Source organism: Streptomyces sp. NPDC057743 (assembly GCF_042798755.1).
Taxonomy (GTDB): Bacteria; Actinomycetota; Actinomycetes; order Streptomycetales; family Streptomycetaceae; genus Streptomyces.
Genome location: NZ_JBHVJX010000003.1, coordinates 1 through 57,671, shown reverse-complemented (window position 1 = coordinate 57,671; position 57,671 = coordinate 1). Strand labels below are relative to the sequence as shown.

At 73.2% G+C, this 57,671-nt stretch carries 32 protein-coding genes and 1 pseudogene (1 of these 33 running past the window's edge); 27 read left to right on the top strand and 6 right to left on the bottom strand.

Going from position 1 to position 57,671, the window contains the following annotated elements; genetic code table 11:
* The 22 genes and pseudogenes from ACFVFQ_RS03940 to ACFVFQ_RS03835 form a co-directional block, all read left to right on the top strand.
* On the top strand, nucleotides 1-472 hold the final stretch of the coding sequence (locus tag ACFVFQ_RS03940; protein WP_383408162.1) for a flavin monoamine oxidase family protein. 899 nt of this gene lie to the left of the window's left edge; 472 of the gene's 1,371 nt are visible here — the last part of the coding sequence; the start codon falls outside the window, past its left edge; its stop codon occupies nucleotides 470-472.
* Nucleotides 473-684: 212 nt separating this feature from the next.
* On the top strand, nucleotides 685-1,296 hold the full coding sequence (locus tag ACFVFQ_RS03935; protein WP_383408159.1) for a M48 family metalloprotease: 612 nt from the start codon (nucleotides 685-687) through the stop codon (nucleotides 1,294-1,296).
* 868 nt (nucleotides 1,297-2,164) lie between these two features.
* Complete coding sequence (locus tag ACFVFQ_RS03930) at nucleotides 2,165-5,110, top strand: BTAD domain-containing putative transcriptional regulator (RefSeq protein WP_383408156.1); 2,946 nt, start codon at nucleotides 2,165-2,167, stop codon at nucleotides 5,108-5,110.
* 480 nt (nucleotides 5,111-5,590) lie between these two features.
* Entirely contained in the window at nucleotides 5,591-7,324 is a 1,734-nt protein-coding gene (locus ACFVFQ_RS03925) for an amino acid adenylation domain-containing protein (protein ID WP_383408153.1), read from the top strand.
* Nucleotides 7,321-8,568: a cytochrome P450 gene (locus tag ACFVFQ_RS03920; RefSeq protein WP_383408150.1), complete on the top strand. Its 1,248-nt coding sequence runs from the start codon at nucleotides 7,321-7,323 to the stop codon at nucleotides 8,566-8,568. Before ACFVFQ_RS03925 ends, ACFVFQ_RS03920 begins: the two co-directional genes overlap by 4 nt.
* 39 nt (nucleotides 8,569-8,607) lie before the next feature.
* Nucleotides 8,608-9,366, top strand: coding sequence for a thioesterase II family protein (locus ACFVFQ_RS03915; protein ID WP_383408147.1), 759 nt, complete (start codon nucleotides 8,608-8,610; stop codon nucleotides 9,364-9,366).
* Nucleotides 9,363-10,586, top strand: coding sequence for an MFS transporter (locus tag ACFVFQ_RS03910; protein ID WP_383408145.1), 1,224 nt, complete (start codon nucleotides 9,363-9,365; stop codon nucleotides 10,584-10,586). The genes ACFVFQ_RS03915 and ACFVFQ_RS03910 overlap by 4 nt, the downstream gene beginning before the upstream one ends.
* A gap of 35 nt (nucleotides 10,587-10,621) precedes the next feature.
* On the top strand, nucleotides 10,622-15,958 hold the full coding sequence (locus ACFVFQ_RS03905; protein ID WP_383408142.1) for a condensation domain-containing protein: 5,337 nt from the start codon (nucleotides 10,622-10,624) through the stop codon (nucleotides 15,956-15,958).
* A 61-nt stretch (nucleotides 15,959-16,019) separates the two neighbouring features.
* Nucleotides 16,020-17,498, top strand: a complete 1,479-nt coding sequence (locus ACFVFQ_RS03900) for a M20/M25/M40 family metallo-hydrolase (protein WP_383408139.1) — start codon at nucleotides 16,020-16,022, stop codon at nucleotides 17,496-17,498.
* A 72-nt stretch (nucleotides 17,499-17,570) separates the two neighbouring features.
* Nucleotides 17,571-18,587, top strand: coding sequence for a 3-oxoacyl-ACP synthase III family protein (locus ACFVFQ_RS03895; RefSeq protein ID WP_383408136.1), 1,017 nt, complete (start codon nucleotides 17,571-17,573; stop codon nucleotides 18,585-18,587).
* A 25-nt stretch (nucleotides 18,588-18,612) separates the two neighbouring features.
* Nucleotides 18,613-20,529 (top strand): HAD-IIIC family phosphatase, encoded by a 1,917-nt coding sequence (locus ACFVFQ_RS03890; RefSeq protein WP_383408133.1) that lies wholly within the window; start codon nucleotides 18,613-18,615, stop codon nucleotides 20,527-20,529.
* Complete coding sequence (locus tag ACFVFQ_RS03885) at nucleotides 20,526-20,789, top strand: acyl carrier protein (RefSeq protein WP_383408130.1); 264 nt, start codon at nucleotides 20,526-20,528, stop codon at nucleotides 20,787-20,789. The genes ACFVFQ_RS03890 and ACFVFQ_RS03885 overlap by 4 nt, the downstream gene beginning before the upstream one ends.
* A gap of 53 nt (nucleotides 20,790-20,842) precedes the next feature.
* Nucleotides 20,843-22,654 carry an amino acid adenylation domain-containing protein gene (locus ACFVFQ_RS03880; protein ID WP_383408127.1) on the top strand — a complete coding sequence of 604 codons (1,812 nt, stop codon included), beginning with the start codon at nucleotides 20,843-20,845 and terminating at the stop codon, nucleotides 22,652-22,654.
* Nucleotides 22,651-23,454 (top strand): thioesterase II family protein, encoded by an 804-nt coding sequence (locus ACFVFQ_RS03875; RefSeq protein ID WP_383408124.1) that lies wholly within the window; start codon nucleotides 22,651-22,653, stop codon nucleotides 23,452-23,454. Before ACFVFQ_RS03880 ends, ACFVFQ_RS03875 begins: the two co-directional genes overlap by 4 nt.
* The gene (locus ACFVFQ_RS03870; protein WP_383408121.1) at nucleotides 23,454-24,731 is read left to right on the top strand and encodes an ATP-grasp domain-containing protein; all 1,278 of its coding nucleotides are present in this window, start codon (nucleotides 23,454-23,456) and stop codon (nucleotides 24,729-24,731) included. The genes ACFVFQ_RS03875 and ACFVFQ_RS03870 overlap by 1 nt, the downstream gene beginning before the upstream one ends.
* A 50-nt stretch (nucleotides 24,732-24,781) precedes the next feature.
* Complete coding sequence (locus ACFVFQ_RS03865; protein ID WP_383408116.1) at nucleotides 24,782-26,347, top strand: condensation domain-containing protein; 1,566 nt, start codon at nucleotides 24,782-24,784, stop codon at nucleotides 26,345-26,347.
* A 289-nt stretch (nucleotides 26,348-26,636) separates the two neighbouring features.
* Nucleotides 26,637-26,855 (top strand): annotated as a pseudogene (locus tag ACFVFQ_RS03860) (integrase core domain-containing protein); the annotation flags it as partial.
* Between the two features lie 362 nt (nucleotides 26,856-27,217).
* The gene (gene bioB, locus ACFVFQ_RS03855) at nucleotides 27,218-28,279 is read left to right on the top strand and encodes a biotin synthase BioB (RefSeq protein ID WP_383408114.1); all 1,062 of its coding nucleotides are present in this window, start codon (nucleotides 27,218-27,220) and stop codon (nucleotides 28,277-28,279) included.
* A 34-nt stretch (nucleotides 28,280-28,313) separates the two neighbouring features.
* A complete protein-coding gene (locus ACFVFQ_RS03850) occupies nucleotides 28,314-29,498 on the top strand; it encodes an MFS transporter (protein ID WP_383408111.1) in 1,185 nt (394 codons plus the stop codon).
* 120 nt (nucleotides 29,499-29,618) lie between these two features.
* On the top strand, nucleotides 29,619-30,443 hold the full coding sequence (locus ACFVFQ_RS03845; protein WP_383408108.1) for an SDR family NAD(P)-dependent oxidoreductase: 825 nt from the start codon (nucleotides 29,619-29,621) through the stop codon (nucleotides 30,441-30,443).
* A gap of 49 nt (nucleotides 30,444-30,492) precedes the next feature.
* The gene (locus ACFVFQ_RS03840; RefSeq protein ID WP_383408105.1) at nucleotides 30,493-35,268 is read left to right on the top strand and encodes an amino acid adenylation domain-containing protein; all 4,776 of its coding nucleotides are present in this window, start codon (nucleotides 30,493-30,495) and stop codon (nucleotides 35,266-35,268) included.
* A gap of 38 nt (nucleotides 35,269-35,306) precedes the next feature.
* Nucleotides 35,307-37,013, top strand: a complete 1,707-nt coding sequence (locus ACFVFQ_RS03835; RefSeq protein WP_383408102.1) for an AMP-binding protein — start codon at nucleotides 35,307-35,309, stop codon at nucleotides 37,011-37,013.
* Between the two features lie 57 nt (nucleotides 37,014-37,070).
* Here the strand turns inward: ACFVFQ_RS03835 and ACFVFQ_RS03830 are convergent, their stop codons facing one another.
* Nucleotides 37,071-38,456: a cytochrome P450 gene (locus tag ACFVFQ_RS03830; RefSeq protein ID WP_383408099.1), complete on the bottom strand. Its 1,386-nt coding sequence runs from the start codon at nucleotides 38,454-38,456 to the stop codon at nucleotides 37,071-37,073.
* 449 nt (nucleotides 38,457-38,905) lie between these two features.
* Here ACFVFQ_RS03830 and ACFVFQ_RS03825 point away from each other — a divergent pair, with 449 nt between their 5' ends.
* Nucleotides 38,906-39,460, top strand: a complete 555-nt coding sequence (locus ACFVFQ_RS03825) for an avidin/streptavidin family protein (RefSeq protein ID WP_383408096.1) — start codon at nucleotides 38,906-38,908, stop codon at nucleotides 39,458-39,460.
* Nucleotides 39,461-39,542: 82 nt separating this feature from the next.
* Here the strand turns inward: ACFVFQ_RS03825 and ACFVFQ_RS03820 are convergent, their stop codons facing one another.
* The 5 genes from ACFVFQ_RS03820 to ACFVFQ_RS03800 form a co-directional block, all read right to left on the bottom strand.
* Nucleotides 39,543-40,223, bottom strand: coding sequence for an energy-coupling factor ABC transporter ATP-binding protein (locus tag ACFVFQ_RS03820; protein WP_383408094.1), 681 nt, complete (start codon nucleotides 40,221-40,223; stop codon nucleotides 39,543-39,545).
* Nucleotides 40,220-40,786: a biotin transporter BioY gene (locus ACFVFQ_RS03815; protein ID WP_383408091.1), complete on the bottom strand. Its 567-nt coding sequence runs from the start codon at nucleotides 40,784-40,786 to the stop codon at nucleotides 40,220-40,222. The genes ACFVFQ_RS03820 and ACFVFQ_RS03815 overlap by 4 nt, the downstream gene beginning before the upstream one ends.
* A 118-nt stretch (nucleotides 40,787-40,904) precedes the next feature.
* Complete coding sequence (locus tag ACFVFQ_RS03810) at nucleotides 40,905-41,555, bottom strand: energy-coupling factor transporter transmembrane component T family protein (protein ID WP_383408088.1); 651 nt, start codon at nucleotides 41,553-41,555, stop codon at nucleotides 40,905-40,907.
* A 3-nt stretch (nucleotides 41,556-41,558) separates the two neighbouring features.
* A complete protein-coding gene (locus tag ACFVFQ_RS03805; RefSeq protein WP_383408085.1) occupies nucleotides 41,559-42,764 on the bottom strand; it encodes a thiolase family protein in 1,206 nt (401 codons plus the stop codon).
* Nucleotides 42,761-44,290, bottom strand: a complete 1,530-nt coding sequence (locus ACFVFQ_RS03800; protein WP_383408081.1) for an AMP-binding protein — start codon at nucleotides 44,288-44,290, stop codon at nucleotides 42,761-42,763. Before ACFVFQ_RS03800 ends, ACFVFQ_RS03805 begins: the two co-directional genes overlap by 4 nt.
* Nucleotides 44,291-45,100: 810 nt before the next feature.
* On the opposite strand from ACFVFQ_RS03800, the gene ACFVFQ_RS03795 reads away from it, so the two are divergent.
* From ACFVFQ_RS03795 to ACFVFQ_RS03780, 4 genes are read left to right on the top strand one after another with little or no spacing between them, the layout of a single operon-like run.
* Nucleotides 45,101-50,113, top strand: a complete 5,013-nt coding sequence (locus ACFVFQ_RS03795; RefSeq protein WP_383408078.1) for an amino acid adenylation domain-containing protein — start codon at nucleotides 45,101-45,103, stop codon at nucleotides 50,111-50,113.
* Nucleotides 50,110-55,488 (top strand): SDR family NAD(P)-dependent oxidoreductase, encoded by a 5,379-nt coding sequence (locus tag ACFVFQ_RS03790; RefSeq protein ID WP_383408075.1) that lies wholly within the window; start codon nucleotides 50,110-50,112, stop codon nucleotides 55,486-55,488. The genes ACFVFQ_RS03795 and ACFVFQ_RS03790 overlap by 4 nt, the downstream gene beginning before the upstream one ends.
* Nucleotides 55,485-56,222 carry a thioesterase II family protein gene (locus tag ACFVFQ_RS03785; RefSeq protein WP_383408072.1) on the top strand — a complete coding sequence of 246 codons (738 nt, stop codon included), beginning with the start codon at nucleotides 55,485-55,487 and terminating at the stop codon, nucleotides 56,220-56,222. The genes ACFVFQ_RS03790 and ACFVFQ_RS03785 overlap by 4 nt, the downstream gene beginning before the upstream one ends.
* Complete coding sequence (locus ACFVFQ_RS03780; RefSeq protein WP_383408069.1) at nucleotides 56,219-57,553, top strand: MFS transporter; 1,335 nt, start codon at nucleotides 56,219-56,221, stop codon at nucleotides 57,551-57,553. The genes ACFVFQ_RS03785 and ACFVFQ_RS03780 overlap by 4 nt, the downstream gene beginning before the upstream one ends.
* The last annotated feature ends 118 nt before the right edge of the window (nucleotides 57,554-57,671 follow it).

The following is a 57,671-nucleotide window of genomic DNA, read 5'->3' as shown; positions in this document are numbered from 1 at the left end:
CGTCGCCTACGACGAGCCGTTTTGGCGCCACGCCGGCCTCAGTGGCCAGGCCAACAGCACCCACCGCCCCTTTGGCACCGTCTTCGACAACACCCCTCACGACGCCTCATGCGGCGTGCTCGTCGGCTTCCTCGAAGGCCGCCACGCCGACACCGGCTCCCGCATGGATCCCGCCGAGCGCCGGGCCCAGGTGATCAACGACCTAGTCGGCTACTTCGGCCCCAAGGCCCGCAACCCCCTCGCCTACATCGAACGCGACTGGGCGGAGGAGGAATACAGCCGCGGCTGCTACGGAGCCTTCACCGCCCCCGGCACCCTCACCCGCTTCGGCCCGGCCCTGCGCCGCCCGGTCGGCCCCCTGCACTGGGCCGGCACCGAAACCGCCACCCGCTGGGCGGGCTACATCGACGGCGCCGCCGAATCCGGCCACCGCGTCGCCAACGAGATCCTCGCCAAGCTCGCCTGCCCCTGACACGTGAACGAGACCCACGCCATGACCACCAACCCCGCCACCGCCGCCGTTGCGCGGGCTGAGTTGGTTTGGGTGGAGGGGTCGAGGGTTAGCAACTGAGGCAACCCCTGGGGTGTAGCGGAGACAGGGTGGCTGGGTTGCCGTGGTCTGTCTGTCGCTGGTCCCGATTGCCGGGCCCAGGGCAGCTCTTCATCCGCCCCCAGCGACTGAACGTGGTGTGGGAACAGGTCACCCGACGTGCCGGAGTCAGCCCGGACACCTACCAGTTGTGGATCGAGGAGCGGGACTCGCTGAACGCCACCGCCGCCGCGGGCCACATCGTCGCCGTCACCCGGCAGGCGGTCGAGCGGCTCCCCGACTCCCGGCTGGCGGCCGTGCTCGCACACGAACTCGGTCATCATGTGGGCGGGCACACGTGGGCAGGCGTGATCGACGACTGGTGCGCGCTGCCCGCCCGCGTGGTGGGACGCGGTATTCTCCTCGGCCTCGCCAGGCTCTTCGGCTTGCGTAACCCGGCGGGAATCGCCTGCGGCCGGTGTCTCTCGGTGCTGCTTGTCCTCTTCCTGTTCACCCTGACGTTCGCAGAGAGGCACTGGTGGCCGGCCCTCGCGATCGCGGTCGGACCGGTCCTGATCGCCTGGCTGCGCCGTCGCGCCGAGTGCCGCGCCGACGCCTACGCGGCGGGCCCGGGGCACATCCCGGATATCCGGCCGTTCCGCACCAGGGCCCGTACGCGCCCGCACCGGGGCAGGGCCGGCCGGCCGCCGGTGGCCTGGCTGCGAAGGCCGCGTACACCAATGCCGAGGCCCGGCTGCGGCATTTGAGGGGCGTCGTGTCCGGGAATGCCCCGGGAGCGGGGGACGAGGGGCGGCCGGCCGGAGCCTGACGTCGTCCGCGCCCACCTCGGGATTTTCGCGGGAGCGGGCGGACCTCGCGGGTGCTACCGGCGTCGAGGGGACGGAGCACCGGGCTGTCCGGCAGGCCAGGCCCACGACCCGGCATGACAGGGCGCGTTGGGCCGGGCAGTGCCCAACCGGCGCTACCCGCAGACGGCTGCGGACGTGCCGCTGCGGTCCGCGGGTACGGCCAGGGAGGGCCCATTGCCCGTCTCGGCCACCAACGTGATGAGGCTCGCCACCAACGTGAAGAAGCTCGTCACCAACGACTCGAAATGACATGAAAGGCACTGAGATGCCAGAAGCACTGGTATCCCCTCCACCCCGCCGCTAGCCTCCCGCCATGGATCAAGCATGGACGGCCCTGACCGCCTTCTCCGCCCTCGCAGGTTCTGCCGTTACCGGACTGCTGAGGAGCAAGACCGCACGCGACCAGGCGCATTGTCAGCACGAGTTGGAGCGCGACCAGTGGAGAAGGGGCATACGCCACGCAGCCTGTCGTGAGCCGACTGGCGCCCACACCACTCTCTCGCCCCTTCTGGCAGGCTTCATGCGCGAAGCGCGGCGTGCTGTGTTGTCCTCCGGCTCCGGAAATCCACGCGAAAACTGATCCCCGAAATCGCGGTCGTCAACCTGTGCGCCTTCCCCGGGCTCTTACCGATTCGGGCGGCTCCGTTGCCTCCACGACCGAAGCCCCGGCAAGCCTCCAGCGGTGTGTTGTGGCACAGCCGCTCGTGAGCGCCGGTCAGCAAGCTCGACCTCGCAGGAACAGGTTCACAAACACCAAGGGGGTTGCATGGTGATGCGGAACGGTCCGGTCTATAGAATTCTGGGCCCGCTCGAAGTCGTCTTCGAGGGGTCACCGGAGAGTCGGGTGCCGCGCGGTCGAATACAGACGGTACTGACCGCTCTGCTCCTTGAGGCGAACCGCGTGGTCAGTGCAGAGTGGCTGATGGAGGCGGTGTGGGGGGAAAATCCACCGCTCACCGCGCGCACGCAGATTCAGACCTGCATATCGCGTCTGCGGACGTTACTTTCGAAGAGCGGGCGCCCTTCGGTCATCGTCACCAAAGGCTCCGGATATGTAATTCGGGTTTCTGAAGGGGAACTTGACAGTCAGGTATTTCTTTCCGGTGTTTCCGAAGCGCAGGTACTGATGCGAAGGAACCGTGTCGGTGAAGCACGGGAACTTCTCGGGTCGGCTCTTTCCCTGTGGCGTGGCCCGGCGATGAGCGGCATCGGAAGCGACCGCCTGATGCTGCGCGCCGAGCATTTGGAAGAAGCCCGCCTCGCCGCGCTGGAGACTTACGCCGGACTGCGGCTCGACGCGGGACGCCACACCGAACTCGTCGGGGAACTCAGGGCGCTGCTGGCCGAACACCCGCTGCGCGAGCGCACCCGCGGCCAGTTGATGCTCGCCCTGCACCGCTCGGGGCGGACCGCCGAGGCGCTGGAGACCTACCGGGTCGGCCGTCGGCTCGCCGTGGAGGAACTGGGGCTGGAACCCAGCGACGAGTTGCGGGAGACGCAGCGCGCCATCCTCTCCGGCGAGGCCGGAATCACCTCGGCCGCAGCGGCGAGTGCGCCGCCCGCCGCCGTCGAGCCCCCGGCGGACGGCGAGCTCCCCGTGCCGGCGGCCGTCGTGGCTGCGGACGGCGCCGGCCCCGCGGCCATCCCCTGCCAACTGCCGCCGGACGTCGTCGGCTTCGTCGGCCGGGCCGATCGGCTCAGGGCCGCCGAGGAGCTGCTCACCGGGTCCGACGCCACCGGCGTCCGGGTCGTTGTCCTCACCGGGCCGCCCGGCATCGGCAAGAGCGCCCTCGCGGTGCACGCCGCCCACCGGATCGCCCGTGCCTTCCCCGACGGTCAGCTGTACTGCGACCTGGGACGCGCGCCCGGTCGCCGGCTGACCGCGGGCGATGTCCTCGGCCGCTTCCTGCGGGCGCTCGGTGTTCCGGGTGAGGCACTGCCCGCGTCCTGCGACGAACGTGCCGCGCTGTACCGGCAGTTGCTGGCCGGGCGGCGAGTGCTCGTGGTTCTCGACGACGTGGCGACCGAGGCCCAGCTCGGCCCGCTGCTGCCCGGCGCCGGCGCCGGCGCCGTCCTCGTCACCGGCAGCCCGCGGGCGGCGGGTCTGCCGGGTGTGCGGGCGCTGGCCGTGGACGTCCTGGAGGACGACGAGGTCCTGCGGATGCTCGCCGGTGTCGTCGGTGAGCGGCGGGTGGCGAGCGAGGCGCAGGCCGCCGAGACGCTGGGCCGCCTCGTGGGCCGGCTGCCGCTGGCGCTGCGGATCGTGGCGGCCCGGCTCGCGGCCCGCCCGCACTGGTCGCTGGCGTGGATGGTCGAGCGGCTCTCCGACGAACACCGGCGCCTCGACGAACTGGCCCACGGAGACCTGGCGATCCGTACCGGAATCGCCCTGTCCTACGGGGCCCTCGACCACGGCGCCCGCCGGCTGCTGCGCCTGCTGAGCCTGCTCGACGGGCCCTCGACCGGTGGCTGGGTCGCCGCGGCCCTGCTCGACGTGGATCTCTTCCAGGCCGTCGACCTGCTCGACCAGCTGGTGGAGGCGCAGCTCCTGGAAGTGGTGGGCAGCGATCCGACATCCAGCCCCCGTTACCGGCTGCCGGGCCTGATCCGGCTGTTCGCCCGCGAGGAACTGGACCGGCACCGGGACACCGACGACGGCGATGCCGCCCTTGCCCGGGTGATCGGCGGCTGGCTCAGTCTCGTCGACGAGGCGCACCGGCGGATCTACGGCGGCGACTTCACCGTCCTGCACGGCCCGGCGCCGCGCTGCAGCCCGGCCGGCCTCAACCTGGACCGGGCGCTGGCCGACCCGTTGGGCTGGCTGGAGTCCGAGCGCGCCAACGTGTGCGCCGCCGTCGGCCTCGCGGCCCGCACCGGTCAGGCCGAGGCCTGCTGGGACCTGGCCACCGGGCTCGTCTCGCTGTTCGAGGCGCGCTGCTACTTCGAGGACTGGGAGGCCACGCATCTGCAGGCGCTGGAGAGCGTGCGGATGGCCGGCGCCGAGCGCGGCCGTGCGGCGCTGCTGTGCTCGCTCGGCTCGCTGCACCTGAGCCGCTCGCAGCTCAACGCGGCCCGCCAACGACTGGTGTCCGCACTGGAGTTGTTCATCTCGCTCGACGATGTGCACGGCTGCGCCCTGGCCCGGCGCAATCTCGCCCTGCTGGAGGCGCGCCAGTGCAACGTGGAGGCCGCGCTCGGCCACTTCTGGGCGGCGCTCGGCGAGTTCCGGGAGGCGGGCGACCATGTCGGTGCGGCCAGCGTGCTGGTGCACATGGCGCGCCTTGAGGGCGACCGTGGCAACTGGGGCACCGCCGGCGGCTATCTCAACGAGGCCCTGGACATCTGCCGGGGCGCGGGCAGTCGCCGGGTCGAGCTGCAGGTGCGCTATGTGCTCAGTGATCTGATGCAGCGTCAGGGGCGGTACACGGAGGCCGAGGAGGTGCTCACCGACCTGCTGCGGCAGGTGCGGGAGCGGCGGGACGTGGTGGGGGAGTCGCGGGTACTGCACCGCCTCGGCAGGGTCAGCGCACGCCTGGGCCGCAATGACGACGCCCAGCGCCTGCTGCGTGCCGCCATTGCGACCCGGGAGCGCATCATGGACCGGGTGGGTGCGGCCGAAGTACGCCTGGAACTTGCCCAGTTGGAAGTGGCCCTGGAGGACCGGGCGACACAACAGCCGTGTTCGGGGAAGCTGCGCGGGCTGCACTGCTGAGGCCCGGCCGAAAGTCCCCCCGGCACACGGCTGGGGGGACCGGGTCCGTGCGAGCCGGCTCGACGGGGTCAGGCCACCGGCCACGGGGTGTCGTCGGCGACGACGGCCGTGCCGGTGCCGGGCCACGGCGTGTCCAGCGGGGTCACCGCGCGCACGCTCCTGGTGCCGGGAGAAGGCCAGGGATGTCCGCGGCAGCCGGCCCGCCGGGGGCCACCGGGAGGACAACCGCCGCGACCAGAGAAGTCACGGCGATGGTGAGGGTCTTCCGCACGTCTGCTCGCTTTCCGAAGCGATGGGGCGGCCGAGTGCTCGTTGCTTGGTGCAGTGATGCTAGGCAGCCGCGCTATCGCCTTGCTATCACCGCACTACCAGCGCCCGATGTGTGGCCGAAAGCGGGTCGGTAGGGGCCGTCCCCATGATGAGCCGCAGCGGTGGCCGAAACCCGGCGGCCGCGCCCGATCAGTACCTGGAGGCCGGCCCGTGGAGTCGCAGTACGGCACGCAACCCCCCTCGATCGCCACGCTCTTCGCGCGGCAGGCCCGCAGCGCCCCTGAGCGGATCGCCGTGCGCGGCGAGGACGCCGAGCTGACCTACCGGGAGCTGGACCGACGCTCCGACCACCTGGCCCGGCAGTTGCAGGACCGGGGGGTCAAGCCCGGCGACGTGGTCGGGCTCGACGCGGACCGCCGCGCCGCGACCGTCGTCGCCCTCCTCGGCATCCTGAAGGCCGGGGCGGCCTACCTGGCTCTCGAACGCCGCTACCCGGCCGAGCGCCGGCGGCTCATTCTCGCCGACAGCGGCGCCGCCGTCGTGCTGACCCGCGACGACCTCGACGCCATGGCCGAGGGTTCGGCCCCCGAGCCCGTCGAGACCGCGCCGGACGACGTCGCGTACGTCGCCTACACCTCGGGATCGACCGGCGTCCCCAAGGGAGTCCGGGTACCGCACCGCGCGGTCCTGCGGCTCGTCGTGGACGCCGACTTCCTCACCGTCGGGCCCGACGACGTCGTCCTCCAGTACGCGCCCGTCGCCTTCGACGCCTCCACCCTGGAGATCTGGGCGCCGCTGCTCAACGGGGCCCGCCTCGACGTGGCGCCCGAACGCGATCTCGCCATCGGTGAACTGACCAAGCACATCAGCCACTTCGGGATCACCGTGCTGTGGCTCACGGCCGGACTGTTCCAGCAGGTCGTGGAGTACGGCCTCGACGACCTCGGCGGGGTGCGGGTCCTGCTGGCCGGCGGAGACGTCCTGTCGCCGCCGCACGTCAATCAGGCCCTCGCGGCGCTGCCCGGCCTCACTCTCGTCAACGGCTACGGGCCCACCGAGAACACCACGTTCACCTGCTGCCACACGATCACCGCACCGGTCGAGGGCGCCGTGCCCATCGGCCGCCCGATCCGCGGCACCGGCGTGCACATCCTCGACGCCGACCTGCGGCCCGTGCCCGACGGCGAGGTCGGCGAGCTGTACGCCACCGGCGACGGCCTCGCCCTCGACTACCTCGGCGACCCCGAACAGACCACCCGCGCCTTCCTGCCCGACCCGTTCGACGACCGGCCCGGTGCCCGGATGTACCGCACCGGCGACCTGGTGAGCCGCCGCGCCGACGGCGTCCTCGACTACCACGGCCGCGCCGACCGGCAGGTCAAGATCCGGGGCTTCCGGATCGAGCCCGGCGAGGTCGAGGCCGCGCTCGCCGCCCGCGACGACATCGCCGAGGCCGCGGTCGTCGCACAGTCCGGGCCGGACGGCGGCAAGCGGCTCGTGGCCTTCGTCGCCGGACGCGGCGGCGCCCGGCCCGCCACCCTCGCGCTCCGCCGCGAACTGGGCGAGGTGCTGCCCTCGTACGCCGTTCCCTCGCACATCCGGGTCGTCGACGCGCTGCCGCTGACCGCCAACGGCAAGGTCGACCGGGCCGCTCTCACCGCCGACACCTCACCGGCCAGGCCCGAGCTGAACGCCGAGCACCGCACCCCGGCCCCCGGCATCGAGGCCGCCGTCGCTCAGCTGTGGAGCGACCACCTCGGCATCGACGGGATCGGCGCCGACGATGACTTCTTCGAACTCGGCGGCCACTCCCTGGTCGGGGTGCGGATCACCACCGACCTGGAGCGCGAGTACGGCGTGCAGATCTCGCCGGTCACCTTCTACCTCGCCCCCACCCCGGCCGGCCTCGCCGACGCCGTCGTCCAGGCCGGAGGCGCCCGGTGAGGATCGCTGCCGCTCCCTTCGCCGGCGAAACCACCGACCCGGCCGCCGCCGCCGACCTGTTCGACCCGGAGTTCCACGCCGCCGGCGACCCGCACGCCGTGTGGGCCCACCTGCGCGAGCACGCTCCGCTCCATCGCCAAGTCCTGTCCGACGGGCGGCAGTTCTGGTCGGTGACCCGCTACGACGACGCCTGCCGGGTGCTCGGCGACCACCGGGAGTTCACCTCCGAACGCGGCTCGGTCCTCACCCAGCTCGGCCACGACGACGTGTCGTCGGGCAAGATGCTGGTCTCCACCGACCCGCCGCGCCACGGCCGGCTGCGCCGCCCGCTGAACCGCCGGCTCACCGCGCGGGCCCTCGCCGACTGGGAGGGCCGCATCCGACAGGCGGTGACCGAGTTCCTCGCCCCCGCGCTCGGCGGCGGGGTCTGGGACGTGGCCGAGCGCGCCTACCGGCTGCCCATGACCGTTGCCGGCGCCCTGATGGGCGTACCGGAGAAGGACTGGCACGACCTCGTGCGCTGGACGGCGATGGCCGCGGCGCCCGACGACGCCGAGTTCAGCGTCGGCAGCGGCGCCGCCACCCTCGCCGTCGCCCACCACCAGACGTTCGACTACTTCGCCTCGCAGGTGCGCGAACGCAGGGGAGCGGAACCGGCCGAGGACCTCATCGGGCATCTGATGAGCATGGGCGGGGGCGACGCCCCGCTCACCGACGAAGAGGTCATCTACAACTGCTACAGCATCCTGCTGGGCGCCAACGCGACCACCCCGCACACCGTTTCGGGCACGCTGCTCGCCCTGAGCGAGCACCCGGACCAGCTGCGCACGGCGGCCGGTGACCCCGCCGCGGTCGTCCCCACCCTGGTGGAGGAGGGCCTGCGCTGGACGTCGCCCGCCAGCAGCTTCCTGCGCTACGCCGTCAAGGACACCGAACTGGCCGGGGGCCGGGTCGCCGCCGGTGACGCGGTCGCCGTGTGGATCGGCTCGGCCAACCGCGACGAGCGGATCTTCACCGACCCGTACCGCTTCGACGTCCTGCGCGACGACAACCGGCACCTCGCCTTCGGCTACGGGCCGCACTACTGCCTGGGCGCCCCGCTCGCCCGGCTCACCTTCCGGATCCTGTTCGACGAGTTCTTCCGCCTCTTCCGGTCGGTCGAGACCGCCGGGCCCGCCCGCCATCTGCGGTCGGTGTTCATCGCCGGGCTGACCCAGCTGCCCGTGGTGACCGAGCCGCGCTGACCCCAGCGTCCCTCCACCAGATTGCGAGATGGATCACCCATGTCCGCCGGCACCGCCCTGCCCGACTCCCGCTGGCTCCTGAGGAAACCCGCCGCCGACGCCACCGCCCGGGTCTTCTGCTTCCCCTACTCGGGCGTCGGCGGGTCCATGTTCAACGCCTGGCCCAGGCGGTTCGGACCCGACGACGGCATCGAGGTCTGCTCGGTGCAACTGCCCGGCCGCGAGGGCCGGTTGCGCGAGCCGCACTACGGCACGTACGAGGACCTCGCCGAGCGGCTCGCCGACGCGCTCGCCCCGCACCTGGACCGGCCGTTCGTCTTCTTCGGGCACTGCGCGGGCTCGCTGCCCGCCTTCGAGACGGCACGGCTGCTCGCCGAGCGCGGACTGCCGCTGCCCGAACGGGTCTTCGTCTCCGCGCAGGTCGCCCCGCACCACTGCCCGCACGACCGCTTCCTCGACCTGACCGACGCCGAACTGCGCGCGGAACTTGAGGAGTTGACGCTGCTCCGCGGCGGCCTCGCCCACCCCCAGTTGCTCGACCTCGCCCTCGCCGTCCTCAAGGAGGACCTCGACGCCAACCGCGTCTACCGCAGGGACGCCCCCACCCCCGTGCCCTTCCCGATCGGCGTCCTGCACTGGGACGGCGACCCGGAGGTCACCCAGGACGAGCTCAAGGGCTGGCAGGACTACGCCGACGACGTCACCTTCCCGGTGCTTCCCGGCGGGCACTACGCCTTTCTGAACGCGCCCGGCGAACTCCTCGACACCCTGGGCGCCGAGCTGGCGGCCCGCCCGTGACCGAGCTGAGGGACCAGGTTCCCGTACGCGTACTGAAGACCCCCGGCTTCCTGCGGCTGCTCATCGGGCGGTCCCTGTCGTTCCTCGCCACCGCCCTCGTGCCGACCGCCCTCACCCTCGCCGTCATCGAGGCCACCGGCAGCGCCACCGACCTCGGCCTGGTGCTCGCCGCCGAACTGGTGCCGCAGCTCGTGCTGCTGCCCATCGGCGGGGTCGTCGCCGACCGGTTCCCCGCCCAGCGGGTCGCCTTTCTCGCCGACCTGGTCCGCGGACTCGCCCAACTGGCCATCGGCGCCGAGCTGCTGCTCGGTTCGGTACGCATCCTCGACCTCGCCGCGCTGTCCGCGGTCACCGGCGCGGCCATCGCCTTCGGCACGCCCACGATGTCGCCGCTGGTCGCCGCCACCGTGCCGCAGGAGGCCCGACTGCGGGCCAACAGCCACCTCGGGGTGGCCCGCGGTATCGCCCTGGTCGCCGGGCCCGGGGTCGCCGGTGTCCTGGTCGTCGCGGTCGGCGCGGGCTGGGCGTTCCTCGCCACCGCCGTGGTGTTCGGCTGCGCCGCCGTCACTCTGGGCGGACTGCCCGCGACCGCTCCCGGCCGCGGTGCGCGCACCGGCTTCTTCCGGCAACTCGCCGACGGCTGGCAGGAAGTGCGCGGCCGCCCCTGGTTCTGGTCCAACCTCATCGGGCACGGTGTGTCCAACCTGGCCGCCGGTGTCCTGATGACGCTGGGCCCGCTGATCGCCGTGGACCGGCTCGGCGGCGAGTTCGCCTGGGTGGTGGTCTACCAGGCGGGCATGGCCGGCATGCTGATCGGCGCGTTCGTCGCGCCCCGGCTGAGCGTGCGGCGGCCGCTCGTGGTGACCTCCGTGTGCGGCGCCCTGTTCGCGCTGCCGCTGATCACCTTCGCCGCGCGCTGGCCGACCTGGACCGACGCGGTGGCGTACGGCATCGCCATGTTCGGCATCGGCGTGCTCAACACGCTGTGGCAGACCACCATGCAACGGCACTTCCCGGCCGAAGCGCTGGCCCGCGCGGACTCCTACGACGCGCTGCTGTCGTTCGCCGCCCGGCCGCTCGGCCTCGCCGTCGCGGCGCCGATCGCGGCCTGGACCGGCGAGGCGCTGCCACTGCTGACCGCGGCGGTGCTGGTGGCCGTCGCCAACCTCGGCGTGCTCGCCCTGCCGGACGCCCGTGCCCTCACCGGCAGCGCCCCGTGAAGACGTCAACCCTCGCTGAAGAGGCAGGCACACCCATGGACCACCCCGCCACCCCCGACCAACTCGCCGTGATCGGCGTCGCGTTCGAGTTCCCCCAAGCCGCCGACTGGGCCGCGCTGACCGCGCTGCTGCGCGGCGGCGGCCACACCATGCGGCCCATGCCCGAACGCCGCGTCCAGAGCACCGGCCTCACGCCCACCCCCGAGGACCGGGCGGGCGGCTGGATCGAGGACGTCACCGGCTTCGACCACCGCTACTTCGGCATGTCCCGTGCCGAGGCCCAGCTCATCGACCCGCGCCAGCGGCGCATGCTGCAGCTCGCGGTGCGCGCGATCGGCGCCGCCGGATACGCGCCGGGCGAGCTGGCGGGCACCAACACGGCCGTCCTGGTGGGCGGTTACGGCGCCCCGCACCCCAGCCTGTTCGACCTGCTGCCGCCCGAGGAACAGCGCGGCGGCCCCGCCACCACCGGCAGCCTGCACGCCTACGCCGCCGGACGGATCTCCTACCACCTCGACCTGCGCGGCCCCGCCCAGGTCGTCGACACCTCCTGCTCCTCGTTCCTGGTGGCGCTGCACGAGGCGCGCTGGAAGCTGGCCAGGGGCGAGAGCGACCTCGCGCTCGTCGGCGGCTACGAGCTGGTGCTCGGCCCGGTGCCACGGTACGAGGCCGCCGCCGACGGGCTCGGCGTGCTCTCCGGGACCGGCCACTGCCGCCCCTTCGACACCGCGGCGGACGGCACCATGCACGGCGAGGGCGGCGGATTCGTCCTGGTCAAGCGGCTCGCCGACGCGCTGCGCGACGGCGACACCGTGCACGCCGTGATCCGCGGCAGCGCCGTCAACCAGGACGCGGGCCGCAGCACGGGACTGACCGCGCCCAGCCCGGCCGCGCAGGCCGAGGTGGTCGCCGCGGCGTGGCGGGACGCGGACGTGTCCCCCGCCGACATCGGCTACGTCGAGGCGCACGGCACCGGCACCCGGATCGGCGACCCCATCGAGATCCAGGGCCTGGCCGCCGCGTTCGGTACCGACGTGACCGGCGTCCGCCCGCTGTCCTCCGTCAAGGCCAACCTCGGGCACCTGGGCTGCATGGCGTCCTTCGCCGGACTCGTGCGCATCCTCGCCCAGTTCCGGGCCGGCGAGATCTTCCCCACCGCCCACTTCACCGCGCCCTCCGACCTGCTCGCCCTGGACGGCACCCCGCTGCGGATCGCCGACCGCGCCGAGCCATGGCCCGCGCCGCGCGGCCCCCGGATCGCGGGGCTCAGCAGCTTCGGGCTCAGCGGCACCAACGCGCACATGGTCGTCGAGCAGGGCCGTACCGCGCCGGACCGCGCCGACCTCGACCCCGAGCCCGCGGCGGAGCGGCCCGTGGTGCTGTCCGCCCCCACCGAGCAGGGCCTGCGCGACCAACTGCGCGCCCTGCGCGATGTGGTGGCCACCGACGTCAATGGCTTCGACCTGGCCGCGGCGAGCGAGACGCTGACCGTGGGCCGCGAGCACTTCGCGCACCGGTACGCGGTGGCGGTGCGCGACAGTGCCGATCTCCTCGACCGGCTCGACGCGGCGCTGCACGGCCGGGACGGCACCGCGCAGGGGCCGCCGGCCGGGGCGCTGGTGCTCGCCGTCGGCGACCTGGCCGACGCCGACCCGGCCGAGCTGCGCCGACGTGCCGCCGCACAGCCTCGGTTCGCGGACGTTCTCGCCGCCGCCGAGTCCCACCTGGCGGCCGGTGAGTGGAACGCGTCGCAGCGCGCCCTGGTGGCGCTCGTCGGCGCCCAGGCCGTGCAGGCCGCGGCCGGACTCGTACCGGACCTGGTGCTCGCGCACGGCCTCGGCAAGGCCGCGGTACGGGTGGCCGGCGGGGCGTTGCTCGCGGCCGAGCTGGACGCGCTGGCCGAGCCGGGCCCGGCGGTGGCGCCGCCCGACGCCGCGGCGCTCGACGCGGCGCTCGCGCCCCGGGGCGAGCACCCGCTCGTCCTCGATCTCGCCCCGGGCAGCGCGCTGTCGACGCTGCTCGCCGGGCGCGCGGCGGCGGTGGCGACCTCGCCGGCGGCCGCCCTGTGCCAGGCATACGGGCAGGGCCGCGACCCCGACTGGCGAGCCGCGCTCGGCCGGGCCCCGCGCCGCCGCCTCGAACTCCCGTCGGCGGCCCTGGCCGAGGAGCACTGCTGGCCGCGTACGGCCGAGGCCGCACCCGCCGCCGTTTCCGTACCCGCATCCGTACCCGAACTCGGCGTCGAGGAGACGGTCCTGGCCTTCGCCCGCGACATCCTGAAGGAGCCCGGACTCGCGCCGAGCGACGACTTCTTCGCCGCGGGCGGCAACTCGCTCAACGGCACTCAGCTGGTGGCCCGCCTCAACGAGCGCTACGGCACCGAGATCGAGGTCCTCGACCTGTTCGACCTGCCGGACCTCGCCGCGCTTGCCGCGTACGTGGCCGAACTGGCGTCAGTGGAAGGGGAGTTGGCAGTCCCCGAAGCCGTCTCCGAGGCCCCCGTCGCGGAGCGGGCCGCGCCGGACAGCGGCCCGCTCTCCGGTGAACAGATCGCCATCTGGGCCGCCGATCGGCTCGCCCCCGACACCGGCGCCTACAACGTGCCCGCCGCCTTCCTGCTCGACCGCCCGGCCGACCCCGACGACCTCGCCGCACGGCTCGCCGCGCTGGTGCACCGGCACCCGATGCTCCGTGCTCACCTGCGCGACACCGACGACGGGCCGCGCCAGGACGTCGTGCCGCCGGAGCGGGCGCACATCCCGCTGGACCGGCTCGACTGGGACCTCACCGCGCACACCGCCGCCGACGGGCACCGGACGCTGCTCGCCCGGCTGCGGGACGAGGTGGCGAGGCCACTCGACCCCTACGCCCAACTACCCGCCCGCCACCAGCTGATCCGGGTCCGGTTCGCCGACTCGGAGCGGGACGTGCTGCTGCTCACCCACCACCACCTGTTCGTCGACGGCTGGTCGTGGCGGATCCTCTTCGCGGACCTGGCCGGAGAGTCCGCCGGCACCGGGACGCGCACCTTCCTCGACCACGTCGACGAGCAGCGGGCGCTGCTCGACTCGCCCAAGGGCGCGGAGCTCACCGCGTTCTGGTCCCGCTATCTCGCGGGCGCCCCACAGGTCGACCTGCCCGGAGCCGCCGGGGCCGGCGGTCGTGCCGAGCTGCCGCTCGATGATCAACTGGTAGGAAATATACGGGAGTTGGCGGCAGCCGAGCGGTGCACACCGCACATGGTGCTGCTCGCCGCCTGGGTCGCGCTGCAGTGGCGGATCACGGGGGAGCGCGACATCACCGTGGCCGTCCCGGCGGCCGGGCGGGCCGCCGCCGACGAGCCGATCGTCGGCAACTACGCCAACACGCTGGTCGTCCGCGTCCAGGTGCGGCCCGACGAGCCGTTCGCCGCGCTGCTCGCCGCCGTGCGCGAGGCGTCCCTGACCACCCTCGCCCACCAGGGCCTGCCCACCGACCGCATCCGGCGCCTGGCCCGCCCCGGCTCCGCGCGTCCGCTCGCCGCCACGATGTTCGGCTTCCACAGCGACGTCGAACCGCTGCGGGCGCTCGCCGCCGGCGGCCCCGGCGTCGAACTCCTCGACGTCGGCCAGGGCGCCGCCACCTTCCCCGTCCAACTGGCCGTCCTGGAGTACGGCGCCCAGCTGCGGGCCGCCGCCCAGTACGCCCCCGGCGGCCCCGCGGGCGACAGCGTGCGCGGCTGGCTCGACGACTACCGCGCGCTCCTCGACCGGCTCGCGGCGCAGGGCCCGGCCGCCCGCACCGCCGCACTGTGCACCGAGCGGCCCGCGCGGGTGGCGCCGCGCACCGAACTCGAAGACGTCCTCGCCCAGTTGTGGGCCAAGCACCTCAAGCGTGAGTCGGTCGGCGTCACCGACGACTTCTTCGACCTGGGCGGCGACTCGCTCATCGCCATCGCCGTCGCGTCCCAGGCCGAGCGCCTCGGCCACCCGGTGCGCCCGCGCGCCATCCTGGACGGCCGCACCATCGAAGCCGTGGCCGCCGCTGTACCCCGCGCCGCCGCCGAGCCGCGCGAGGTCTCCGGAGCGGAGTCCGGGCGGGCCCTGGCCGATCCCGAAGGTCCTGCCGAACTCACCCCGCCCCAGCGGGAGTTCCTCGCCCGCGGTGCCAAGCGCCCCGACCACTGGAACCACGGCGTCAGCTACGGCCTCGGCCGGACGGTCACCCTTCAGGAGGCCCGCCGGGCCCTCGCCGAGCTCGCCGCCCGCCACCCCGCGCTGCGCACCAGACTGACCGAGGAGGGCGGTGCCCTGCGGCAGTACGCCGCCCAACAGGCCCCGGAAGTCGCCGAGTTCGACCTGCGTGAACTGACCGCCGAGCAGGCGCTCGCCGAGCTGGACGAGCGGGCCGGCGCGCTGCACGAGGCGCTCGACCTGTACGAGGGGCCCGTGACCCGGGCCGCCCTGGTCCGGCTGCCGGACGGGCAGGCCGACCGGCTGCTGCTCGTCGTGCACCACCTCGCCGTCGACCTGTACTCGTGGAACATCCTCACCGAGGAACTCGACGGGCTGCTGCGCGACGGCGACGACCGTGCGCTCGGCGCCCCCGGGCCGTCCTGCTTCCAGTGGGCGGACCGGCTCGGCCACTGGGCCCGCACCCGACCCGACGCCCTCGACGGCGGCTACTGGCTGGACCGCGCCTGGGGCGAGGACGCCCAGCGCGCCACCGTGCCCGAGGGGCCGCGCGGCGTCGAGGGCAACACCCGCGAGCTGACCACCCACCACCCGCTGCCCGCCACCGGCGGACACACCCTCTACGAGCTGCTGCTCAGCGCGCTCGGCGGCGCCTTCCAGGAGTGGCTCGGCGTGCGCGGCGGCGAGGTCGCCGTGCAACTCGTCGCCCATGGCCGCGAGGACCTCTTCGACGACCTCGAACTGGGCCGCACCGTCGGCTACTTCAACACCACCTACCCGTTCGCGCTGGCCCTGCCCGGCCGCCGCGACCGCACCGCGCACCGCGCCCACGTCGCCGCCGAACTGCGCGCGGTGCCCCGCAGCGGCTTCGACTTCGAGGTGCTGCGCCACCACCACCCCGACGCGCGCCGTCGCCGGGCGCTCGGCGACATCCCGGTGCCGGGCGTGCTGTTCTCCTTCTGGGGCACGCCCGCCTTCCGGGCCAGCGACGGAGTGCTGCGCGACGTGGACACCGAGCGCGTCGGCCGGGACCGCCCGGCCGACATGGAACGGCCCTGCCCGCTGGAGGTCTACCCGAGCGTCGACGGCGACCGGCTGACCGTCCGGTGGCGCTACAGCGGTGAACTCTTCGACGCGGAACGCATCGGCCGACTCGCCGACGCCTACGCCGCCGCACTCACCGACCGCCCGGGGGCCTGACGCCCCCGGAGGACCACCCGAACCGATCCCTGCACCGCATGCAGCGAGGAGCCCACAGCACATGAATGCGAGATCCCGGCGTACCCCGTCCCGTCTGCGGGCGCTGGCCGCCCTGGCGGCGGGCGCCGTCCTCCTTCCGCTGGCCGCGTCGGCCCCGGCCGGCGCCTCGACCACCGACATACCCGCAGACGCCCTGGCCAGAGCGATGTCCCGCGAGGTCACCGGCGCGCACACCTACGAGCGTCTGCAGGCCATCCAGCAGGCCACGCTCGACAACGGCGGCACCCGCGTCTCCGGCACCGCCGGCTACGACGCCTCCGCCGACTACCTCACCCGGACCCTCACCAAGGCCGGATACCAGGTCAAGAAGCAGCCGTTCGAGTTCCTCGACTACACCATCCTGTCCGAGAAGGGCTCGGTGGTCGCCCCCACCGCCCGCGACCTGCACCCGATGATCGCCCGCTTCTCCGTCTCCACGCCCGAGGGCGGTCTGAAGGCCGAACTGGCCCAGCCCGCCGGCAAGAGCACCGGGTGCAGCGCGGACGACTACGCGGGCCAGGACGTCAAGGGCAAGATCGTCCTCGTCGACGTCGGCACCGACTGCTTCATCACCCAGAAGCAACTGGTCCTCTCGCAGCTGGGCGCCGCCGCCATGCTGATGAACGTCAACTCGCCCAACCCGGACCTGAATCTGCGCTACCGCATGGTCCCGCCGAGCGACGCGCGCATCCCGACGGCGACCCTGACCCGCCGCGAGTCCGAGGCGCTGCGCGCCGACGCCGCGAACGGCCCGGTCACCCTCGACCTGGACCTGCGCGGCAACAACACGATGACGAAGACGTACAACCTGCTCGCGGACACCCCGACGGGCAGCGCGGACCACACCGTCGTCATGGGCGCCCACCTCGACACCGTCGACACCACGTCCGGCGCCAACGACAACGGCGCGGCCGCCGCCGCTGTCCTGGAGACCGCCGTCCAGCTTGCCAAGCACCGCCCGCAGCTCAAGAACCGGGTCCGATTCGCCTGGTGGGCCGCCGAGGAGAAGGGCCTGGCCGGCTCGCAGCACTACGTCGACCAGCTCACCGCCGACGAGAAGGCGCACACCGCCCTCTACCTCAACCTGGAGATGATCGCCTCGCCGAACTTCGCCCGCCAGGTCTACAACGGGCAGACCGCGACCGGCCCGGCGCCCGCCGGATCCACGCGGATCAGCGACCTCGTCAACGGCTACTTCGCCCAGCAGAAGCTGCCCACGGTCGGCCTGGTCCTCGACGGCCGCTCCGACCACGCGGCGTTCGTCAACGCGGGCATCCCGTCGGGCGGCGTCAACGCGGGCGCCGACACCGTCAAGTCCCAGGAGTGGGCCGACCTGTTCGGCGGCACCGCGGGCCAGATGCTCGACCCCTGCTACCACCAGTCCTGTGACGTCCTGAGCGCGGTCAACAAGACGATCCTCGACCAGAACGCGCGCGCCATGGCCTGGGCCGTCGGCCGGTTCGCGGTCGACACCTCCGACATCGGGGCGAAGGCGCAGTAGCCGCACCCGAGCGACGTACACCGCACACGAGCCGGGGGCGCACCGCCCCCGGCTCCCCGGGAAGGACGAGGAATGTCAATCGGGATCGTGTCCCAAGGGCACGCGCTGGGCCGCCCCGTCACGGTGGCGGAGGCCGCCGAGCGGTACGGCGCCGACGAGCGCAGGCTGGCCGGGCTCGGCTACCGGCGGCTGCACCGCGCCGACGACGGCGAGGGCCTGACCGACCTGGCGCTGCGGGCCGCCGAGTCCGCGCTGCGCCGCGCCCAGGTGGCCGCGGCCGACCTGGACCTGCTCGTGCTGGCGCTGCCGGACGTCCCCGAGTACCTGTACTGGGACGCGGCCGCCGCCCTGCAAGGACGGCTCGGCGCCACCGGCGCCGAGGCGATCCTGATCGCCCAGGCCTGCGGCGGCGGCGTCACCGCCTTCGACACCGTCGCCGGACGCCTCGCCACCCACCCCGACCACGACACGGCCCTGATCGTCGCCGCCAACCGGATCACGGAGGCGTACTGGGACCGCACCGCCACGGGCACCTCGCTCTCCTCGGACGGCGCCGCCGCCGCGGTGCTGCGCCGCGGCCACGGCTCCGGCGTGTGGCTCGCCACCGAGACCCTCAGCGACGGCCGGTACGCCGACTTCATGCGCATGGAGACCGGCGGCGCGGCCCGCCCGTTCCGCGCCGACGCCCCCGAACCGGCCGTCATCGCCCCGCTGATCGAGCGGATGGACACCTTCTTCGAGGGCGACGGCCGGGCCACGTACGACTTCATGACCCTGATGCACGCCCGCAACCGCGAGGTGCTGGAGAGGGCCTGCGCCCGCGCCGGGCTGACCCCCGGCGCACTGGAGCGGGTGCTGTACCTGCACGACAACATCGGTGCCTTCCGCGACCTGGCCAAGGAGCTGGGCATCCCGCTGGAGGCCACCAACGCCGAAGTCGCCCTGTCCATGGGGCATTTCGGCCCGGCCGACCAACTCCTCAGCCTGGAACGCCTCTCGGCGGCCGGAGAACTCGTCGAGGGCGACACCGTGGCCCTCCTGAGCATGGGCACCGGCATGCACTGGACCTGCACGCTGCTGCGCATCTGACCCCCTGGAAGGACCCAACGCCCCGATGGCTGACGACGACCTGCTGACCCGGGCCAGGCGCCTGGCCGAACCCGCCGCCGCCCCCGACCCGGGCCTCGCGGCCCACCTTGCCGACAGCTCCGACATCCCGGTGGTCCGGGAGGCCGGCCGGATCCTGGCCGCCGTGGACCCCCGGCTGCTGTGCCCGCCGGGCCACGAGCCGCGCCCGCTGCGGGTGGCCCTCGTGCCCTCGTTCACCGCCGACCAGCTGGCCGCACCGCTGCGGATCGCGCTGCTCGCCGCCGGTTTCGCCCCCGAGTTCCGGATCGCCGCCCCCGACCGGCAACTCCTGTACCTGGGCGGGGCGGTGGCCGACCTCGATGCGTTCGGCGCCGAGCTGACCCTGTGCCCGGTGCACGAGGAGGTGTTCCTGCCGCGCGACCTCGACCCGGGCGACGGGGCGGCGGTGCGCGCGGCGGTCGACGAGCGCTGGGAGCCCTTCGCCGACGCCGTCACCGGATACGCCGCGCGCACGGAGGGCGCCGTCCTGCTCACCACGGTGCCGCTGCCCGCCGCCGCGCTGCGCCAGGTCGTCTCGCACCGGGGCCGCGCCGCCCTCGCCCGGCTGTGGCGCGAGCTGAACCTGCGGATCCTCGACCTCGCCGAGCAGGCCGACCGCGTCGACGTCCTCGACCTGGAGACCCTGCTCGCCGAACACCCGGGGCCGCTGCGCGACGCCCGTCTGCACGCCTTCGCGCAGATGGCCTGGGCACCCGGCGTCGAGCACCGCTACGCCGCCGAAGTGGCCTCCTACGCCCGGGCGTTCACCGGACGCGGCAAAAAGTGCCTGGTCCTCGACCTCGACAACACCCTGTGGGGCGGCGTCCTCGGCGACGACGGCCCGGAGAACATCGAGATCGGCCCGATGTACCCGGGCAACGCCTACGCCGCCGTGCAGCGCACCGCCCTGGCCCTGCGCCGGCAGGGTGTGCTGCTCGCCGTCGCCAGCAAGAACGACCCGGACCTCGTCGCCCGCGTTCTCGACGAACACCCCGGACTCGTGCTGAGGGCCTCGGACTTCGTCACCGTCGAGGCAGGGTGGGGCGCCAAGGACGAGAGCATCCGGCGGATCGCGGAGCAGCTCAACATCGGCCTCGACAGCATCGTCTTCGCCGACGACTCGGCCTTCGAGTGCGAACTCGTACGGCACTCGATCCCCGAGGTCACCGTGATCCACCTGGCGGGCGACCCGGCCGAGCACGCGGCGGCCCTGCTCGCCCAGGGCGGCTTCGACTCGCTCACCACGACGGAAACCGACAAGGAGCGCACCGGTCTGTACCGGGCGCGCGCCCAGCGAAGCCGCTTCGGCGCCGAGCAGTCCTCGCCCGAGGACTATCTGCACGGCCTCGGGCTGCGCGTCACCCTCAGCGCCGCCGACGCGTACACGCTGCCGCGGATCGTCCAACTCGGAGGCCGCACCAACCAGTTCAACCTGATCGGCCGCTGCCACCCGGAGGCAGAGACCCGGCGCATCGCGCACTCGCCCGAGCACGCCCTGCTCGCCTTCGAGGTCGCCGACCGGTTCGGCGACGAGGGGATCGTGGGCGCGCTGTGGATCGCCCGCAACCCCGACCACTGGGTGCTGGAGAACGCCGTGATGAGCTGCCGGGTCTTCGCGCGCGGCGTGGAGCACGCGGTCCTCGGCGCCGTCGCCGACGCGGCCCGCGCCACCGGCGCGCACCGCCTGGAGGCCGACTTCCGTAGCACCCCGCGCAACGGGCCCGCCGCCCGCTTCCTCGACGAGGCCGGTTTCGCCCCGGCCGCGCCCGGAGCCGACGGCACCGGACGCCGGGTCCTCGACCTGGGCTCCGGGCCCCTGTCCACGGCCGCGTGGATCACCACCACCGTCACCGCCCCGGCCCTGAGCCCAGCCGACTCCCGTGAAGGACACCGCATCCCATGAGCGACCACACCGCCGCCCCGGCCCCCACGGCGCTGGCCGAGGTGATCTCCAGCGTCACCGACGTACCCGCAGGGCAGCTCACCGGCGACACCCGCTTCGACGCCCTCGGCCACTGGAACAGCTTCGCCGCGCTGCGCCTGCTCACCGCCGTGGAGGAGCACTTCGGCATCAAGCTCGACCTGCGCACCTACCTCGGCACCGAGACGGTCGATGGCCTCGCGGGCCTGATCGGCGCCGCGACCGACGGGCGGCGGCGATGACCGCCCCGGCCGCCGCGCCCCGAGCCGCCTCGACCCACCGAACGGAGCACCCGATGACCGGCACCACTCAGACCCCGCGCACGGCGGCCCATGTCTTCGCGGACACGGCGCGCTCCGCGGCGCGGCGCCCGGCCCTGCGTCAGGACGAACAGCAGCTGACCTACGAGGAGTTGGCGGCCGCCGCCGGAGCGAGCGCCGACTGGCTGCGCGAGCGGGGCGTGGGCCGCGGCGACATCGTCGCGGTCCTGATGGACCGCTCGCACCGCTGCATGATCGGCGTGTTCGCCGCCTGGGCCGTCGGCGCCGCCTACGTCCACATCGAGGCCACCGACCCCGACCTCCGCGTATCCACCCTGCTCGGCACCACCAAGGCCGCCGCCGTCCTCACCGACGAGCGCAACCGGCCCCGGCTCGCCGAGGCCGCCGCGCCGGTGCGCAGCGTCACCGCCGACGGACCGGGCGCCCCGTACACCGTCGCCCCCGGGCTGCACCCCGACGACACCGCGTACCTGGTGTGCACCTCCGGCTCCACCGGCACGCCCAAGGCGGTCGAGGTGCGGCACCGGGCGCTGCTCAACTACCGCGCCGCGTTCGACGAGCGGGTGACCGCCACCGACCTCGACAGCTACGGCCTCGCGACCACGTTCGCCGCCGACCTCGGCAAGGTGTCGGTGTACGGCGCGCTGCTGTCCGGGGCCCGGCTCGACGTCTACCCGCGCGACACCACGCTCGACCCGCAGGCGCTCGCCGCCGACCTCGCCGCGCACCCCGCCGACTGCCTCACCTACACGCCCTCGCAGCTCGCCGCGCTCGCCGCCGAGGGCGACCTCGCCGCGCTGCTGCCGCGCCGGGTGCTGGTGGTGGCCGGCGAGGCGTTCCCGCCGCGGCTCGCCGAGCAGATCCTCCGGGTCCGCCCCGACCTGGAGGTGCACAACGGCTACGGCCCCTCCGAGGCGACCATCCTGGCCACCATGCACCAGGTGCGGCCCGCCGACACCACGGGCCCGCGCGTCTCCATCGGCACCCCGTTGGCCGGGGTCGAGGCCCGCGTCCTCGACGAGCGGCTGCGGCCGGTACCCGACGGCACCCCCGGCATCCTCTACCTCGGCGGCGCCTGCGTCGCCGCCGGGTACCTCGGTGAAGCGGCCCTGACCCAGGCCAAGTTCGTCGAGCTGGACGGACCCGGCGCCGGCGTCCACTACCGCACCGACGACCTCGTCATCCGCGAGCCGGACGGACGGCTCGACTACCTCGGGCGCGCCGACCGGCAGTTGAAGATCCGCGGCAACCGTGTCGAGCCCGGCGAGGTCGAGGCGGCACTGCTCGCCCGAGCCGGGGTGCGCCAAGCGGTCGTCACCGGTGAACGCGGCACGCCGGACGCCCCGTTGGAGCTCGTCGCCTACCTCGTCGGCGACGCCGACCCGCGCGCCCTGCTCCCCGAACTGCGCGCCACGCTGCCCTCCGCCCTGGTGCCCGGCGCCGTGCACGCCGTCGCGGCGATACCGGTCAACCCCAACGGCAAGACCGACTTCGCCGCGCTGCGCGCCGCCGTGTCCGCCGCCGCGCCCGCCCCGGCCGCGGATTCCGGGCGGGCGCCGCGCGAGGGCACCGAGCAACTCATCGCCGGTATCTGGGAGGAGGCGCTCGGCCGCACCGGCATCGGCCGCGACGAACGCTTCCTCGACATCGGCGGCGACTCCTTCAAGGCGCTCACCGTCTTCGCCCGGCTGCGCCGCCACCACCCCGACCTGGTCATCGCGCAGCTGTACGCGCACGCGACCGTCGCCGAGCTGGCCGCCGCGCTGACCGGAGCCGAGGCCCCGGCCCAGGACACGTCCGCCCGGACCACGGTGGTCGACCTGTGAGACGTCGCCAACTGACCCCGCTGCTCTGGGAGTTCGCCGAGCAGACGGCCCACCCGGAGCCGCCGCCGCGCACCTTCGTCCTCGCCCCGTTCGGCGGCGGCAGCGCCTATGCCCTCGGCGAGTGGCTGCCCGACCTGTGCGCCCCGGGCGAGCGGGCCCTCTCCCTGCAATACCCGGGACGCGGCCCCCGCTCCACCGAACCGCACGCCACCGACCTGACGGCACTGGCGGGCGCCGCGGCCGAGGAGATCGCCGAGACCACCCAAGGCCCACTCGTCCTGGTGGGCCACAGCCTGGGCGCCGTCCTCGGCTACGAGATCGCGCACCGCCTCCAGGACCTGGCCCGGGACGTGGAACTGCTGGCCGTGTCCGCGGCCCGCCCCCCGGACCTGCAGCGCCTTGACCCGGCCGCGGTGCTCGCCATGACCCGCGACGACTGGATCGAGGAACTGGCCACCGGCGGCAACGCGGGCCTGGGGGCGTCCCCGCCGGCGGACGTCGCCGACCTGGTGATACCGGTCCTGCGCGCCGACTACCTCCTCCTGGCCCGCTACCGCCCCGGTCCGCCGCGTCCCCTCACCTGCCCCCTGCTCGCCCTCGGCGGCGCCGCCGACCCCTGGGTGGAACGCCCCTACCTGGACGCCTGGCAGTCCTGGACCACGGGCCCGTTCGCCGCGGCCGTCCTGCCCGGCGACCACTTCTACTACCGGGGCGCCACCGCCGGGTTCGGCGGCCTGATCCGGGCCCGCCTGCGCCACCGGGTGACCGCCGGCGCCCGTACGACCGGAAGGGATCTGTGATGCGCAAGACCCTCGTCGTGGTGTACGCGGACGGCGCGGCGCACCCGGGGGACATCGCCGTCGGCCTCGCCTCGTGGGCCGACTGTGTGTTCGTCGCCGAACCCGACGCGCACACCCGCGCGATGGAGCCGCTGCTCGCCCAGTTCGGGCCCGTCCTGCTGACCGACTCGGTGGCGGAGGCCGCGCGGCGGCTGCGGGCCTACGCCCCGGACGGCATCGTCACGTACAGCGAACGCGCCCTGCATCTGGCCGCCGCGCTCGCCGAGCAGCTCGCGCTGCCGTTCCACGACTGCGACACCATCGGGCTGCTCACCGACAAGTGGCAGCAGCGCGCCGCCCTTTCGGCGGCCGGCGTCGACGTCGTGCGCTGCCGCCGCGTCGAGCGCCTCGCGGACTGGGACGACGCGGTCGCCGGGACCGGACTGCCCGCCGTCCTCAAGCCCGCGCACGGCGGCGGCAGCCGCAACACCTTCCACGTCACCGACGCCGACGCCGGGCGCGAACTGGCCCGCACCCTGCTGGGCGACGAGCGACCCGGCCTGGTCGCGGGCGGCACCCTCGTCCTGGAGGAGTACCTGCGCGGCCGGGACTGCGGCCCGTTCGGCGACTACGTGTCCATCGAGAGCGTCGTCCAGGGCGGCACCGTCACCGACCTCGCCGTCACCGGCAAGTTCCCGATGGTGCCCCCGTTCCGGGAGACCGGACGATTCTGGCCCTCGCCGCTCGGCGCCGACGAGGACACGGACTGCCGCGACCTGGCCCGCCGCGCCGTCGAGGCCCTCGGCGTCCGCGACGGACTCACCCACACCGAGATCAAGCTCACCCCCGACGGCCCCCGGCTCATCGAGGTCAACGGCCGGCTCGGCGGCGGCATCAACGAACTGTCCGTCCGCGCCCAGAACGTCAACCTGATCGAGCTGGCAGGCCGCGTCGCCCTCGCCGAACAGCCCGAACTGCCCGCCCCCTACCAGGGCCGCGCCTACTTCCAGCTGTTCCATCCCGCGCCCCGCACCCCCGGCACCCTGCTGGGCATCGACGGCGCCGACGAGGTCAAGCGGCTGCCCGGGGTAACACTGTACCGCCCGTACGCGCGACCGGGCACCGCACTGCCCGGCGGCGTCCAAACCCTGGAGCTGGACATCGTCATGGGCGAGGCCGACGACGTCCCCGAACTGCCCGCCATCGCCAAGGACATCGACGCCACCCTGCGCTACCGCTTCGCCTTCGACGGCCAGGACCCCGTCGAGGTCACCGGCGCCGGCCTGGGCGCGCTGTGACCGCGTACACCACCGAGCACCACGAGCATCACCGAGAGGGACACACTGCGATGAACGACAGCTCCACGACACCGGCCCCCGAGGTCCTGCTCGCCGAGATCTGGCAGGACATCCTCGGCGCCGAAGAGGTCGGCCCCGACGACGACTTCTTCTCCCTGGGCGGCGACTCCCTGCTCGCCCTCCAGGTCATCGGCGCGGCCCAGGAACAGGGCCTGTCGCTCTCGCTGCTCGACCTGTTCCGCAACCCGACCCCGCGCGGCGCCTGCCAGGCCCTCGGCAACGGCGGACCCGCCCCCGAGGGCCGCGCCGCCGACCTGCTCAGCCCCCTCGACCGGGCCCGGGTCCCCGACGACGCCGAGGACGCCTTCCCCGCTGCCCGCCTCCAACTCGGCCTGATCTACGAGAGCCTGGTCAGCGACGGCGCCTTCTACCTCGACGTCATCTCCCGCACCGTCAACCTGCCGCTCGACACCGAGGTGCTGCGCGCCGCCCTCGACCGGCTCTCGCACCGTCACCCCGCCCTGCGCACCCGCTTCGACCTCGGCACGTTCAGCGAACCGATGCAGCTCGTGCTGCGCGCCGCCCCGATCCCGCTGACCACCGACGACCACGAGGGTCTCGACGAGGCGAGCGCCACCGCGCGCTACGAAGAGGCGATGGCGGACCTCGGCCGCCCCTACGACCCGGAGCGGGCCCCGCTCCTACGGGTGCACGCGGCCCGCCTCGGCGCCGACGCGTTCCGGCTCTCGTACTCCTTCCACCACGCGATCCTCGACGGTTGGAGCGAGGCCGTCTTCTTCAACGAACTCGTGCGTTGCTACGCCGCGTTGCTCGCCGGCGAACGGCTCGACCTGCCCGAGCCCGTGCCCTACGCCGAGTTCGTGCGGCTGGAGCGCGAGGCCGTCGCCGATCCCGCCTCCGTACGGCACTTCGAGGGGCTCAAGGAGCTGCTTCCGGCGCAGCGCACCGCGAGCGTCGAGGCGCCCGACCACCACAAGGTCAGCGCCGCCGTCCCGGCTGACGACGCCCGCCGTCTCGACGAACTGGCCGCCGCGTCCGGGCTGCCCGTCAAGAGCCTGCTGCTCGCCGCCGCCTGCGCCGCCGTCGGCACGGCCTGGGAGACCACGACCCCGGTTGTCGGCCTGCTCCTCAACGGGCGGCCCGAACGCACCGGCGCCGACGTCACCCTCGGCCTGTTCCTCAACCAGCTCCCGGTCCGCCTCGACCTCACCGGCGCGCACTGGCGCGCCGCGGGCCGTCGCGCCCTGGACGCCGAGAACGCTCTTCTCCCACACCGCCGCTTCCCGCACTCCGAGGTGCGCCGACTGCTCGGCCACAACCCGTTCGAGGTGACCTTCAACTACGTCCGCTTCCACCCCCGCGACGAGCTCCTCAGCTCCGGACTGCTCACGGTCGAGGAGGACATGCGCGACCACACCAGCCTCCCCGTCCGCATCGAGGCGCTCAACGAGACGGCGGGCTCGGGCCTGAGCCTGCACGTCACCGCCGATGTGAACCGGTGCGGCCCCGACCTGCCCGGCGATCTGCTCACCAACCTGCTCGGCGCGGTGCACTCCCTGGTCACAGCACCCGACGGCCCGGTCGACGTCCGGTGAGGGAGGGCCGCCTGCCGGCCTGTGCGGCGGTGGCCGCGGGTGCGCTGGGACCGCCTGCTGCTCTCCGCCAAGGAGATCACACGCTGTGAAGAACGGGTGTTGTCCTGACGGAGCCTCGCGGACACCGCCGAGGAGCTTGCCGAGGAGCTTTGAGTGTGGCGCGTTGCCGTGGCCGGTGGGGGAGGGGCCCGGCCGCATTGCGCACTCGGATCGCGGCAGCGAATACACGTCGGCTGAATCCCGACGTGAGGGAGGGGAGTTGGGGCTTCGGTAGAGCCGCGGGCGCACCGGGTCATGCTTTGACAACGCGGCCGCCGAAAGTTTCTGGGCCCTGCTCAAGGAAGAGATCGGCACCCGCACCTGGCCCGACCGGGCTACCGCCCGCGCCGAGGTCTTCGCCTTCATCGAGACGTTCTACAACCGGCGCCGCCTGCGCAAGCACAAGACTTTCGGCTACCTCACACCAGCCGATACCAGGCATCGGCACCAGCACACCCTCGGCGCATAGACATCACGTGTCCGACACCGTCCAGGCCGTCCGCCGTGCCCCACGTCAAAGCCCCGGCGCCGGCAAGAAAGCCACCCTGATCGTCCCCGTCTACCTCACCCCCGGCGAAGACTCCGAAGACCTCCTTGGCACCGACGCCCACACATGGCCATTCCGCACAGTGAGTACACGCGCCGACTGCTCCTGGAGTGACCACGTGCCGGAGACATGCGTCTCGTCCCCTTCTTCGGTGGCGCGGGACGTTCGTCCGCTGGCTCGGAAGCGTTAGGCCGGTTCGTCCGACGTCGTGAAATCGGCGCCACGCAGGGGGAGTTGGCCGATAGTTGCCGTGTTCGTGGCGGTGGCATGCCATGATCCGACGCATGGACGTATTCGACAGGCTGGCGGAGAAGGCGTTGCGGGGTGAGGCACCCACTCGCCAGGAGGCGCTCGCCGTGTTGGCCAGCGGTGATGACGACCTGCTGGACTTGGTGGCTGCCGCATACCGGGTCCGGCGCCACTTCTTCGGCAAGCGCGTCAAACTGAACTTCCTGGTCAACCTCAAGAGCGGGCTCTGCCCCGAGGATTGCTCCTACTGCTCGCAGCGGGTCGGGTCCAAGGCCGACATCCTGAAGTACACCTGGCTCGGGCCCGAGGCGGCGCTGGCCGCGGCCGAGGCCGGGGTGGCCCACGGAGCCAAGCGCGTCTGTCTGGTCGGCAGTGGCCGGGGACCCACGGACGGAGACGTGGACCGGGTCGGGCGGACCATCGCGGCGTTCAAGGAGAAGCACCCCCAGGTCGAGATCTGCGCGTGCTTCGGCCTGTTGTCCGAGGGCCAGGCGGAACGCATCCGCGACGCCGGGGCCGATGCCTACAGCCACAATCTCAACACCTCCGGCGAGCGCTACGCAGACATCTGCACCACCCACACGTACGCGGACCGTGCCGCAACGGTGGAGAAGGCCAAGAAGGCCGGGCTCTCGCCGTGTTCCGGACTGATCGCAGGGATGGGCGAGAGCGACGAGGACCTGGTCGACACCGCCTTCGCCCTGCGCGAACTCGGCTCCGAGTCCGTGCCGGTCAACTTTCTCATCCCCTTCGACGGCACGCCGCTGTCCGAACAGTGGAGCCTGACCCCGCAGCGCTGTCTGCGGATCCTGGCGATGGTGCGCTTCGTTCATCCCGACGTCGAGGTGCGCGTCGCCGGCGGCCGGGAGATCCATCTGCGCAGCCTGCAGCCGCTCGGGCTCTACCTGGCCAACTCCCTCTTCCTCGGGGACTACCTCACCAGCGAGGGACAGGACGGCGGCGTCGACCTGCGGATGATCGAGGACGCCGGATTCGTGGTCGAGGGCGCCGAGGAGGCGACCTTGCCCAGGCACCGGAACGACACGGTCCGGCCGCGCAAGCGGGGTGCGGGTACCGACCTCGCGGCGAACGCCTGACGGTAGTCGGCTGGACCGGGACAAGGGGGACGCGATGTTCGGCAGGATCTCCACGCTGGCTCTGGGGGCCTTCGCGGTCGGCACCAGCGGGTACATCATCACCGGCGTGCTGCCGCAGTTGAGTGTCGAGCTCGCGGTGTCCGCCTCGACGGCGGGTCTGCTGACCACGTCCTTCGCGGTGGCCTACGCGATCGGCTCACCGCTGCTGGCGGTGGCCACCAGCCGCTGGGGACGGCGGCCCCTGATCGTCTGCGCGTTGCTGGTCGCCGCGCTCGGCAACGTCTGCGCGGCGGTGGCCCCCGACTTCTTCTCGCTGCTGGCGGCGCGGATCCTCACGGCCGCCGGTGCGGCGGTGTTCACCCCGGCGGCCACCGTCGTCGCCGCCGAGTTGAGCGGGACCGAGCGCAGGGCGCGGGCCGCGGCGGTGGTCTTCGGCGGCATGACGATCGCGACGATCGTCGGGGTGCCCGCCGGGTCGCTGCTGGTCGGCCCGCTCGGGTACCGCGGCGTGTTCGGGCTCGTCGCGGGCATGTGCGCGGCCGCGGCGGTGGCGGTGGCTCTGGCGGTGCCCGCGGTCGCGGCGCCGCCGAAGGTGACGTTGCGCGAGCGCTTCGTCGTTGCCCGGGATCCGCGGGTCCTCGCGGTCCTCGGCATCACGCTGGCGGCCAGCCTCGGGGTGTTCTCGGTCTACACCTACGCGGCCCCGGTGCTGGCCGCCACGGTCTCGGTCGCGGGGGGCACGTTGAGCCTGCTGCTGTTTGGCTACGGCGTCGGAGGCGCGATCGGCAACGTGGTCGGCGGTGTGGCCGCCGACCGGTTGGGGTACCGGCTGCCGCTGCTGGCGGCCGTCTGCGGCAGTGTCCTGACGCTCTCGGTCCTGTCGGTGACGGGAAACGCCGTGCTTGCCGCCGGACTGTTCTTCGTGTGGGGCGTGTCCTCCTGGGCGTTCAACCCGCCCGTGCAGCGGCGGTTGATCGAGCTGGCGCCGTCCGCCAGCGGGCTGTTGCTCGCGCTCAATGCCTCGGCGCTGTATCTCGGAATCGGGCTGTCCGGAGTCGTCGGGGGAGCGGTGCTCGACCACTTCCCGGTCCGTACGGTGCCGTTGGTGGGGGCCGGGCTGTGCCTGGTCGCGGTGGTGGTGCACCTGGCGTCTGGTCGGCGGTCGACGGCGGTTGCCTCCGGTGCCGCGTCCGAGCCGGCGCCCGGGCAGCCGCGCTGAGGTACCGGACTCTTGCCGTCCGCGGGTGGGGGAGGGCGGTCGGCGCGTGAGTTGCGCCTCAACTCCCCTTTCTGGCCGAGGAGTTTGTGTAGAATCCGACTCGGCTTGAGGGGGTGGACCGTGCGGGAGCTGAGCGGTGCGGTGGGAATCGTCACCGGTGCGTCACGTGGAGTCGGCCCCGTCATCGCCGAGCGCTTGGCACGGGAAGGCGTGCGCCTTGCGCTCGTGGCGCGTTCCGAGGAAGGGCTGGCCGCAACGGCCCGGCGCCTGCGGCGCTACGGACCCGAACCGCTCACAGTGCCCGCCGACGTCTCCGACGAGGACGGGCAGAAGAACATCGTGGAAACGGTGTGCCGTGAACTGGGGCCGCCCGCCCTGCTGGTCAATAACGCGGCAGTGGAGCGCATTTCCCGCTTTCAGGACGTGACCGTCGAGGACATCAGGAACATCCTCATGGTCAATCTGTTCGGCACCCAGGCGCTGACCCGGCTGGTCCTGCCGCACATGCTCACGGTCGGCAGCGGCCATATCGTCAACATCGGATCCGTCGGCGGGCGCACCGCGTACCCGTACGGCACGATCAACTCGGCGGCCAAGCACGGGCTGGTGGGATTCACCTGGTCGCTGCGGGAGGAACTGCGCGGCACGGGGGTCGGGGTGTCTGCGGTCTATCCCACCCTCGTGGCGGACGTGGGGATTTCGGCGCGTTGGTCGGCCGGGAGGCGCCCGTTGATGCTGGGGCAGGTGACTGGGCAGGCGGTGGCCGAGGCGGTGCTCAGTTGCATCCGGAAGGACCGGGTGGAGATCACCGTGTCTCCTGTGATGGAGAGGATCGCGGACGTGTTCAGCGCGGTTTCTCCGCGGTTGACCGCCTGGGTGGCCCGGAACAGCGGGGTCTATTCGTATCTGCGTGAGGTCGCCGACGTCGGAAGGCGCGGCGGCTAGTCCGTCGGGCCGGTTGCGGCCGAAGGGCCAGAACAGGGGGAGTTCCGTCATGTCTGTGCGCTCGGGGTCGCACCAACCCGTTGAAAGACCCGTTGCAGAGGCCGCCGCCGGCACCGGCGAGGTCGATGAGGTAGACGAGATCATTGGGCGTCTCGGTGAGCTGTTCGCGGAGCTGGGTGAGGACAACGAGGACTTGGTCCTGCCAGCGGGGCCTGACGACCTGCTCTTCCTGGCGTCCCTGGACGCGGTGTACGCCAAGACCGCGATCGAGGCGCGCTACGGCGTCGATGTGCCGCTGGAACTGTTCTTCGGCGGCGGTACGCTGCGCGCCCTGGCCGAGGTGGTGCGCACCCTCGCGCCGATGGGCGACGACGGTGCGGTGCCGGCGCTCGTGCCTCGGCCGGAGAAACGTTTCGAGCCCTTTCCGCTCACCGATGTCCAGCAGGCGTACTGGCTGGGGGGCGCGGGATTCGACCTGGGTGGCCGCTCCGCCCACTTCTACGCCGAGATCGATGTGTTCACGGCCTCCGTCGAGCGCGCCGAGTGGGCCTTCAACGAGCTGATCAGCCGGCACGACATGCTGCGTGCCACCGTGCTCGCCGACGGCCGGCAGCGGGTGGCGCGCCAGGTGCCCGCCTACCGTTTCCGGCACGCGGATCTGCGCGGCCTGCCGGAGGACGACCGTCGATGTCGCCTCCACGCGACCCGCGAGGAGATGGCGGGCCAGGTCTTCGACGCGCGGACCTGGCCCCTGTACGAGATCCGCGCCCACAGCCTGGCAGCCGATCGCCTGCGGCTCCACTTCAGCATCGACCTGCTCTTCGTCGACGCGGGCAGCCTGCGGCTGCTGCTGGCCGAGTGGATACGGCTGATCCTCGACCCGCAGTCGCTGGGGCCGGCGCCGGAAGTGACCTTCCGCGACTACCTGTTGGCGGCCGCCGAGCAGCGTGACACGCCGGCTCGCGAGCGGGCCCGGGCCTACTGGCTGGAGCGCGTCGACACCCTGCCGCCCGCCCCCGAACTGCCGCTCCAGGCCCTGCCGGAGGGCGGTCTGCCGGTCTTCACCCGCAGGGAGCGGCGGTTTTCCGGGCACCTGTGGCGGCGGCTGAAAGACCGGGCGCACGCCCTGGGCGTCACGCCGTCGGTGCTGCTGTGCACCGCCTACGCGGACGTGCTGCGCACCTGGAGCAAGTCCCCGCGCTTCACCGTCAACGTCACGCTTGCCGACCGGCCGCGCTGGCACCCGGACATCCCGCGGTTGATCGGCGACTTCACCAGCACGGTCCTGTTGGAATGCGACCTGACGGAGCAGCAAGACCTGGCGCTGGTGGCCGGACGGCTCCAACAGCGGCTGCGCGCGGACCTCCAGCACGCCCGTTTCAGCGGTGTGGCGTTACAGCGTGAGATGGCCCGGCGCCACGGCGGCGCCCAGGCACGGATGCCCGTGGTGTTCACCAGTCTGCTCGACGAGCGGGACGGCCTGGGGGCGCTGGAGGGCGTGGTGTTCGAGGTCGGTCACGCCGTCTCCCAGACACCACAGGTCCATCTCGACAACCAGGTCCAGTTGCGCGGTGGTGAGCTGCTCGTCAGTTGGGACGCCGTGGCGGCGGCGTTTCCCGACGGTGTGTTGGACGACATGTTCGGCGCCTACGTCGACCTCGTCGAACGCTTCGCGGAGCAGGACAGCCCGGCCCCCGTCACCGTTCCCGGGCATCAGCTCGAAGTGCGCCGGACTGTCAACGCCACCGAGGGGCCGAGCCCGTACGAGCTCATCCACGCCGCGCTCGACCGGCAGGCCGCCGTCCGCCCCGACGCCCCGGCCGTGATCGGCGCCGACCGCACCCTGACCTTCGGTGAACTGGACCGCCGGGCCAACCAGATCGCCCATCGGCTACGCGAGTTGGGCGCCGCACCCAACACCCTGGTCGCCGTCGTCATGCACAAGGGGTGGCAGCAGGTGGCCGCCGTCCTCGGCGTGGTGCGCGCGGGCGCGGCCTACCTGCCGGTCGACGCGGCGCTGCCCCCCGCCCGCATTGAGCGGCTGATCGCGGCCGGCAATGCCGGGATCGCCCTTGTCCAGCCCGGGGTGACGCCGCCGACCGGCGCGACCGTGGTGACCGTGCCGCAACAGCCCTGGACGGACGTGCCCGACGGGCCGGTCGACGTTCCGGACACCACCCCGGACGACCTCGCCTACGTCATCTTCACGTCCGGCTCGACCGGAGTGCCCAAGGGCGTGATGACCAGTCACCGCGCGGCGGTGAACACCCTCGACGACATCCGCGGCCGCTTCGGTGCCGGCCCCGCGGAGCGCGTCCTTGGCCTGTCGTCCCTCAGCTTCGACCTGTCCGTGTACGACGTCTTCGGAGTGCTCGGCGGGGGTGGTGCGGTGGTGCTTCCGGCGCCCGACGAGTCCCGCGATCCCGGCCGTTGGGCCGAGTTGGCCGGGATGCACGGCGTCACGCTGTGGAACACCGTCCCGGCCCTGTTGGAACTGCTCGTCGAACACTGCGAGCGGTACGGCGCCGCGCTCCCCGAGACGATGCGGACCGTGCTGCTCAGCGGGGACTGGATACCCCTCGCGCTGCCCGCCCGGGTCAGGGCGGTCAGCGCCGGCCGACCCGAGCTGATCAGCCTCGGTGGTGCCACGGAGGCGGCCATCTGGTCCATCCACCACCCCATCGGCGACGTGGACCCGGCCTGGCGGAGCATCCCGTACGGCACACCGCTGCGGAACCAGACCTTCCATGTGCTCGGCCCCGGTCTGACTCCCAAGCCCGACCATGTGACGGGAGAGCTCTACATCGGCGGACTCGGTGTCGCCCGGGGTTACTGGGGCGATCCCGAGCGCACCGCCGAACGGTTCCTGCGCCACCCGCACACCGGTGAGCGCCTGTACCGCACCGGCGATTTGGGCCGGTACCTGCCCGACGGCACCGTGGAGTTCCTCGGCCGGGACGACTTCCAGGTCAAGATCGGCGGTCACCGCATCGAACTCGGCGAGATCGAGGTGGTGTTGGGAGGCCATCCGAAGGTGCGGTCCGCCGTCGTGGTGGCCAGGGACGGCAGGTGGCTGATCGCCTATGTGGTCCCGCAGGGCCACGGCGCGCCCACGGCCGACGAACTGCACCGCCATGCCGCGGCCGAACTCCCCTCGTACATGGTCCCTTCGGCGTTCGTCACCCTGGACCGCCTGCCGCTGACCGCCAACGGGAAGCTCGACCGGTCGGCGCTGCCCGCGCCCGCGGCCGCCGCGGAGAGCCAGGAGACGCCGGTGACCCCCGTCGAGGAGGGGCTGGCCCGGGCCTGGGCCGCGGTCCTGCCCGTGGAACGCTTCGGCCGCCACGACAACTTCTTCGGCCTCGGCGGTGACTCCCTGCTCGGGGTGCGTGCCGTCGCCAAGGCCGCCGAGCACGGCCTGTACGTCACGCTCCGCGAGTTGTACGCCCACCCCACCCTGGCGGGCCTGGCGGCCGTGGCCAGGAGGACACCGCCCGCCACGGCGCCGCAGTCGGCCGTCACCGGGCGGGCCGACCTGGCCGCCGCCCAACGGTGGTTCTTCGAGCAGGACTTCGCGGATCTTGACCACTGGAACGGCATGTGGCCGGTCTTCGAGCTCGACGGTCCGCTCGACCCGAAGTCGCTCGGCCAGGCGCTCACCACCGTTCTCGGGCACCATGACGGTCTGCGGGCCCGCTTCCGTCGCGACGAGCGGGGTTGGTACGCCCATCTGACCGACGCGGACGTGGCACGGCCCGCCGAGGTGTGCGTGGTGGAGCTGCACGCGGTCCCCGACGCCGCACTCGAAGCGGAGATCGGCCACCATGCCGCCCTGCGCAACGGGAGCCTGGACCTTGCCGGGGGCCGCACCGTCCAGCTCACCTACTTCGACCTCGGGGCGCGGCGTCGGCCCCGACTGCTGGTCAGCGCGCACTGGTTGGTGATGGACTACTACTCGTCGCGGGTGTTCTACGAGGACCTGCGCACCGCCTACACCGCCCTGGAGCGCGGCGAGACCCCCGCCCTGCCTCCCAAGACCGCGTCGCTGCCGCAGTGCGCCGCGCAACTGCACGCCTACGCGGCCGGTCCGGAGCCGGCGGCGGAACTGCCGTACTGGATCCGCCTGGCCGAGCGCGCCCGGCAACCGCTGCCCGTCGACCACCGTCTGGGCCCCAATGTCCAGTCCTCGGCCGTGCGGCACATGGTGCACCTCACCGGTCGGACGGCCGCCCTCGTCACTCGCGAACTGCCCCGCACCCGCGGAGTGGAGATCCGCGAGGTGCTGCTCACCGCGCTGACCCGGACGGTGACGGCCTGGGCCGGACAGCCGGAGCTCTTCGTCGAGTTGGAGGGGCACGGCCGGGAGCGGGCGTTCGGGACGCTCGACGTCTCGCGCACCGTCGCCCGGTTCTCCACACTGTCTCCGGTAGCGCTGCGCCCGGGGGACCTGGACGCCGTCTGCGAGCAACTCCGCGCCGTCCCCAACCGCGGTACGGGATACGGGGTATTGCGCTATCTGCACCCCGATCCCGAGGTCAGGGCGCGCCTGGCTGCCGTGCCCGCCCCCGAGATCGGATTCAACTTCTGGGGCGACGTCAGCGAGTACTTCACCGGCGACGCCCGCCCGGTGGTCGAGTCCTTCGGCCATCACCGCAGCGGCGCCGGACACCGGCCACGAGTGCTCGACCTGATGGCGCTCACCGCGGATGGCGAACTGCGGTTGGTCTGGACCTACAGCGCCAACCTGCACACCGCGCAGACCGTGCGGATGCTCGCCGAGAGGTTCACCGAAGAGCTGCGCGCGATGGCCAAGGAGGCCGGGTGAGTTCGCAAGGGCAGATCACGACGGGGGAGGAACAGGTCATGAGCGGGGAAGTGCACGGCGGGGAGTATCCGAGACCCGAGGGTCTCTTCGGTGCGGCGACGGTGCCCGAGGCGCTGGAACGGTCTGCGGGCACGGCGGCGGGGATCACCGTGGTCGACCGTCACCTGGAGGAGACCCCGCTGCCGTATGCGCTGCTCGCGTCGTCCGCCCGGCGGGTGGCCGCCGGTCTCGCCGAGGCCGGTGTCGTCCCGGGGGACCGGGTCGCCCTGATCTCCTCGACCTCCCCCGGCTTCCTGTTCGGCCTGTTCGGTGTCTGGCGGGCCGGGGCCGTCCCCGTCATCCTGCCCTTGCCGCACCGCCTGTCCGACCTGCCCGACACCGTGGCCGAGGTCAACCGGCGGCTGGACCACGTGGACGCCCGTGCGGTGGTCGTCGCCGACGCGTTCGGCGACTTCATGTCCGGCCGGATCGACGCGAGGCGCCCGGTGCTCGGATGTGGTGAACTGAGCACGGTGCGTGAGGAGATGGCCGGGCCGGTCGCCGTCGCCCCGGACGACCTGGGCTATCTCCAGTTCACCTCCGGCACCACGGGTGCGCCGCGGGCGGTCGCCCTCACCCACCGGCAACTGCTCACCAACGCGGCCGTGTGCTGCGAGAGGTTGCGGCTGGACCGGGAGCGCAGTGTGCACGTGAGCTGGCTGCCGCTCTACCACGACATGGGTCTGATCTCGGTGCTGGCGGGCATGTCCTACGGCATCAGGCTGGTGCTCCAGCCGCCGGAGGCGTTCCTGTCCCGCCCCGATTCGTGGGTGGACGCCCTGTCGAGGTACCGCGCCACCAGCACGGTTGCGCCGAACTTCGCCTACGGCCTGGCGGCCCGCGGTATGCGCCTGGCGCCGCGGGAGTTGGACTTGTCGGCCCTGGAGGTGTGCGGCGACGGTGCCGAGCCGATCCGGGCCGCGACGTTGGAGAAGTTCGTCGCGGCCGGCTCCCGGCACGGTCTCCGGCCGCAGGCGATCACGCCCATGTACGGGTTGGCCGAGGCCACCCTCGCGGTCGCGATGGGTGAGGTGGATGCGCCGCTGGCCTGGGACCACGTCTCCCGGGAAGGGCTCCAGACGGGAGGTTTCGCCCGGCCGGTCGCCCCCGGGTCACCGGACTCCAGAGCGCTGGCCGTGTGCGGGCACCCGGTTCCCGGAGTCAGCGTCCAGATCACGGACGAGGGGGGACGGGCGCTGGGCGATCGGGAGGTCGGCGAGATCTGCGTCCGCAGCCCCGCCCTGATGCAGGGCTACTGGGCCGAACCCGAGGCCACCGCGCGGGTCGTGCGGGACGGTTGGCTGCGTACCGGTGACCTCGGTTACCTGATGACGGACGGCCTGGTCGTCTGCGGCCGCATCAAGGACATGATCATTGTCGGTGGGCGCAACCTCTATCCGGAGGACTACGAGCACGTCGCCGCCAAGGTCGAGGGCGTCAGGCCCGCGTGCGCGGCCTTCGCCGTGCCGGACACCGAGCGCATGATCGTCGCGGTGGAGCCTGGCAAGGGCGCCGACGGACCCGAGGAGCTCGCCGCGCGGGTCATGACGCGGCTCCGCGAACAACTCGGACACGCGCCGGACCGGGTCGTGGTGTTGGCGAAGGGCTCGATCCCCCGCACCTCCTCCGGCAAGGTCCAGCGCGGCCGCTGCCGGGAGCGCTATCTTGCGGGCGAGTTGTCCGTCGCGGCCGAACTCGCCTGCTGAGCATGGAGGTTGCCGGGCGCTGCGGGAGCGTCCGGAATCGGCGGGACGCCGGTGCGGTCAGCGGCGCCGGGTCACCACCACGCGGGCTCCCCGCTGCGGGATCAGCGTGACGTGGTGGGCCCGCTGGGCCTCCGGTTGCGGCCGGTCCGGCCGCAGGTCGTAGCGCTGGAGCAGTTCCCGCAGGACGACCGTCGCCTCCATCAGGGCGAAGCCGGCACCGATACAGCGGCGGGCGCCCCCACCGAACGGGATCCAGGTGTTGGCTGGTGGCTGGCCGTCCAGGAACCGCTCGGGGCGGAAGGCGTCCGGCTGCTCGTGGTGGCGGTGGTCGGAGTGCACCAGCCCGATGGCCGGCATGACCGTGGCCCCTGCGGGCAGCCGGTAGCCGCCCACGGTGAGCGGGGCGGAGAGCTGCCGGGCCACCTCGTAGACCACGGGCTTGAGCCGCAGAGCCTCCTTGGCGACTGCCGTCAGATACGCCTCGTCGCCCTCGTCCGCCGCCTTCTGGGCCAGCGCCAACTCCTGCGGTTCCCGGACCAGTTCGTGCAGCGCCCAGGCCAGGCCGGTCGCGGTGGTCTCGTGACCGGCCAGCAACAGCGTGATGAGCTGGTCCCGCATCTCCGGATCGGTGAAACGGTTCTCCCCGGGCGGGGAGCCATCGGCGCCCTCCGCCTGGAGCAGGCGGGAGAGCACGTCGGTCCTGCTGTGCAGGTCCGCGGCCCGGCGCCGGTCCGCGATCTCGGCGTAGAGCAGCTTGTCCAGCCGACGTTGCAGGGACAGGTGGCGGCGCCACGGCCCGACGCGTTGGAGCAGGGGATAGGGCAGCCCGAGCAGGGTGACGGGGCCGATGTCCGCGATGCCCCGCACCAGCGGCCGCAGTTGCTCCAGTCGCTGCTCGTCGGTCACGCCGAACACGACCTGGAGGATCACCTCCAGGGTCAGCGCCTGCATCCTGCGGTGCGAGCCGATGACGCGCCCCTCCGGCCAACGCTCCACCTCGGCCCTGGTCAGCTTGGTGACCATGTCCTCGTACCCGCGCAGCGCCGCGCCGGTGAAGGCGGGCATCAACAGCCGCCGGGCCCGGCGGTGTTCGTCCTCGTCGCTGAGGAGCACGGAGTGGTCGCCCAGCGCTGGCCCCATGATGGCGTTGCCTTCGCCGGCGTGCAGCACCTCGACCGGGCCGGCGAAGACGGTCCTGATGTCCTCGGGCCTGGAGAGGATCACCAGGTGCCGGGTAGGGGTGGTCAGCCGCAGCGTGAACACCTCTCCGTACCGGCGCTTGAGCCGGGGGAACAGCCAGTGACGGCACTCGGAGAAGAGCAAGGTTTGGACGACCGCGGGAAGTCGCAGGCCCGGCGGCCTCGTCAGTCCGCCAGTTGCGACGGGCGCCTCGGTTCCGGCGGTCGGGCCGCCGCTGGACAGATCGTCAACGTCGCTGGACACAGCAGAATTCCCCCATCTCGAAGACCGATACTGCTGCGTACGGGGATCAATTTCACCCCGAAGTCACGGTAGCAGTCCCCGATGCCGCGCACGTGACAACTTCGGTTTCTGATGGCGGTGTTGAGCTCGGCTCCGTCCAAGTGGGCGCCCGGCGGTGGCTCGTGGTCTCTGTCCGTCGCGGGCCGGCTCAAAAGGTCATGGGGAATGTGATCGTCCGTGTGTAGTTAATGTGCGTCATGGTGCGGTCGAAATGCCTTACGAGACAGGGGATATGTGTGTTGAGTCGAGGGTGTCGGCCAGAGTAGGATCTCGGCCGGACATGGACTGCTGGTCATGGGTGACGGAATTGGTCGTTCTCTTTTCCATGACAGCGGAATTGATTCTTCCGGCGGAAATGCGGGAGCCCCGCGCGTCCGACCGGTTCTGGATCACAACGTGGGGAGAATTTCGTGTCGCACCTGCGCAAGATCGGAATTGCCGCGGTCGCCATCTCGCTGACCAGTATCACGGTCACCGCGAGCGCCTCGCCGCAGACGGGCCCGGCCAAGGCGCCCGCCGCGCGGTCCGCCGCGACGGGCATCACGGGCACCTGGTACAACCAGCTCGGCTCCACCTTCGTCGTCACCGCCGACGCCGACGGCGGCCTCACCGGTACCTACGACTCGACGGTCGGCAACGCCGAGAAGCGCTATGTGCTGACCGGCCGGTACGACACCGCACCCGCCACGGACGGCAGCGGCACGGCCCTGAGTTGGACGGTCTCCTGGCGCAACGACTACCGCAACGCCCACTCCGCGACGGCGTGGAGCGGTCAGTACTTCGGTGGCGCCAACGCCCGGATCGCCACCCAGTGGCTGCTGACCTCCGGCACCACCACCGCCAACGAGTGGCAGTCCACACTGGTCGGACACGATGCCTTCACCAAGACCAAGCCGACGGCTGCCGCCATCGCCGCCGCCCGCCAGGCCGGGGTGAACAGCGGGGTGCCCTTCGACCGGAAGTGACGCGCCGCGCCACGCCAACGGGCGGGTGCCCAAGGGGACTTCTCCGGGCACCCGCCCGTCCGACGCCGGGCCTGGCGCCTCGCTACAGCGGGGGATGCATCGCCTCGTACTTCGCGATGGTCTCGCGCGGCGGACCGTCCGCGACGACCCGGCCCCGGTCGAGCACGATCACCCGGTCCAGTTCGGCGAGCAGTTCGAGATCGTGGGAGACCACCACGACGTGCTGCGGCAGTTCCCTGATGAGCTTGGTGACCCGGCGGCGGTTGCCCAGATCCAGCAGCGTCGTCGGCTCGTCGAACACCACGTACCGCGGCTCCAGGGCCAGCACCGCGGCGATCGCCAGCAACTGCTTCTGCCCTCCGCTGAGCAGATGCGCCGGATGGTCTCGGAACTCGCTCAGCCCGTACGCCACCAGCACCTCCTCCACCCGCCCGGTGGTCTCCGCCCGGCTGAGGCCGTGGTGCTTGAGTCCGAACGCCAGGTCCTCGGCGACCGTGGGCATCACGATCTGCACGTCCGGGTCCTGGAAGACGAAGCCGACCTGGCGGCGCACCTCCCGGCCCTTGCGGGCGGTGTCCAGGCCGTTGACCCGTACCCGGCCCTTTTCCGGCACCAGCAGGCCGTTCAGCAGCCGGGCGAAGGTGCTCTTGCCCGAGCCGTTCGAGCCGACCACGCCGACGCGATGGGTGTCCAGGGTGAGCGTGATGTCGTCCAGTACCCATCGCTCACCGAACCGGTGGCTGACGCCGTCGATCTCGATCATGCGCCGGCGCCCGTCGTCCGCCGGGGCTCGATCAACGGGTACGCGCGGCGCACCGCGACCGCGGCGACCGACGCCAGCACCACCTTCAGCAGGTCGCCCGGCAGGAAGACCGCCGAGGCCACCGTGGCCTTGCCCAGCGGCATGCCGGAGACCACCGCCATCCACGGGATGCCGATGACGTAGAGCAGCAGCGCCGCGCCGGCGAAGTTCGCCAGAACCGCCCGCCAGAGCGTGTAGTGGTGCCACATCCGCTCGGTCAACAGGCCGGCGAGCCAGGCGCCGAGGGGGTAGGCGAGGATGAAGCCGCCCGAGGGGCCGAGGATCGTCCCGAGGCCGCCGCGCCCGCCGGGCAGCACCGGCAGTCCGACCGCGACCAGCACCACGAAGAGCAGCACCGCCAGTCCGCCCCGGCGTGCGCCGATGATGGATCCCGCGAGCGCGACGCCGAGTGTCTGGGACGTGATGGGAGCCGGTACGAACGGCACCTCGATCAGTGGGAAAAGCCCCAGCACGACCATGATCGCGGCGAACAGCGCGATCTGCGCGATGTCTTTCGTACGCACCCCTCAACCCCCCGGGAACGATGTGGAATTACGGCCAGCGGCTCATCCTAGGCGGCACGCACGACGTGCACCGCCTGTCCTGCAAGTCGGTTTCATCTCGCCTGAGTTCGCGCGGTGTTCACCCGGTCGGATCCGTGGGCCCGGGCTGCCGGGCCTTTTCCGGGAGGTCGGGTCGGGAGTCCAATCCGCGTGCTTCCAGCGCCTCACCCAGGCCGTCGGCGAGGCGTAGCGTCCGCACCAGCAGCGGCGTCAGGAACGCGACGCTGCGCTCCACCCCGCGGGCCTTCTGAGCCGCCCGGACCAGGTCGGCCTGCTCCTTGATGACCGGGACGAAGCGGATGGTCATGGCCACCATCAGGCCGACCCGCTCCGGGCGCACCCCCAGGCGCGCGAAGGGCCGCAGCGCCCATTCCACGGTCCTCACCATGTCCGAGGTCCGGGTGGTCAGTGTGATCAGGCTCGCCAGCGTCACCAGGGCCACGACGCGTTCCCCGACCAGCAGCGCGCTCGTCCAACTGGTCAGCAGGCCCTGGGCGGCCACCAGCAGCGCGGCGAACGGCACGATGGCCAGCACCTGCCGCATGGCGAGCCGCACCGGGATCCGGGCCAGCGCGTAGCACAGCGCCACCGCGACCACCGCCCCGCCGAGCGCCAGTGGTGAGCGGACGAAGAACGACGCGGTGCCCGCGGCGAACAGCACCAGCAACTTCAGGCCGGCCGGCGCCGCGTGCACGCACGTCCGGGCGGGGTGGTAGAGCCCGATCACCACCGCTCACCCACCGTCGTGGCGCTCGAAGAGCGTCGCGATGCCCAGGCCGCCGGCCGCGCCCAGCGTCGCCAGCCCGTACCGCGCCCCGGCGGCGATCGGATCGCAGGTGCCGAACATGTCGGAAAACAGCCGGGTCACCAGGACCGCGCCGGAGGCGCCCCAGGGGTGCCCCAGCGCGATCGCCCCGCCGCCGCGGTTCACCCGCTCCTCGGGGATGCCCAGTTCGTCCAGGCACGCCAGGACCTGCCCGGCGAACGCCTCGGTGAACTCCACCAGCGCGATGTCGTCCAGCGTGATCCCAAGGTTGCGCTTGAGCAGCCGGCGTACCGCCGGGACCGGGCCCCAGCCCAGGATCTCCGGGTCCACGCCGGTCACCGCGGCGTCCACCACCCGCAGGCCCTTGGCCAGGCCGAGTTCGCGGAACTTCCGCTCCGAGACCACCGCGACCATGGCGGCACCGTCGTTCACCGGGCAGGCGTTGCCCGCGGTGACCGTGCCGTCCTCGGCGAACACCGGTTTGAGCCGGGCGAGTTTCTCCAGTGTGGTGTCCGGACGGGGGCACTCGTCGGCGGTGACCGTCACGCTGCCCGCCCGGCCGACCCGCACCTCGACGGGCGCCAACTCCGCGGTGTACCGGCCCGATTGCGCCGCCGCCAGCGCCTTGCGGTGGCTCTCCAGCGCGTAGCGGTCCTGCCGTTCCCGGTCGATCCGGCCCAGCCGAGCGACGTTCTCCCCGGCCACGCCCATGTCCGGGTCCCCGAACTCCTGCGGTACGAAGTGCGGCCGCGCGTAGAAGCGCGGCGTGCCGTGCGGGACCGGTGGGCGCTCCACCCGCCACGGAGCCGTACTGGAGCTCTCCGCGCCACCGGCCAGCACCACGTCCGCCCGGCCGGCCGCGACCAGCCCCGCCGCCAGGTTGACCGCTTCCAGGCCGCTGCCGCACTGCCGGTCGACGGTCATCGCCGGGGCGTCGATGCCGAGGCCGGCGAAGAGCGCGGCGTATCGGGCGGGATTGCCGCCGGAGCCGCCGGCGTTGCCCACGATCACGTCGTCGACCTCGGCCCCGCTCAGCCCGAGGTCGTCCAGTACCCCGGTGAGGACCGGTCGCAGCAGTTCGTGAATCGGCGTGGTGGCGAACGTGCCGCCGATCCGGCCGATCGGAGTGCGTCGTGCCGCCACTATGACGGGCCGTTGCCCGTTCCCGGTCACAGAACCTCCCGTATGCCCTGCCGCCCGTCCAGGAGGAGGGCGCGCACCTGTCTGTGGTCGATCTTCCCGCTTGATGTATAAGGCAGTTGGTCCGTCTCGAACAGTCGCCGGGGGCACTTCTGCCGCGAGACGTGGCGCGCCGCCCGGTCCCGCAGCTCCGCCCGGCCCAGCCGTGCGCCCTCCTGCCAGCGCACCACGGCGCACACCAGGTCGCCCCACCGCTCGTCGGGCAGGCCGACGACCGCGACCTCGGCGACCTCCGGCAGCCGCAGCAGCGCCGCCGCCACCTCCTCGGGGTGCACGTTGAGGCCGCCGCTGATCAGCATGCCCTTCTCCCGCCCGACGAGGTGGAGGTAGCCCTGCTCGTCCAGCCGGCCGATGTCGCCGACCGTGAACCAGCCGTCGGCGTCCGGCGCCTGGGTGTGCTCGGCCGACAGGTAGCCGTCGAACAGCATGTCGCTGCGCACGTATAGCTGGCCCGCCTCATTGACCCCGCGTTCCTCCCCGGAGGGGGAGCGCACCGACACCTCGACGCCCGGTACCGGCCGGCCCAGCGACTCCCACGGGCCGCCGTCGTCGCCATGCAGTACGGAGACCAGGCTGAGCTCGGTGGCCCCGTAGAACTCCACGGCGTCGGCTTGGGGGAAGAGGTCAACCGCCCGTGCGCGGCGGGTCGGTGACCACTTCGCGCCCACCGACAGCAGCGAGCGGACCTGGGGGAAAGTGCGGCCCGGGTGGTGGCGGGCGTGTTCCAGCAGTGCCTCGAACATCGTCGGTACCAGGTACAGGTGGCACGCCTGGTACCGCTCGACGTGGTCGAAGACGGCCGCCGGGTCGAACGACGACAGCAGGCACACGGTCGCCCCGACGTGCAGGGCGTGCACCGCCCCGCACAGGAAGTGGGAGTGCGCCAGCGACCCGGGAAGCAGGACCGCGTCGGACGGCCCGATGCCGAAGCCGTCGGTGTAGTGCTGGAACGTCCGGATCCAGGAACGGTGCGAGCGCACGGCGCCCTTGGGGCGGCCGGTGCTTCCGGAGGTGAACCCCACATAGAACGGTGCGGAGTCCGGAACCTCGCCGAAGTCGTTTTCGGTGGCCGGGAGGTGGCTGCTCTCGTGCCGTCGCAGCCAGGCCGCGAAGTCCGGGCCGGTCAGGTCCACCACCGCACCGGGGGGTAGGCACTCCTCGGCCGCGGTGGCGGGGGTGTCCCGGAACAGGCGGGCCGGGGGGGTGTCTGCCAAGACGGCGGCCAGTTCGGGGTCGCTCCATGCCGGGTCCAGCACCATCACGGGGATCCCGGCGACGGCGGCCCCGAGAAAGATCTCCAGGAACTCCCCGCGGTTGCCGAGCAGGACGGCGAGCCGCACCTCGGGGTCGGGTGCCGGACCGAACTCGGCGCGCAGCGCCCGCGCCACGGTGAGTACGCCGCGCCGCAGCGTCCGATAGCCGCACTGGTGCGGGCCGTCGAGTGCTATCCGGTCCGGTGTGGTGGTGGCGTGGGAGAGGAATCCGCTGGCGATTGTCATAGGCGTCGTTGCCCTCGCTCGGCCGGTGGTCGGGTGGTCGGGTGGTTGCCCGGGCGGGCGGTGGCGACGCTTCGCCCGCGGTACGACGTGCGGCTTCCGCCCGTTCTTTTCGGCGTCGCGTTTTCGGTGGTGATTCCGGTTGTGGCCTTTCCGGTCATGCTGTTTCCACCTGCGGTGTTTCTGTGGCGGCCGCATTAGCAAGGTCGTGGCGGCAACGTATCAGCAGGTGGGCCGTCATGGAGCCGGGTTCTGGACATGAATCAGGCGGGCCGTGTCCGGAAATCGCCGTCAGTTTCGATGAGTTGCGGAGTCGGAGCGCGAGATTCCGGCCAACTTCCGTGGTTATGCGGTGAATTGCGCGTCGGGCGGTGGCCGGCCGCGGCGCGCGGGGCGCATACGGCTACGGCGGCGATGGTGCGCCCTGCGGGGTTGGAATCCTTCGGTGACCTGGGTCACGCCGGGATGTATTTCCGGGCCGGGCTGACTAGCATCGACGCCAAGGGGGAATGTCCCGGGTCGGCGAATTCGGCGATCTTTAGCGGCCGTTCGCGGTATTCCGGAACGATTCCGAGCAGCGGTCACCCGCCGGACCGATGCGCCAGCATTGCCGCAGCGTGATCGCCGCTTTCCCGCGCACCTCGCTCTATCCGAAGCGTTCCACGGCGATGGTCGCCGTCCGACGAGAAAATACCGGTCAGCCGGATATCCGTCGCCCGGAATCCTTCCCGCGGAGTCGGCAGGCCGTCAGGGCGCCACCAGGCGCGGTCCGCGCCGTGCCGCCGCGGTGCCAGGAATACGGGGAGATCTGCCATGCACCGTCCCGACGACCAACTCGGCGACGCCTTACGGGGGCCCGTCGCCGACCACTCAGCACCGCACGGCATTCCCGGGCTGGTCCGGGCCGCCGCCGAACGCGCCCCCGGGGCCGTCGCGCTCACCGGCGCCGGTGGCACCTGGACCTACCTGGAACTGGAGCGGATCTCGGACCGGATCGCCGCCGCGCTGTGCGACCGAGACCTGCCCGCCGACCGGCCGGTCGGCGTCCTGGCCCACCGCGGTCCCCACATGGTCGCCGCGCTCCTGGGCATCTTGAAGGCGGGCCTGGCCTACCTTCCGCTGGCGACCGACGAGTCCACCGAACGGCTCGCCCTGATCCTCGGCACCGCCCGGCCCACCGTCATTCTCGGCACCACCGGCCCGCTGGACGCCTGGCGGGGCCCGGATGGCCCCGAGCTGCTGGACGCCGTCTCGCTCGCCGCCGATACCGATCCGGCCCAACCCGTGGCGCCGCTGCGCCCGGTCGCGCCGGATCAACGCGTCAACGTGTTCTTCACCTCCGGCTCCACCGGCACCCCCAAGGGCGTCCTCGTGCCCAGCGGCGGGCTCACCAACCGGCTGCTGTGGGGCCAGCGCCACTACGGACTGACACCCGCCGACCGGGTCCTGCAGAAGACCCCGTACACCTTCGACGTCTCCGGCTGGGAGATCTTCTGGCCGCTGATCGCCGGTGCCCGCCTGGTCCTGCTCGACCCCGGCGAGCACGCGGACCCCGGCGCCCTCGTCAAGGCGGTCATCGAACACCGCATCACCGTCTGCCACTTCGTGCCCTCGATGCTGGACGAGTTCCTGCGCTGGCCGGGTGCCGCCGACTGCACCGGCCTGCGGCACATCTTCTGCAGCGGCGAGCCGCTGCCGCCCGCACTGGCCCGCAGCTGCTTGACGACCCTCCCGGCCCGGCTGCACAACCTCTACGGCCCCACCGAGGCATCCATCGAAGTCACCTACTGGGACAGCCCAGTTGCCCCCGCCGATATCGACACCGTCCCCATCGGTCGGGCCGTCGACAACTGCGTACTGCTCGTCCTGGACGACCGGGGCCGGCCGGTCGCCGACGGCGCCACCGGCGAACTGTGCATCGGCGGCGCACCCCTCGCCCTCGGCTACCTCGGCCAACCCGACCTCACCGAGCGGGCCTTCGTCCCGGCACCCGCCGGCAGCGGTGTGGAGCGGGTCTACCGCACCGGAGACCTGGTCAGTGTCGCCGACGGGCAGATCCACTACCACGGCCGCAGCGACGAGCAGGTCAAGATCCGGGGCGTGCGGGTCGAACCGGGCGAGGTTGAGGCGGCGCTGCGCGCGCACCCCGGTGTGGCCGAGTGCGCGGTCGTCTCGACCGGCGGGCACAACCCCGGGCTGGTGGCCTTCCTCCGCCCCGTGGCCGAGCCGCTACCGCAGGACGACTACCGCGCCCATGTGGCCGCCCGGTTGCCCGCTGCCTACGTCCCCGGCCACTTCGTCACCCTCGACGCCCTGCCGCTGACCGGCAGCGGCAAGCAGGACCGGGCGGCGCTGCGGCGCCGCGCCGCGGAGCTCGGCGCGTCCCCGGGCGACGGCGGCATTTCCGGTGACGACCCGGTAGCCCGGATGTGGGTCGATGCGCTCGGCCTCCAATCCGTCGACGAGGACCGCGACTTCCTCGCCCTCGGCGGCCACAGCCTGGCCGCGGCCAGGCTGCGCGGCGAGCTGCTGCGCCGCTACGGTCTGCGCCTGACCCTCGCCGAACTGCTGCACGGACGCCTCACGTTGGCCGCGCTGCGCCAACGTCTCACCGCCGCCACCCCCGGGCCGCCATCCGGCCCGCCGCCCCGGCGCCCCGACCCGGCCCGCGCCCCGGTCTCGGCCGGCCAGCGCCGACTGTGGTTGATGGAACAGCTCCACCCACGGCTCAGCGCCTACAACGTCGTGGCCGCCGTGCGGGTCGCCGGCGGCCTGGACACCGGCCGGCTGCGCACCGCGCTCGCCGCGGTCGTCGCCCGGCACGAGGCACTGCGCACCCGCCTGGCGCAGGACGGGAGCGGCCCGTACCAGGACATCGCCGCACAGGTCGAACCGCCGCTGTCCGTCACCACCGCCCACGAGCCGCTCACCGAGGAGCGCTGCCGGGCCCTGGCGGCCGACGCCGCGGCCGAACCGCTGCCCGTCGACACGGCGCCGCTGTTGCGCGTCCGGTACACCGCGGGCCCTGGGCCGGACGGCCTGTTAACAGCCGTACTGCACCACGCCATCGCCGACCAGCGCTCCGTGGACCTCTTCCTCGCCGACCTCGCCGCGGCCTACGACGGCCGCCTTCCGAGCATCGCACCACCCCAGTTCGGCGACCTGCTCGCGCACCGGGCGACCCACGCGGATGCCGCCGCCGAGGAAGCAGACCTCGCCTACTGGACCGACCGGCTGCGCGACGCCCCCCGCGCCCACGGCCTGCCCTTCCAGGCCCGCCGTCCCGCAGCCCCCACCTTCACCGGGGCCGCAGCCTGCGCCACCCTCGCCGGGACGGCAGCCGACCGCCTGACCGCGGTGGCCCGGGAACTCCGCGTCACACCGGTACCGGTCGTGCTCGCCGCGTTCGCCACCGTGCTCACCTCCTGGAGCGGCCAGGACGAGGTCGTCGTCGGCGTCCCCTGGTCGAGCCGCGACGGCGGGCCCGACGACGACGTCCTCGGCTTCCTCGTCGACACCCTGCCGGTGCGGATCGACGTCGCCGGCGCCGACCGCCTCGCCACCCTGGTCCGCCGGGTGTCCGGCGCGCTGCTCGACGCCCACGCCCACGCCGGGGCGGACTTCGAGCGGATCGTGCATGCCCTCGAACTGCCCCGCACGCTCAGCCGCAATCCGTTGTACCAGGTGTGGTTCAACGACCTCACCCACGCCGTGCCCGTCCCCTCCTTCGCCGGGGCGGTGGTCCAGGAGGTCGAACCGGACACCACCGGCGCGCTGTTCGACCTCGGGCTCTACCTGCACCGCGGCCCGACCGGCGGTTACCGACTGCGCCTGGTGTACGCCCGCGACGTCTTCGACGAGGAAACCGCCGGCCACCTCCTTGACCAACTCGTCCGGCTCCTGCACGAGATCCCCGACGGCCTCGGCCGGGCGCCCGCCCGCTGGCCGCTCGGCGCCCGGCGGCCACCCGCGACCCTCGCCCCCCGGCCCCAACCCCCCACCGTCTGCGCCTCGTTCACCGCGGCGGCCGAGGCGCACCCTGACCGGACCGCGCTGCACCACCCCACCGGAGAAGTGACCTACCGCCGGCTCCGGCAGGCGGTAGAGGAGCGGGCGGACGCCCTGCGCGCCGCCGGCTGGAGCGACCGCATGGTGCTGCTCCCCGGCGACCGCACGACCGACACCGTCGTCGAACTCCTCGCCGCCTGGCACGCCGGCTGCGCCGTCACCCTCGTGGACGCCGCCCTGCCGCCGCAGCGGCTACGGGCCGCCGCGGTCGGTGCCGGTGCCGGTGCCGTGCTCACCCGTAGCGGCGCCGACTGGCCCGTCCCCGTCCTCACCGGACCCGACCTGCCCCGCCCCTCCACCGGCCCGCGGCCCCCCGACTGCGGTCACGCCCTGTGCACCTCGGGCACCACGGGAGAGCCCAGCGTGGTCTTCGTCCCCCGCGAAGCGCTCCCCGAGGCCCTGCACCACTACCGCGAGGCGTTCGACCCCGGCCCCGAGGACCGCGTCGCCCTGCTCTCCGCCCCCGGCCACGATCCCGTCCTGCGCGACATCCTCGTCCCGCTCACCACCGGCGGCACCCTCTATCTCCCGGACGCCACCGAACCGGCCGCGCTCGCCGCCCTGTTCGCCGAGCAGCGCCTGACCCTGCTGCACGCCACCCCCGGCCAGGCCCGGCTGCTGGCCTCCGCCGCGCGCGCGGCCGGACGGCGACTGGACCACCTGCGGCACATCGTGCTCTCCGGCGCGGCGCTGACCGACCCGGTCGCCCGCGAACTGCGCCGCGCCGCCCCGGCCGCCGAGATCCACCACGGCTACGGCGCCACGGAGACGCCCCAGTTGAGCACCTGGCTGCGCTGGCGCGACCCCGCGGGCGACCCGGTGCGGCGCCGTCGCGACCGCACCGGCGTACCTCTGGCCGTCAGCAGCCCATGGCGGGAACTCCTCCTCCCGGGCGCCGGAGTCGGCCAGCTGGGCGAGATCGTGGTGCGCGGCCGCGGCCTCGCGGTGCGCACCCACCCCGCCGCAGAGCCCACTCCGTTCGGCCCCGACCCGCACGGTGAACCGGGCGTCACCATCTACCGCACCGGCGACCTCGGCCGGTACACCCCGGACGGGCAGCTCGAATTCGTCGGTCGCCGGGACCGGCAGTTGTCGGTCGGCGGTCACCGGCTGGAACCGGCCGAGATCGAGGTCGCGTTGCTCGCCCACCCGGCCGTGACCGGCTGCGTCGCGGTGGCTGCCGGTGCCGGCCTCACCGCCGTCGTCGCCGCGCCCGGCGCGCAGCCGGTACTCCCCGCGGAACTGCGGCACGAGCTGGCCACGGTGCTGCCCGCATGGGCGGTACCCGACCGCATCGTGCTCGTCGACGAACTACCGCTGGATGCCAACGGCAAACCTGACCAGCGGTCCGCCGCCGCCCTCGCCACCGGGGCGCAGACCTCCCAAGGTCCCGCGGGACAGGCCGCGTTGGACATCGAGGACACCGTCCTGGCCGCCCTGCGCGACCAGCTCACCGCCGCCGGCGACACCCCGGCCACGCCGCCCGGCGCGACCACCAACTTCTTCGAGGCGGGCCTCACCTCCCTCGCCCTGCTGCGCCTGCACGAGCGGCTGCGCGCACACGGCCTGACCGCCGAGGTCGTCGACCTCTTCCGCTTCCCCAACGCCCGCCTGCTCGCCCGCCACTTGGGCGGTGAGCGGGCCCCGGCACCCGGTGGTCCCGCACCGGACGTCCGCCCCACACCGCACGCAGGCGCCGCCGCCCGGCGCGCCGTCCGCCGCCGCCTGGCCGACCGGAAAGAGACCAGCCAGCGATGAAACCGTCACCGCAGCAGCCCGCGTCCGAGAACGCCGCCGAGCCGGTCGCGATCACCGGTATGGCCGGCCGGTTCCCCGGGGCCGACAACCTCGAACGGTTCTGGCACAACCTCTCCGAGGGCACCGACTGCTTCACCGCCCTCACCGACGACGCCCTGCGCGCCGCCGGCGTCCCCGCTCACCACCTGACCGACCCGCACTACGTCCGCCGTGTCCCGCTGCTCGCCGACGCCGACCGGTTCGACGCCGAGTTCTTCGGGATGACCCCGCGCGAGGCGGCCCTGCGGGACCCGCAGCAGCGCCTCTTCCTCGAACTGGCCCACTCCGCCCTGGAGGACGCCGGCCACGACCCGTTCGCGGTGCCCGGCACCGTCGGCGTCTACGCGGGCGCCGCCGCCAACCGCTATGCGGAGTTCAACCTGCGCGCCGACAAGGAGACCGCCGCCCGGGCCGGCGCGCTCGCCCTGGACCTGCACAACAACAACGACTACGTGGCCGCGCTCGCTGCCTACCGTCTCGGCCTGACCGGCCCCGCCGTCTCCGTGGCCACCGCCTGCTCCACCTCCCTCGTCGCCGTCCACCTGGCCTGCCAGGCACTGCGGGCCGGCGAGTGCGAGACGGCCCTGGCGGGCGGCGCGGAGATCGAACTGCCCTACGGGCACGGCTACCGCTGGGCGCCCGGCAGCATCTACTCCCGGGACGGGTTCTGCCGCCCGTTCGACGTCCGGGCCAACGGCACCGTCTTCGGCAACGGCGGTGGCGCCGTCGTCCTGCGGCTGCTCACCGACGCGCTGGCCGACGGCGACCCCGTCCGGGCGGTGATCCGTGGCTCCGCGGTCGCCAACGACGGCGCCGACCGGGTCAGCTTCTCGGCACCGGGCGTGGACGGCCAACTGCGGGCCATCGCCGAGGCGATGGCCGTCGCGGGACTCACCCCCGGTGACATCGACTACGTCGAGGCACACGGCACCGGCACCGACATCGGCGACGCCATCGAGATCGAGGCCCTCACCGCCGCGTACCGCTTCCTGACCGGTACGGGCGCCGACGCTCCGACCGGTATCGCGCTCGGCTCCGTCAAGTCCGCCATCGGCCACCTCGGCCCCGCCTCCGGGATCGCCGGGCTGATCAAGACCGTCCTCTGCCTGGAACACGGCGAGTTGGTGCCGACCGTCCACTTCACCGAGCCCAACCCCCGGCTGAAGCTGGACACCACTCCCTTCCGCGTCGTCGGCCGGCGCGATCCCTGGCCCACGGCCGGCCACCGGCCCCGGACCGCGGCCGTCAGCTCCTTCGGCGTGGGCGGCACCAACGCCCACGTCGTGCTGGAGCAGGCCCCGCCCACCCCGCCCGGCCCCGCCACCGACGGCCCCGAACTGCTCGTGTGGTCGGCGCGCGCCGAAGCCGCCGAACCCGAGGTGCGGGCCCGACTCGCCCGGCACCTCACCTGGCACGGCGCGGACGGCTTCGCGGACACCGCGGCGACCCTGCGGCACGGCCGGACCGTGCACCAACTGCGCCGGGCCGCCGTCGCCAAGACCGCCCGCGCCGCGGTGGACCTGCTCTTGGACCCCGAAGGCCGCGACGTGCTCCGCCCCACCGACGGCGCCGCCGCCCGGCCGGTGGCCCTCCTCTTCCCGGGCCAGGGCTCCCAACGGCCGGGCATGGCCGCCGGACTCCTGGGCCGCGACCCCGCGTTCACCGAGACCATGCACCGCTGCTTGGACACCGTCGGCGCCCTCGGCCTGGACCTGGAGCCGGCCTGGCGCGGCCCGCACGCCGCCGAACTGCTCCACCGCACCGAGTACGCCCAGCCGCTGCTGGCCTCCGTCGGTCTGGCCCTGGCCGCCATGTGGCGGGCCTGGGGCATCGCCCCCACCGCCCTACTCGGCCACAGCGTCGGGGAGTTGACCGCCGCGCTGGTCGCCGGCGTCGCCGAGCCGGAGGACGGCCTGCGCCTGATCACCGCCCGCGCCCAGGCCATGCAGGCCATGCCGCCCGGCGCCATGCTCGCGGTCGCCCTTCCCGAGGACGAGGCCCGGGACCTGCTCGGTGACGGCCTCGCCCTGGCCGCCGTCAACGGCCCGCGCCAGAGCGTGCTGGCCGGCCCGGCGGAGGCGATCGAGGCCGCGGCCGCCCGGGTGCGGGCCGCGGGCGGGCGGGCCCGGCGGCTCACCACCTCGCACGCTTTCCACTCCCCGGCCATGGCGCGCGCCGCCGAGCAGTTCCTGGCGGCGTTCGACGGTGTATCGCTGGCCCCGCCCGCCGTCCCCGTCGTCTCGGCCGCCACCGGCGAGCCGCTCACCGACGCACAGGCCACTGACCCCGCCTTCTGGGCCGGGCAGCTCACCGCCCCGGTGCTCTTCGGCCCGGCCCTGGCCCGCCTCTTAGACGCCCGGCCGCTCACCACGCTGGAGGCCGGCCCCGGTCGCGCCCTCACCACGCTCGTCCGCGGCCACGGCGGCGGCAGCCTCGCCGTGCCGGGCCTCGGCACCGACGCCGATGACCTGAGCGCCGTCCTGTCCGCCGCGGGCACGCTGTGGACCGAGGGCCACGACCTGCGCTGGGAAGCGGTCGGCCCGCCCCGCCCGCTACGCCGCATCGCCCTCCCCACCTACCCCTACCAGCGCACCCGACACTGGATCAGCCCGCCGGCCACCCCGGAACCCGCCGCCACCGGCGACGGCGCGTCGCCCTCCGCCATGGAGCGGCCCGTTGAGCCACCGCTGCCGGAGGCCGGGGAGCACACCGCACCCAGGGACGGCACCCGCACCGCCCTCGGAGAGGCCACCGCACCCAGCCCCTCTCCGCTGTCCCTGGTCCGCTGGCGCGAACTGCCCCCCACCGTCCGCCCGCCCCGGCACCGCGGCAGCACCGCCCTCACCCTGCTCCCCGACGACCCCGCCGCCGCCCGTCGCGTCACCGCACTCCTCGGCCGCGCCGGCCACCGCGTCGTCCCCGTCCACCCCGGAACCGTCGCCGAGGTCCTGCCCGGCCTCCGCGCGGACGGAGGCGAACCGGCCCTCTACGTCCACGCCCGTGCCGCCGGCAGTTGGCCCCAGGCCACCGTCGGGAACGTCACCGACCAGCTCGCCGCGGGCGTCGAGAGCGCCTTCGAGCTGGTCCGGACCGTTGCCCGCGGCGCCCGGCGCCCGCCCCGCTTCCTGCTGCTCACCGAGCAGGCCGTGGACGTCTCAGGCGGCGAACCCCTCCATCCGGCCAAGGCGGCCCTGGCCGGACTCGCCCGCACGGTGCCGCTGGAACTACCGGGCGCCGCCTGCCTGTTGCTGGACATCGCGCCCGGCACCGACGATGACCTGATCACCCACCAGCTCCAGGAACCCGCCGGGCCGCCGGTCGTCGCGCTGCGCGGCGACCGCCGCTGGATGCCCGTCGAGGCGCCGATCCCGCACCAACCCGCCACCGAGCCACCGCTCCGCCCCGGCGGCACCTACCTCATCACCGGCGGATACGGCGGGCTGGGCCTGGCCGCCGCCCGCGGGCTCGCCGCGACCGGCTTGGCCCCGACGCTCGTCCTCACCGGCCGCCGCGGACCCACCCCCGCCACCGAGCCGCACCTCGCCGAGCTGACCCGGCTGGGCGCGCGGGTGCTCACCGAGCGCACCGACATCACCGACGAGGCGTCCGTGCGCGACCTCGCCGACCGCGTGGAGCGCACCGCCGGTCGCATCCACGGCGTACTGCATACCGCGGGGTTGCCCGGCGGCGGCCTGATCGCCTTCCGCACCGTCGAGCAACTGCGGGCGGTGCTGCGGCCGAAGACCCTGGGCACCCTCGTGTTGGAACAGGTCTTCGCCGACCGCCCGCCGCTCGACTTCCTCGCCCACTTCTCCAGCCGCGCCGCCCTCGCCGGGCTGGTCGGCAGCGCCGACTACGCCGCCGCGAACGCCTTCCTCGACGCCCACGCCACCGCCTCCCGGCAGCGCTGCGTCAGCGTCAACTGGCCGAGCTGGGCCGCGGTCGGGATGGCCGCCCGCGCCACGGTCGACCCCGGCAGTGGCGACCCGCTCGCCGACTGGTCCACCACCCGCCGCCCACCGCAGCCCCTGGTCCACGAGCGGGAGTTGTCCGAACGGCAGTGGATGCTCGACGAGCACCGCTTCGACGGGCGCGCCGTTCTGCCCGGCACCGCCCACCTGGACCTGGTGGTCCGAGCCGCCCGGGAACTGCTCCCGGAACCGTCCGGTGCGCCGGTGCGGCTGCGCGACGTGGTCTTCCACCGTCCGCTGTTCGTCGACGGCACCCGCCGCATCCGCATCCTGCTCCATCCCCGGGAAAGCCACTGGGAGTTCACGCTCACCAGCGGCTCCACCGTGCACTCCACCGGGCGGGTGGAGCGGCCCGCTGACGCGGCCCCGCCCCGGGTGGATCTGGCCGTGGTGGCCGCGCGCTTGACCGGGCCTGCCGAGGACGACGACCCGGCCGGCCTGGCCGAACTCGGCCCGCACTGGCACACCGTGGCGGAGGTGCGCCACTCCGCGGACGAACAGCTCGCCAGGCTCCGCCTCGATCCGCGCTTCCACGCCGAACTCGGCGACCACGCACTGCACCCGGCCCTGCTGGACAGCGCCACCGCCCTCACCCGGCGCCGCACCGACGGTCACCATCTGCCGCTGCTGTACGAGGAGATCACGGTCTACGACGACCTGCCCGGCGCGTTCGCCGCCCATGTGCGGCACCGGCGCGGCGGCAGCGGCGTCCTCGTCGCCGACCTCGACCTGGTACACCCCGACGGGGCGCCGGCCGTCACGGTCCGCGGCTTCACGATGCGCGCGGTGGCGGACCGCCCGTTCGCGTCGGCGGCCACCGAAGCCGAGGCCGACGACGGGGCCGGGGTGGAACCCGACGGCGGCGGCACCCCGGCGGCTGGCCTGCCGTCGGCGGACGGCATCCCGCCCGCCGAGGGCGTGGCGCTGCTCTTCGACATCCTGGCGGCGCGCCCCGGCCGGCAGGTCGCGGTCCGCCCCTACCGCGACGGCATACCGGTGCCGCCCGCACCCCTCCCCACCGCACCGCCGGAGCCCCCTCCCGCCCCGACCCCGGACCCCGAACCGACCGCCGCCACCCACCCCGCTCCCGCGCCCCCGGACTCGCTGCCGGCACCGGACCGCGGCAAAGCCCCGGACCCCACCACGATCCTCAAGGAGATCTGGCAGACCGCGCTCGGCCGTACCGCCATCGGACCCGCCGACGACTTCTTCGCCCTCGGCGGGGACTCGCTCAGCGCCGTCGGCCTGATCGCCGAGGTCCGGGACCGGCTCGGCGTCGAGATGGGCATCGGCGAGCTGTTCGCGTTTCCCACCCTTGAGGCGCTCGCCGGCGAACTGCGCCGACGGGCGGGGGAGAGCCGGTGACGGCCGGACACGAGACCGCGGTGGTCCGCGGTGCCTCGCGCCCCGACGCCCGCACTCGCCTGTACTGCTTCCACCACGCGGGCGGCACCGCCGCGGAGTTCAGCAGTTGGCACCGCTATCTGCCGGAGAGCGTGGACGTCTGCGCCGTGCAGCTGCCCGGCCGCGGCGCCCGCGCCCGGGAGCGTCCGCACACCCGGATGGGCCCGCTGGTGGCGGAGCTCATCGGACACCTCCGCACGGACCTGCCGACCGTGTTCTTCGGGCACAGTTTTGGCGCCCTGGTCGCCTTCGAGGCGGCCCGCGCGCTGCGGACAGCGGGCCTGCCCGGCCCCGGGCACCTGTTCCTCTCCGCCCGCCCCGCACCCGGCCTCGTGGCCTACGAGGGCAGCCTCCACGACCTACCCGAGGCGGATTTCCTCGACGTCGTGGCCGAACGGCACGGCGGCGTACCCGCGCGGTTGCGCGACCACCTTGAGCTGCGCCAACTGGTGCTGCCCTACTTCCGCGCCGACTACGAGGTGTTGGAGACCTACCGGGCCACCGCGGCGGACCCGCTCCCGGTGGCCGCGACCGTGCTCGGCGGCACCGACGACCCGATCCCGCTCGCACAACTGGAGGCGTGGCGCCCGCAGGTGACGGGGACGTTCGCGGTCCGCATGTTCCCCGGCGACCACTTCTATCTGCGCCCGTGGCGCACGGCCGTCCTCGACCTGGTCCGCGAGGTGGCGGGGTGACTGCGGCCGCCCGAGCCCCCGCCGTGCGGGGGCTCGGCGCCCGGTACGGAATGCTGCTGTTCGCCTTCGTCGTCTCCGGGCTCGGCAACTGGACCTACCGGCTCACCCTGCCGCTGATGGTCCTGGAGCTGACCGGTTCGGCCCTGAACACGGCCGTGGTCTACGCGTTGGAGTACGCGCCGCTGCTCCTGCTGTCGCTGCCCGGCGGGGTGTTGGCCGACCGCTTCGACCGCCGCCGCATCCTGGTCGCCGGAGACCTGGCGGCGACGGTCCTGGCCGGGCTCCTGGCATTCGTGGTCACCTCGGGCGCCGCGCCGGTCCTCGTGGTCTACGTCCTGGCGTTCTTGCTGGCCTGCGTCGAGCCGCTGTACTACCCCGCGTTCCAGGTCCTGGTGCCGAGCCTGGTTCGCGACACTGACCTGGAACGGGCCAACGCCTGGCTGCAGATGGGCGACAACGTGATGAGCCTGGCCGGCCCGGCCGCGGCCGGCGTCCTCATCGCCGCCCTCGGCTACCAGGGCGCCATCTGGACCGACGCCGCCACCTTCGCCGTGTCGGCCCTGGCCATCCTGGCCATCGGACGGCACCAGGGGACCGCACCCACACCCACCGACGCACTCTCCACACTCCCCGCACCACTGCCGGAGGCCCGGCCCGCCGCGGACTCGCCGCCGCGTGGCACCTTCCTCGGCGAGATCCGGGACACCCTGACCCACATCTGCCGCGACAACCGCGCCCTGCTGAGCGGCGCCGTCCTCTTCGCCCTCGCCAACCTCGGCACCTGGATGGTGCAGGCCAACCTCGTCTACTACCTCAGGGACTACCACGGTGTGACCCCCGCGGGTGTCGGTGTGGTCCTGGCGGCACAGGGCGCGGGGGCGGTACTGGGGGCCGCGCTCTGCCCCTGGATCGGCCGCCGGTTTGCCCCTGGCCGCGTCGTCATCGCCGGCACGGTGCTGGCCGGTGCCGGCATCGTCGTCCTGGCCGCGGTACGCGACGTGACCGGCATCGCGGTGCTGTGGGCCCTGGTCTACGGAGTCGGCATCGTCAACATGGTGAGCTGGTTCGTGCTGCGCCAACGCACCGTACCGCCCGAACTCCTGGGCCGGGTCGTGGCCACGACCCGGATGGTCGCCTTTCTGACGATCCCGATCGCCTCGGTGCTGGGCGGTGTGCTGGAACAGCACTGGCAGAACATGTACTTGATCATCGCGCTCGCGGGCGGCCTGCGCCTGCTCGTCGGCCTCGGTGCCCTGGCCTCCCCCCTCAACTCCACCGCAGGCCGCACAAGCCCACCCGAGCCCCAACAGTCGACACCCCGCGGTCCCTAAGGGGTGTCCCGTAAAAGATCTACTGAACTTCTTCAACTCGGCCACTGATCGGGGGATGGTTGGTGGCCCGTAACAGGCGAGGCTCTCGGACTGTTGAGCGGGATGTCTCACGTCCCAA

What these genes read in the sequence shown, in the direction of transcription:
- ACFVFQ_RS03930 (WP_383408156.1), top strand. Translation starts at nt 2,165, where the DNA reads ATGGTGATGCGGAACGGTCCGGTCTATAGAATTCTGGGCCCGCTCGAA.
- ACFVFQ_RS03915 (WP_383408147.1), top strand. Translation starts at nt 8,608, where the DNA reads ATGTCCGCCGGCACCGCCCTGCCCGACTCCCGCTGGCTCCTGAGGAAA.
- ACFVFQ_RS03905 (WP_383408142.1), top strand. Translation starts at nt 10,622, where the DNA reads ATGGACCACCCCGCCACCCCCGACCAACTCGCCGTGATCGGCGTCGCG.
- ACFVFQ_RS03900 (WP_383408139.1), top strand. Translation starts at nt 16,020, where the DNA reads ATGAATGCGAGATCCCGGCGTACCCCGTCCCGTCTGCGGGCGCTGGCC.
- ACFVFQ_RS03895 (WP_383408136.1), top strand. Translation starts at nt 17,571, where the DNA reads ATGTCAATCGGGATCGTGTCCCAAGGGCACGCGCTGGGCCGCCCCGTC.
- ACFVFQ_RS03890 (WP_383408133.1), top strand. Translation starts at nt 18,613, where the DNA reads ATGGCTGACGACGACCTGCTGACCCGGGCCAGGCGCCTGGCCGAACCC.
- ACFVFQ_RS03885 (WP_383408130.1), top strand. Translation starts at nt 20,526, where the DNA reads ATGAGCGACCACACCGCCGCCCCGGCCCCCACGGCGCTGGCCGAGGTG.
- ACFVFQ_RS03880 (WP_383408127.1), top strand. Translation starts at nt 20,843, where the DNA reads ATGACCGGCACCACTCAGACCCCGCGCACGGCGGCCCATGTCTTCGCG.
- ACFVFQ_RS03870 (WP_383408121.1), top strand. Translation starts at nt 23,454, where the DNA reads ATGCGCAAGACCCTCGTCGTGGTGTACGCGGACGGCGCGGCGCACCCG.
- ACFVFQ_RS03865 (WP_383408116.1), top strand. Translation starts at nt 24,782, where the DNA reads ATGAACGACAGCTCCACGACACCGGCCCCCGAGGTCCTGCTCGCCGAG.
- bioB (WP_383408114.1), top strand. Translation starts at nt 27,218, where the DNA reads ATGGACGTATTCGACAGGCTGGCGGAGAAGGCGTTGCGGGGTGAGGCA.
- ACFVFQ_RS03850 (WP_383408111.1), top strand. Translation starts at nt 28,314, where the DNA reads ATGTTCGGCAGGATCTCCACGCTGGCTCTGGGGGCCTTCGCGGTCGGC.
- ACFVFQ_RS03840 (WP_383408105.1), top strand. Translation starts at nt 30,493, where the DNA reads ATGTCTGTGCGCTCGGGGTCGCACCAACCCGTTGAAAGACCCGTTGCA.
- ACFVFQ_RS03835 (WP_383408102.1), top strand. Translation starts at nt 35,307, where the DNA reads ATGAGCGGGGAAGTGCACGGCGGGGAGTATCCGAGACCCGAGGGTCTC.
- ACFVFQ_RS03820 (WP_383408094.1), bottom strand. Translation starts at nt 40,223, where the DNA reads ATGATCGAGATCGACGGCGTCAGCCACCGGTTCGGTGAGCGATGGGTA.
- ACFVFQ_RS03800 (WP_383408081.1), bottom strand. Translation starts at nt 44,290, where the DNA reads ATGACAATCGCCAGCGGATTCCTCTCCCACGCCACCACCACACCGGAC.
- ACFVFQ_RS03795 (WP_383408078.1), top strand. Translation starts at nt 45,101, where the DNA reads ATGCACCGTCCCGACGACCAACTCGGCGACGCCTTACGGGGGCCCGTC.
- ACFVFQ_RS03790 (WP_383408075.1), top strand. Translation starts at nt 50,110, where the DNA reads ATGAAACCGTCACCGCAGCAGCCCGCGTCCGAGAACGCCGCCGAGCCG.